The organism is Variovorax sp. OV084, assembly GCF_900111625.1.
In the GTDB taxonomy this organism is placed as follows: domain Bacteria; phylum Pseudomonadota; class Gammaproteobacteria; order Burkholderiales; family Burkholderiaceae_C; genus Variovorax.
The window spans coordinates 167,886-218,791 of the sequence record NZ_FOII01000009.1 but is presented as its reverse complement, the minus strand read 5'-3'; the positions used below and the strand labels follow the sequence as shown (position 1 = coordinate 218,791).

Sequence of the window (50,906 nt, the reverse complement as noted above, 5' to 3'; positions counted from 1 at the left end):
CGCCTGGCGTTCCATGAGGAAGACGACTTCGTGCTCCAGGTCTGGACACGCGATGGCCGCTCGGTGGCTGAGCGTGAGGGCATCCGGTAATCGGCATCGTCGTTCCCGCTCACAACGGGAGGCGCGCGTCGGCGCGACGCTCAAGGCCATCCTGCAGTTGACGACGAATCCGGCGCTGCGCGGTAACTCGCCTGCTGCATGAAGACTACGGGGTTGCCGCGAAAGCGGTCCGCCCTCATGTCTCCGATAGCGAGCGGAGAATTCTCAGGCGTTCCTGTGTGGCTCTCAGGACGGATTCAGAAGACCAGGGGGGCAGTGCAGTGGCATGGTCTTCCATCTCGGTGCATAGGGTCGCGTCCAGTACCGGCATCAACCCGTTCATCAGCCTTGTCTCGACTGCAAGCACGACAGCGCGGTGCAGCGTGCTTGGCAGGACGCGTCCGTTCAGATAGTCAAATACCAACGTTTCGGCAGCAAACAAGGAAAGTGACATGGCGAGGGCCTATCGACATGAAGCCACAGTAGCAGTGGCCGCGGTCGAAGTCTGTTCGATACCGCGCCTATGCGTCACCGTTCAGGGTCTGGTCCAAACACCGCCCGCGCTCACCGCCCTGCATTGCCTCGAGGCCGTCGCCGACGAAGACTGGGGCGTGCCATGCGTTCTATGCCGAAGCGCGCGTTGACCAAGGCGGAGGGCCAGGTCGCAGCGGGCGCGCATGTTTGGTATCGCACAGACTAGACGCACTCGACCATCTACAAATATGGAGCGCAAAAGGTCTTGCACACTTTGCCGGGCGCTTCAGCAAGCGCGCAGTGAATGCATTGCGACCTCTAATTTTGAGGGCAAAGAAAGGTTCATATGAACACGCTTTTCAATATCAAGACTTCGATTCTTGTTGTCGTCATGCTGGTACTGCCAATGGCACAGGCAGCGACGATGACCAAGGCCGAGTATCAGGCCGGCAAGACTCGCATCAGCGCGGACGTCAAGGCCGACAAGGCGGCGTGCGTCCTCTTGGCTGACAACGCCAAGGACATCTGCATCGAAGAAGCCAAGGCCAAAGAGAAAGCTGCGCGCGCCGAACTGAAGTACGGCCATACCGCCAAGTCCAGCGACCGGAACAAGGTGCTGGTTGCGAAGGCGGAGGCGGGCTATGCAGTCGCCAAGGAAAAGTGCGATGACCAGTCGGGCAATGCCAAGGACGTGTGCGTCCAGGAGGCCAAGGCTCTCAAGACCAAGGCGCTGGCCAACGCCAAGATGGGCAAGGAAATCGGTGAGGCCAAGGTCGACGCCAGCCAGGCAAAGCGCGATGCCGACTACAAGGTCGCTACCGAGAAGTGCGACAGTATGTCGGGTGATGCCAAGGCAAGTTGCGCGGCCGCCGCCAAGACAAAGTTTGGGAAGAGCTGAATCTGGGGAACGCTGAAGGATGCTTCACTGTGGAAGCCTGCAAGCCCAATCGTCTCTGGTCGACCACGAATGACTTGGTCGAGAACGACATCGCGAGCCTCGCCCAAAACATGAGGCAATGCGAGCGCGCACTCGGCCGTGTCCCGCGACTGCGATCGGCGGTGCAAACTGTGCGAATCGAGATCGGGGCGCACATCGTGACGTCGGCGTGCCTCGGGAGTGCCGTTGGGGCCTCCCTGGTGCTGGCGTTCGTTCACTTGGGATTCCTCTAGTTCCCTTTTTCTCGCCTTGGCTTGGTTGTCGATGTCTGTGCTCAAGTTCTCATCAAGCACGGGCCTCTCTTCGCGTTCCAGCCGCGCTGCAGCAACCTCGGCGACCGTGCCATGCTCACTCAGGCCTGACACGAGCGGGAGCGGCGAAGTCTGGCACATCGATGACCAAACCAGGATCGAACGCCTTGTTCTCAACCCTGCCACTCCAGTTCACGTAGCCGCGCGGGTTGCGCACGACGCGGCAAGACCGGACTCGATAGTCGCATTGCTGATGCGTGTGGCCGTGGACCCAGAGCACGGGCACATCAAAGAGAGCATCCGGAAGCTCGCTGACGCGCCAGCTCCGGCTTACAACGTGACATTTGGGAACGTTCTTCACCGTAGCGATGTGCGCGGCGTCGCACGACAGGGCGTTGGATACGCATCAGGGCGATTTCTCGCTCTCCAGGAGATGAAATGACGTTTTCGCGAACCGTTTTCAAGCTAGCTGCTGCGGGTTTCGTTGCCGCCGGTACCTTGTTTATCGCCGCATCGGCCAATGCGGGCACGAGTTGGTCCATTGGCGTCAGCGTACCCGGCGTGGTCGTGAGCGAGCCCGCACCGGTCTACTACGCGCCCGAGCCTGTTTATTCACGTCCAGCCCCGACCTACTATCAGCCTGCACAGCCGGTGTACTCCGTTCCGGCACCTGTCTACTACGAGCCTCGCTCTCATTGGGAGGAACGTCGTGCAGAGCGATGGGAAGAGCGTCGCGCGGAGCGTCGTGAATGGCGCCGCCGGCAATGGGAGCGCGAGCAGCACCGCCGCTACTACGAAGATCGTGACTGATCTTCGGGGTCATCGGTGTGCATAGTTTTTGAGCCGCCGTCGCTCAAGCAATACATGCCTGCAAGCTGACCAAGCATGAAGAGCGACAGCGGTCGGCATCGAGGCGGGTCCCTGAGCGGCTTTTTTCTCCCTGGCCTCTACCAGCGCCGAACCGCTGTCGAGAGGCAGTGTGCGCGCCCCCATCGAAGCCAACGTGGAGTCTGTGCGGAGGTTCTGTAAAACGATACCTGCCGTCTTGTGAGGCGCGACCTCGATACCTCCGATGAGATCTCAAGGAGGCCAAAGTAATCCTTTCGAGGAGCAATCACAGAAGCCAGAAATGGACATTTGATTGCTTCATTGAACATGTCGTTACGCTCGTTCCGATCATTGCCACACAGCGCAATGCATCCGAATTCAAAAGAATTAACGAGGGTCACGCATGCATTTCGACGCGACTGCCGCGCACGGCAGCTTCAACCATCGCCAGCTCAAGCGACTCGCCCTGCAAGGCGCTGCAGTACTCACCCTGCTGGGCGTTTCCGGATGGGCCCAGGCGGCCTGCTCACTGAACTTCACATCGCCCAGCAAGGGCGCGAAGGTCACCTCGCCCAACATCACGGTGTTTGGGACCGGCGGCGGCGATGCCACCACCGGTGACGCCGGCACCGTGACCGCCACGCTCAACGGTTCGCCGTTCTTCAGCTACTCCGGGTCCTTCACCGCCGTCGTGTCGTTCCTGGAAGGACGCGGCGTGCCCGTCACGCTGCGTTCCGGCCCGAACTACCTGGCAGTCTCCGGCAGCGTCGGCGGATGCAGCGCGTCGGACTACATGACGGTCTACTACGACACCTCCGACGTCATTCCGCGCAAGAACAAGGGCGACGGCACCGAGCGCAACGGACCGCAGTCGTGCACGGGCAACCCCATCAACTTCGCGATGGGCAACAAGGTGCAGGAGGAAGAAGACTTCCGCAGCGCGTCCACGCACTATCCTCTGCGGTTCGCACGCATCTTCAACAGCGCCGACGGCTACTGGCGCTACTCGTACGCCATGCGCCTGAGGATCAGTGCGACCGAGGCGGTGCTGCTCCATGCGAACGGACGGGAATCGCCGTTCGCACGCAGCGGCTCGACCATCACGCCCGATGCGGACGAGCTCGGCACGCTCACACAAACGAGCACGGGCTGGCTTTATGTCGACGTGGACAACACCCGGTACGAGTTCAACACCACCGGTCGCCTGACGAAGCAGACCCATCCCGATGGCTGGTATCACAGCCTGTCCTACGGCACCAACGGCGCCGTGACCGTGACGGACGGATTCGGCAACAGCATCGGCTACACGGAGGACGCCCACTTCCAGCCGCGTACGCTGACCACGCCCAACTTCAGCGTCGCCTACAACTACGACACTGCCAACCGGCTTACTTCCGTCACCAAGACGGCCGGCTCGAATGTGACGAGCCGCACGTACCACTACGAGAACGCCGCGAACCCACGTTTTCTCACGGGCGTGACCGATGAACTGGGTGTGCGCTTCGCCACCTACGCCTACGACTCGCTGGGTCGCGCAACGAGCACCACGCACGCAGGCAATGCCGGGCTCACGCAAGTGGCCTACAACGCCAACGGCACGACGACCGTGACCGATCCGGTGGGCCGGGCCACGACCTATCACTACGTCGTCGTCAATGGCGTCAAGCGCATCTCCCAGATCCAGGGCGAGCCGGCACCGGGCTGCCCGGCCAGCAACTCGTCGTTCACCTACGACGCCCGAGGCCTGCTGTCGAGTCAGACCAATGCGACCGGCAGCGTCACCAGCTTCACCTACAACACCCGCGGCCTGGAGGCTTCGCGCACGGAAGCGCTCGGCGCACCCGAGCAAAGAGCCATTGCCACGACCTGGGACGCCACGCTACCGGTGCCCACGCTCATCGCGCGGACCGGCCAGGAGGCGGCGTACACCTACGACACCAGCGGCAAGCTGCTCACCGAGACGATCACTGACACCGGCGGCACATCCGGCACCGCTCGCACGAGCCAGCGGACCTACACGACCGAAGGCCTGGTCCATACGCACACCGAAGCCAATGGTGCTGTCACCACCTACGCGTACGACACCCGCGGGAATGTGCAGAGCGCGACCAACGCGCTGGGCCACATCACCGCCTACACCTACGACACGGCCAATCGCCTCACGAGTCAGACGGACCCGAACGGCCTGGTCACCACTTTCATGTGGGATGCGTACGACCGGCTGCTCACGCGCACCGTGGGCACGGGACCTGGCCAGACCACGACCCTGACCTATCACCCCACCGGCACGATTGCGACCACCTCGCTGCCGACCGGGCTGGTCACCAGCTACACCTATGACGCTGCGCAACGCCTGACCGGCTGGAGCAACAACCGTGGCGAGAGCGGCACCTACACCCTCGATGCGGCCGGCAACCGCCTGACGGAGCAGACACTCAACAGTTCCGGCTCGATCGCGTGGACGACTGCGCGCACGATCAACAAGCTCAACCGCGTCGCCACCCAGACGCAAGGGACCAATCAGAACGAGAGCTTCAGCTACGACGCGAGTGGTGATCGCATCGCCCAGACCAATGGGCTGAACCAGACCATGAGCTGGAGCCTCGACGCGCTGGCCCGCGTCAAGACCATCACTGACGCGGCCAACGCCAGTGCCGGCCTCGGCTACAACGAGCTCGATGCCGTCACCCAGGCCAGCGACTTCAACGCCATCGCCACCAGCTACAGCCGCGACGCGCTGGGCAACGCCACCGCAGAAGCCAGCGCCGACAGTGGCCCTCGCAGCAGCCAGTACGACGCCCTCGGCCTGCCCAGCCAGATCATCGATGCGCTCGGCCAGGCCACGAGCATCACCCGCGATGAGCTGGGACGTCCGACCAGCCTCGTCTTCGCCGACGGCAAGACCACGACCTTGCGCTACGACCTGAGCACCAACAGCAAGGGCTACCTCAGCGAGATCATCGACCGCTCCGGCATCACGGAGTACACGCGAGACATCCACGGGCGCGTCACTCTCAAGAAGCAAACCCTGGCGACAGGCACAACTACGGGCAGCGTTCAGCAAGTTGCCTATACCTACAACACCGCCACCGGCCAACTCGCCAGCGTCACGTATCCGGGCGGTGGCGTGCTCAGCCACTTCTACGACACGACCGGCCGCCTCGTGCAACTCGGCTGGAACGGTGCCCCGCTGATCGACGCCGTCACCTGGAATGCCCTGGGCCAGCCCACGGGTTGGAACTGGGCCTTCACCAGCACCAGCCCGAAGCTCGCGGCCAACCGCAGCTACGACAGCGCCGCGCGTCTCACCCAAACCGAGTTCAGCAGCTACACCTACGACGCGGCCGGGCGCATCGGCAGCCTTACGCAGAACCTGTGGGGCCCTGCCGACAGCGATCCGGCTCACAGCACCATTGCAGTGGCCGACAACACCTGGATAGTCGGTTACAGCGCGACGGGCCGCATCGTCAGCTTCACTGGTCCTGGCGACAGCGCCAGCTTCAGTTATGACGCCAACGGCAACCGGATGGCGAGTACCCGGGTTCTGGCAGGCCAGACCACCAGCCGCGGCTACACCCTGGAGCCGGGCAGCAACCGCCTCGCCGGCTTCAGCCAGACCATCAACGGCACCAGCAGCACCAGCGTCGCCTATGGCTACAACGCCAACGGCGACCTGACGAGCGATGGCCTCAGAAGCTATGGCTACGACGCGGAAGGCCGCCTGGCCACGGCCACCACGGGCGCCAACGATGTCAGCCCGACCACGCGCTACGCGCACAACGCCTTGGGCCAGCGCGTGTTCAAGACCGAACCGCTGTATCCGCCCAGCCAGGGCGATGAGAACGACCCCGGCTTCTGGAACAGTCTCGTGGCGTTCTTCACCAAGCTGTGGAGCCCGACCACGACACAAGCCGAGCAACTCGGCTACGCCTATGTCTACGACGAACAGGGCAGCCTGATTGCGGAGGTGGGCAGCGGCGGCACGAACAGTTCGGGCGAGGCGCAGTACATCTACCTGCCGACAGCCAATGGGCCGATGCCGATCGTCGCCGTGGTCAATGGCACCACGTATGCGGTGCACAGCGATCACCTGAACACGCCGCGCAAGCTCACCGATGCGACCGGACAGGCAGTCTGGCAATGGGGCTACAGCGCGTTCGGAGAAGACAAGCCGACGCTGGCGAAGAACCGGTTCGCCAATCTGGAGGTGACACCGAATCCAGGCACCACGAACATCGCAGAAGTGAAGTTCAACCTGCGGTATCCGGGGCAGTACGCGGACGAGGAGTCGGGACTGTTCTACAACTACTTTCGCAGCTACGACGCGAGGTTGGGGCGCTACAGCCAGCCGGACCCGATCGGGCTGGATGGTGGGTGGAATCGGTTCGGCTATGTCGATGCGAATCCGCTGGGCTTCACGGATCCGGAAGGCCTGAGGAACCTGCGGCAGGCGACGCCGGGAGGCAACGCCTACAACCGACGCCAGTGGGAACGGCATGGCCCCGGGTCCATCCAGACACCGCAGAGCAATCTTCCACGCAGTGCTGCGTATGAGGCTGGGGCAAACATGACCCAGACCCCCAACCCTGCATACCCAGGGGCTCCCTTGGATTTGCCATGTGTCCAGTGGGATTGCTCGAGCGGATCGGTCTGCAGGCCCAATGACATCAAGAGTTCGACGGACTTTCTGCCTCCTGCACGCTCCACCGCCGATGCGCCTGCGGGGTGTCGCTGTATATCGGCGGGCAGAGATCCCGCGTTTCAGCTTCCGTACGATCCGAGCATCGATCCCTATAGCAACGCGAAGGACGTGAAAGACAACTGGCGCTCCGGTACCAGATTGCTCCGGCGATGAAAGGAATCTTGTTCTTCACTGGTTGCGCACTGATCGCCATCGCGATGGGCATGCCAGAAGGTTTGCCAACGCATAGCGGTGGGATGAAGTCACCGCTTCCTTATTTCTTCTACTGGCTGACACGTCTCATCGACCCTTGGGGAGGGAAGTACTTGGTCGTGCTTGTTGGCTTGGCCATGGTCGTTTCCTCCTTCTTCATCCCCAGGCGTTCGCGCGAATCGAAAGGCGACGGCGATCAGTAGCCGGAGGCGTCGATGCTGTTACGAGGCGAGTCGGTTGCCTTTCTTTGGCCGACGAAGTGCCGTGTTCGGTCTTGTTCTGGGATTTATCGGAATGGCTGTGGATTTCCGCCCTCGCTCGACCCACATTTCCATCGAGCGTTGACCCGTTGCAATGTCCTTCCTGAGCATTGTTCATCAGGCAGGCTGAATGCTGCATGCGGCTCAACGCCTCACGGAAAACTGGGGCGCTTCGAGATGGAAATCAACATGCGCCACAGTCCAAGATCCCAGTTGGTCGAACGGAGAGTCGGCGAAAGATTACAAGAGGAGGCGCACGTGTTCCTTGCCATTAATGTCCGAGACAGGCTCGCGCTCGCCCGTGCATTTGTCGGACTGAGGCAGCGCCTTGAAGTCTGGGACGCGGTCTAGAAAACAGTTCGCTTGCGCGATGCACCAGCATTAAAGTCCGGAACTGACCAGCCTTAGGAGAGAGCACGGTGAGGGGAAGTCGCCTGGAGGGTCCTACCCGTCAAGCGCGATCCTTTCCCTGTACAGGCTGCGGGCGCCCTCTATTTGGTGAGCGCGAGGAATTGCGGCCCGCCGCCCGTGGACGGGAGGCTGACCCCTGTACCGAGCGAGCCGGTCGTCCTGTCGATCGTGAAGAGGGTGATCGTGTTGCTGGCCTGGTTGGCCGTATAGGCGAAGCGGCCCGTGCGGTCCACGGTCACGGAGTTGGGTACGCTGCCCGCCGCGAAAGGCTGGCCCGGCACTGGCGTGAGCGCGCCGGTTCGTGGGTCGATGCTGTACGCCGAGACGTTGTTGGAGTTTCTGTTCGCCGCGTACAGGAAGCGGCCGCTCGGATCGACTGCCATGCCAAAGGGCGTGTCGCCAGCGGGGACCGAGCCGATCTGGGTCAGCGCGCCAGTGGTCGCGTCGATCGAGTAGGCGAGCAACGTGCCGGGGTTGTTGCCGACGTTGGCATAGGCGAAGCGGCCCGTGGGCTCGATGGCAATGTCGGTGAGTCCGCTGTTGGAGGGCAGCACGACCGACGCGGGCGGAGAGATCGGCTCGCCTGTGGCCGGGTCCAGGCGGAACGTAGCCAGGGAGGTGCTGTTGACCACCACGAACGCGAAGCGGCCTTGGGGGTCCAGGCCGATCTTGCGGCTGGTGCCACCGGCGACGGCCGTGCCGCCGGTGAGGTCGCCGGTGTTGGCATCGACGTCCAGCCGGTGCAGCATCCCGTCCCCGATCACGTAGGCGTGCTGGCCGTTGGGCGCGATACCGACGAAATACGGGGTCGTTCCGACACCGGCAGTGATGGCGCGCTGCTGTGTCAGCGTGCCCGTGGGAACGGTGGTGGTGTCGATGGTGTACTGGATGACGCCCCTGGTGGCGCCCGAGATGTTGCTGGCGTAGATGTACGGCTTCGAAGGGTGCGTGGTCACATGCTGCGGCGTCCCGCCCACGGGGAAGCGGCCGACACTCGAGAGGCTGCCATCGGAACCAACGGTGTACATCGACACACTGCTCGTCCCCTCGTCGGCGGTGAAGGCGAATCGATCGGCACCGGGCGTCGTGCAGGCGATCGTCACCGCGGCAACGGGCGCCGTGGTCACCGTGCCGAAGGCCTGCTTCGCGATGCACACCTGGAGCGCGGTGGGTTGTGTCTTTACCGTCACGCCGTAATCGGCGCCGACCGCCACCGGCGTCGTGAAGCTGAAGGTGCCGTCGGCGTTCACGGCGAGGTCGTCGCCCGCGTTGTTCTGCAGCACCAGCCCGCCGGCCGCGTCGAGGCCCGTGACGGCGACGCTCACTTTCTGGCTCGTGGTGGCGCAGACCACCGCCACGTTGCCCACGTCGGCATCGCCGATGGTGCCGGACGCGTTGTTCACGGTGCAGGTCTGCGACGGGTTCGAGGGCTGCTGCTTAACGCTCACCGCGTAGCTCGCGCCCTTGTCGAGTTTTTCGCTGAAGACGAAAGCGCCGTTGGCGGCCACGGCCACATCGGACGAGCCGGCCAGTTGCAGCACGAGCCCGCTGCCGAGCAGGCCGCTGACGCTGCCGCCCACCGTGTACTTCGCGTCGGCCGCGGGCGGCGGATTGTTGCCGCCGGGAGGCAAGGGAAAGAAGGAGAAGCCACCGCCACCCCCACCGCCGCCGCACGAAGCGAGCGCGAGCGGCACGAGGACGAACACGGCAAGGCGAAGACGGGTAACGAGCGGCATCGCGGGCATTTTTCTTACCTCCGGCAACAAACGGGCGGGGGCGATGTTAGCGGCACGCCGTTCCATTTGCACTCCCGCCGGTCGGCGGGCTTACCGCGTGTTGTTTAGATGTCGAGGCATGGCGACGCCTGGGAAGCACATCGAACTAGCCGAAACCGGCCAGCGACCGGTAGTTGTCTCGGACTTTAATGCGCTGTCTCCGGATCACTCCACAGTCACGCTCTTGGCCAGATTCCGCGGCTTGTCGACATCGGTCCCCCGCGCACACGCCGTGTGATACGCCAGCAACTGCAGCGGCACCACATGCAGGATCGGCGAGAGCGCGCCGTAGTGCTCGGGCATGCGGATCACGTGCAGCCCGTCGCTGCTCTTGATCTTCGTGTCGCCGTCGGCCAGCACGTAGAGCACGCCGCCGCGCGCGCGCACTTCCTGCAGGTTGCTCTTGAGCTTTTCGAGCAGTGCGTCGTTGGGTGCGACGGCCACCACGGGCATCTCGCTCGTCACCAGCGCGAGCGGGCCGTGCTTGAGTTCGCCGGCGGCATAGGCCTCGGCGTGGATGTAGGTCACTTCCTTGAGCTTGAGCGCGCCTTCGAGCGCGATCGGGTAGTGCAGCCCGCGGCCGAGGAACAACGCGTTGTCCTTGCGCGCGAAGTCTTCGGCCCAGCCGATGATCTGCGGCTCCAGCGCCAGCACCGACTGCAACGCAACCGGCAGGTGGCGCATTTCCTTCAGGTAGCGTGCCTCGTCGGCATCGCTCAGCCGGCCCTTGGCTTGCGCGATGGCGAGCGTGAGCAGGAAGAGGCCCGCGAGCTGCGTGGTGAAGGCCTTGGTCGACGCCACGCCGATTTCGACGCCTGCGCGCGTGATGTACGCCAGCTTGCACTCGCGCACCATCGCGCTGGTGGCGACGTTGCAGATGGTCAGCGTCTGCTCCATGCCGAGCGAGCGCGCATGCTTCAGCGCGGCCAGCGTGTCAGCCGTTTCGCCGGACTGGCTGATGGTGACGACCAGCGTCTTCGGGTCGGGCACGGAGTCGCGGTAGCGGTATTCGCTCGCGATCTCGACCTGCGTGGAGATCTTCGCGATGCCTTCGAGCCAGTACTTGGCGGTGCAGCCGCTGTAGTAGCTGGTGCCGCAGGCGAGGATGAGGATCTTGTCGATGTCCTGGAACACGCGATATGCGCTCGCGCCGGTCGCACCGTCCTGGCCGATGCCGTCGAACAGCTCGGGCACGATGCCTGCCACGCCTTCGAGCGTGTCGCCGATGGCGCGCGGCTGCTCGAAGATTTCCTTCTGCATGTAGTGGCGGTAGGGGCCGAGCTCGGCCGCGCCGCTGTGGGCGAGCACGGTGCGCACCTGGCGGGTAACCGGCTTGTGGTTCTTGTCGACGATCCAGTACTTGCCCGGCTGCACGTCGACCACGTCGCCTTCTTCCAGATAGACGATCTGGTCGGTCACGCCGGCCAGGGCCATCGCGTCGCTGGCGAGGAAGTTCTCTGCGCCGTCCTTGCCGGCGCCGAGGATCAGCGGCGAGCCCGCACGCGCACCGACCACGCGCTGCGGCTCGTCGCGGCAGATCACGGCAATGGCGTAGGCGCCGTGCAGTTGCAGCACGGCGGCCTTCACGGCTTCGAACAGGTCACCGTCGTAGAGGCTATCGACCAAGTGGGCGATGACCTCGGTGTCGGTCTGGCTCTCGAAGGCGTAGCCCTTGGCTTCGAGCGCGGCGCGCAGTGTTTCGTGGTTTTCGATGATGCCGTTGTGCACGAGCGCGATGCGGCCCGGCCGCGCGGTCTGCGCATCGGCGCCGGGGCCGTGGCTGAAATGCGGGTGCGCGTTGTGCACGGCCGGCGCGCCGTGCGTGGCCCAGCGCGTGTGGGCGATGCCGGTGAGGCCCTCGACCTTGTCGTCGCGCACCTGCGCCACGAGATCGGCCACGCGCGAAGTGGTGCGCGCCCGCGTCAGGCCACCGGCATGCACCGCCACGCCGCACGAGTCATAGCCGCGGTATTCGAGCCGCTGGAGGCCCTGGACCAGGACCGGAACGATGTTGCGATGGGACGCTGCCCCGACGATGCCGCACATGGTGAGCTGCCTTTGAAAGAAGAAGAGCCTCGATGGTAGGAAGGCATGGAAGAAATATGCATTCGAAATTTTGTTGATTTCGGACTTTTATTTCTCCATTTCTTTGATTTGGACTTTTATTCCATAATTTCTTCTAATATGGAAGCAATCTCCCTGGATTCAATCGACCTGCGCCTGCTTGACGCGCTCCAGCGCGACGCCTCGCAGACCAATCAGCGCCTGGCCGCGGACGTCGGCATCTCGCCGCCCACCTGCCTGCGCCGCGTGCAGAGGCTGCGCGAAGTCGGCCTGATCGAACGCCAGGTCGCGCTGCTGTCGCCCGACCGGCTCGCCACAGTACTGGGGCACGGCCTGCAGGCGGTGATCGAAATCTCGCTCGACCGGCAGGACGCCGCCTCGCTCGACGCCTTCGAGACGCGCGTGATTGCCGACGACGCAGTACAGCAGTGCTGGCGCGTGTCGCCGGGCCCGGACTTCGTGCTGGTCGTGGCCGCGCGCGACATGCCCGACTACGGCGCACTCACGCAGCGCCTGTTCACGGCCGACGCGAACGTGCGCAACGTCAAGGCCTTCTTCAGCCTCAAGCGCGCCAAATTCGAGCCCCGGTTGCCGCTGCGATAAAGCTCTCGTGCCTCTTCGCGGAACACCGCGGAACCGGCTTTGCCGGGCCGCTGGTGTTGCCCCCGGCAGGGGGTTGGCGAAGCGACACGAAGTGCGCGCAGCCTGGGGGCGAGCCTATTTCTTCTGAGGGCGCTTCCAGTTCGGAAAACTCACCTGCTTGCCCCGCGCCACGGTCAGCGCCCCCGGCTCGGTCGACTTGTTGATGGTCGAGCCGCCGCCGATGGTGCCGCCCGCACCGATGGTTATGGGCGCCACCAGCACGCAGTTGCTGCCCACGTGCACGTCGTCGCCGATCACGGTGCGGTGCTTGTTGGCGCCGTCGTAGTTGGCGGTGATGCTGCCCGCCCCGTAGTTCACTCGCTCGCCCACGGTGGCGTCGCCCAGGTAGGCCAGGTGGTTGGCCTTGGCGCCGGCAGCCAGCGTCGAGTTCTTGACCTCTACGAAATTGCCGATGTGTACCTCGGCACCCAGTTGTGCGCCGGGCCGCAGCCGTGCGAAGGGGCCGATGAGCGAGCCCGCGCCCACCGTCACGCCGGCCTTCTCGCCCTCGATATGCGTGAACGGATGAATCACCGCGCCCGCCTCGATGCGCGCATTGGCAATGACGCAGTTCGCGCCGATGCGCACGCCCTCGCCCAGCGACACCACGCCTTCGAACACGCAGTTGACGTCGATCTCCACGTCGGCCCCGCAATCCAGCGTGCCGCGCAGGTCGAAGCGTGACGGGTCGGCCAGGCGCACGCCCTGCTCCATCAGCGCATTCGCCTGGCGCAGTTGCCAGGCGCGCTCGAGCGCCGCGAGCTGGGCCGGGCTGTTGATGCCGGCCACCTGCAGTGCGTCGGTGGTGATGTGCGCGACCACGGGCACGCCGTCGGCGGCGGCGAACTTCACCACGTCGGTCAGGTAGTACTCGCCCTGGGCGTTCTTGTTGTCCAGCCGCGCGAGCCAGCCCTTGAGCAGGCGCGCGGGCACGGCCATCACGCCGCTGTAGATCTCGCGCACGGCGCGCTGCGCTTCGGTGGCGTCCTTGTGCTCGACGATGGCGGTGACCTCGCCTTGACCCGCCGCGCGGATGACGCGGCCGTAGCCGCTCGGGTCGTCGAATTCGATGGTCAACAGCGCCAGCTTGCTGCCCGCGCTGGCCGCGATGAGCGCGCGCAGTGTGTCTTCGCCGATCAGCGGCACGTCGCCCGACAGCACGACCACCGTGCCGTCGTCCGGCAGCAGCGGCGCGGCCTGCTGCACTGCGTGGCCGGTGCCGAGCTGCGGCTCCTGGCGCGCAAAGCGCAGCGTGGCGCCCTCGATGCCGCTGTTCAGCGAGGCCTCGACTTCGGCCGCGCCATGGCCGGTGATGACCACCACGTCGCGCGCGCCGATGCGTGCGGCGGTGCCCGTCACATGGGCCAGCAATGCGCGGCCGCCCAATCGATGCAACACTTTGGGCAGTCTGCTTTTCATGCGCGTGCCCTTGCCGGCCGCCATGATGACGACGTCGACCGGCCCCCGGCTGTCTTGTTGCGGAGTCTGATTCATGCGTTTTTCTTCCCGATTTCGTTGCGCTGCAGTGGCCCGAATTATCGGCGTGCTGCTCATCGCCGCCGCCCTGGGCGCCTGCAGCGCGATCAAGCTGGCTTACAACAACCTGCCCACGGTGAGCTACTGGTGGCTCGACGGCTACCTGGACTTCGACGGCGCGCAGACCCCCAAGGTGCGCGACGAGCTCGACCAGTTGCTGGCATGGCACCGCCAGAACGAGCTGCCGCGCATCGCCTCGCTGCTGCAGGAAGCGCAGGCGCTGGCGCCGGGCGAGGTGACGCCGGCGCAAGTCTGCGCGATGGCCGACCGCATCCGCGAGCGCCTGCTGGCCGTTACCGAACGCGCCGAGCCCGCCGGCACCGAGCTGGCACTGAGCCTGACCGACGTGCAGCTGCAGCAGCTGGAGCGCAAATACGCGAAGAACAACGCCGAGTACCGCAAGGACTGGCTCGACCGCACCCCGGCGCAGGTGCAGGAAAAGCGCTACGACCAGTTCCTCGACCGCACCGAGGACTTCTACGGCCGCCTCAGCACGGAGCAGCGCGAGCTGCTGAAGCAGCAGGTCGCGCAGTCGGTGTTCGATCCGCGGCTGGCGGACGCCGAGCGCCGCAAGCGCCAGCAGGAGGCGCTGGTGCTGCTGCGCGGCTTCGTGGCCAGCAAGCCGTCGCCGGCCGAGGCGCGCGCGGCGCTGCATGGCTACATCCAGCGCATCGCCGAACCACCGCCCGGACCCTGGCGCGACCAGCAGCAGGCCTTGCTGCAGGAGGGTTGCCGCAACACGGCGGCGCTGCACAACGGCACCACGGCCAGCCAGCGCGCGCAGGCGGTGCGCCGGCTGCAGGCCTACGAGAGCGACCTGCGCCAGCTGGTGGCCACGCGCTGAAGACCGTGTGGCGGATCAGATCAGCGGCGTAGGCCGCATCGGGCGCTCGAAGTAGTCGCCCAGCGTTTCCAGCGCGTGCGGCTCCATGATGCGCAGCCAGCCGGCGTCGATCTTGTAGAGCCCCAGCCGCTGCAGCCGCCGCAGCGTCTTGTTGGTGTGCACCAGCGACAGCCCCAGCGCATCGGCGATGTGCTGCTGGTTGAACGGAAACTCGACCCAGCCGTCGCGCACCATGCCCACGCGCTGCGCGCGGCGATACAGGTGCATCAGCAGCATGGCCACGCGCTCGCCGGCATTGCGCCGGCCGGTGGTGACGAGGTTGTCATCGACCATCTTTTCCTCGCGCGCTGCAAGCCAGGTGATGTCGTAGCCCAGCTTGGGCTGGGCATGGAACAGGTCCCACAGCCGGTCGCGCGAGAAGGCGCACAGCGTGACGTCGGTCACCGCCTCGACGCCGTGCGTCTGGCCCTCGGCGAACTCATCCTGCAGGCCGAGGAAATCGCCGGGCAGCAAAAAGCTCAGTATCTGCCGCCGTCCGTCGCTCAGCGTCTTGTAGCGGAAGGCCCAGCCTGAATAGAGGGTGAAGAGCTGCGGGCTCGGCCGGTGCTCGTCGATGATAGAACTGCCCGCCTCCACGCGCCGGGTGCCGACGCGGAAAGACTGGATGGCCTGCAACTCTTCGCCGGCAGGCGGCAGGAAGGCATCGAGCCGTCGCAATGCGCACTGGTCGCACGAATTCACGCCCTGGGGAGGCGCTGCAGCAGCGGGGTAGTCCTCGAATTTCACGCTTTACTATAGGCGCTTCGCCTGTGTCTTTTGACATTTCGCGGCGTCTCGGGGCTGCCTACACTCCGCACCGCTTTCCTCCCCAAGACGCATGACAGAAGACCCAAGGCTCCCGCTTTACGAAGTGCTTTACTGCAGCACGCTCGCCCAGGACCTGCCCCCGGGCACCGTGGGCTCGATCACCTCCCGGGCGCGCATGCGCAACGCGGAGCGCGACATCACCGGCCTGCTGGTGTTCGACGGGCAGCGTTTCTGCCAGCACCTGGAAGGCCCGCCCGAAGCCATCGACGCGCTGATGCGGCAGATCGAGGAAGACCCGCGCCATGTCGACGTCAGGGTGGTCTACGAAGCCCCGCTGGCGGCCCGGCGCTACAGCGGTTTCGGCATGGGGCTGGCCGAATGCGAGGGCCCCGACCTGATGGCCGGCGTGCATGTGCTGATTGGCGAGGCGGCGCTGCGGCACTTTCTGGCCCTGGTGCCCAGCTTCGACATCAACGGTTGAATTGGACTGAATAGGCGGCCGCCCGACGGCCTACCCCAAAAGACGCTTCAAAAAGAAAAAGGCGGCCGAGGCCGCCTTTTCAGCACTTGGAGGGAAAACAATCGCTCAGGCGTTGTCCCAGCTGTAGGTCGCGCCGTAGCCGTCCCACGCCTCCATGACGATGCGCTGGCCCGCGGCCACCGTCAGCGATTCGCCGGGTGCGAGCACCAGGTCTTCGCTGGGGTTCTTGAGCGTGGCATCGGGCGTGATCCACACCCGGCCCTGCTTGACCCGCAGAATGCTGGCCGCCCGCGCCTTCAGGCTCATCGCCTCGCCGGGCGCGATCTGCCAGGCACCACGACGCACGGCCGGCGGAACGGCGGCGGTGCGGGCGGGAACGGACAGGGACGAGAGCGATTCGGTGGTGCAGACGGCGGTGGACATGATGTAACTCCTTGGCTTTGCCGAAGCGCTTGTCAGAAAGTGGCAATAGCGCAGTTCGGGAATGAATGATCGTTTCTATGGCGTTGGCGGTCCAATGAAAACGAGGTAGCCTACTGATGCGCGTTTCGCATCAATCGATCCAAACGCCGATTCGCCCTCCAAAGTCATATCCATGCAACATTCGCAAACCCATCTGCGCTCCCGTCCGATCTCCGCCGGGCACCTGCGCGCCTTCGAGGCGGTGGCCCGGCACCTGAATTTCCGCGCCGCAGCTGAGGAAATGGCGCTGACCCAGTCGGCCGTGAGCCGCCAGATCCAGTCGCTGGAAGAAGAGGTGGGCGTGGCGCTGTTCCTGCGCCATACGCGCGCGGTGGAGCTCACGAGCGCGGGGGCACTGCTGCTGCTGGCGGTACAGCAGTCGCTGCCGCGCATCGACACGGCCGTACGCCAGATTCGCCAGAGCGCGGGGCGGCAGAGCGTGTCGCTGACCACTTTTGCCTCTTTCGCCTCGATGTGGCTGATCCCGCGGCTGGAGGCCTTCCAGCGCGACAACCCCGAGATCGACATCCGCATCGACGCCAGCGACGTGGCGGTGGACCTCGAAGTGGCCGACGTGGACATCGCCCTGCGCTACGGCCCGCGCGAGTCCATGACGGCCGGCGCGGTGCGCCTGTTCGGCGAAACGCTGACGCCGGTGGCCAGCCCCTGGCTGCTGAAGAGCAGCCCGCCCATCAAGACACCCGCCGACATCACCCAGTTCACGCTGATCGAGGCCGGCGACGCGCACCGCACGCACCTGGAATGGCTGACCTGGCGCCGCTGGTTCGAGGTGAACGGGCTGGAACGCGCGCAGCCCAAGCGCTGGCTCTATTTCAATTACGCCTACCAGATGGTGCAGGCGGCCCTTACCGGGCAGGGCGTGACGCTGGCGCGAAGCTCGCTCATTGCCGAGAGCCTGGCCAACGGCGACCTGGTCGAGGTGCTGCCGCAGCACCGCATGGATTCGCCGATGTCTTACTGGCTCATTGCCGGGCCGCGCAGCGCGCTGCGGCCGGAAATCAGGGCCTTCTGCGACTGGCTGCTGCTCCAGTCCGAGACCACGCGCGAGACCATCGGCGAGGTGCCCGACCCGGACACCGTCGACAACATCGACTGACGCTGGCAGCTCAGCTGGTCGGCCAGACGACTCCGTTGTCGTTGAGGATGGCGTCGAGCGGCAGGTCGTGCGCCTCGGGCTCGAAGTCTTCGAGAAAGCCGTGGGTGAAGCCCAGACCCACCGTGAACGGCCGCGGCTCCAGCGCCGCCAGCGTGCGGTCATAGAAACCGCCGCCGTAGCCCAGCCGGTAGCCGCCCGCGCTGTAGCCCACGCAGGGCACGAACAGCAGGGTCGGCACGATCAGCTCGGTGTCCTTGGGCTTGGGAATGCCGTAGGCGTCTTCTTCCATCTGGCAGCCCGGGTACCAGGCATGGAAGGTCAGGGTCTTGTGGACTTTGTCGATCACCGGCAGTCCGATGCGCCGGCGCTGCGTCTCTTCCATGAGTTCGCCGTCTTCCTTCCAGCGGTGCAGGGCGGGCAGCGGATCGAACTCGCCCTTGATGGGCCAGTAGGCGCCGATCACGGTGTCGGGCCGGCCGACCAGCCAGATCCGCATCACGCGCTGCAAAAGGTCTGCGCGTGTCAGCCGGTCGGGCATCGCAAGACGTTGCTCGATGAGTGCCTTCCTCAACTGTTCCTTAAGAAAACTCGCCGTTGCCGAAGTGTCGGCACCCTTTGACTTGTCCATAATCCCCCGATGCAGTTCCCAAGCATTTTGGCACCCAAGCGCCATCGCCCGCGCGTCAACCCGCGCAACGCGGCACCCGCACTCGTTTTTTCCACTGTTCTTGCCCTCGCCGCGTTGCTCTCGCAGCAACCCGCAGCAGCCCAGAGCAACACCAACGACGACGTGCTGATCCAGATGAAGCAGGCCTTCCAGCGCGGCGACAAGGCCCGCCTGACCGCCCTGCTGCCGCAGGCCCGAGGCCATGCACTGGAACCCTGGGCCGCCTACTGGGAACTCAAGGCGCGCCTGCAGGACGCCCCCGCCAACGAAGTGCAGGACTTCTTCGCGCGCTACCCCGGCACCTACCAGGAAGACCGCCTGCGCAACGACTGGCTGCTTCTGCTCGGCCAGCGCCGCGACTGGGACAACTTCACCGCCTCGGTAGACGGCTTCCGCATGGGCGACGACGCGCAGGTGCGCTGCTACGCGGTCCTGGTCGACTCGCTGCGCACCGGCACCGCCACGCAGGCACAGGCCGACGAAGTGCGCCGCAACTGGTTTGCCCAGAAAGACCTGGACGACGGCTGCCTCACCGCCGCCGACCGCATGGTCGCCGCCCGCCTGATGTCGACCAACGACGCCTGGAAGAAGGCGCGCCTGGCCATCGAGGCCAACCGCCCGCAGGCCGCTCGCGCCGCCGTCACCATCGCCGCGCCCGACGCGCTGCCGCTGTTCGAGGAGCTCAACGCCAGCTCGGCCAAGTTCCTGACCGGCCGCGCCTTCGTGGCCGCCAAGTCGCGCAAGGAACTGGTGGTGCTCGCGCTCATCAAGATCGCCATTGCCGACCCCGAACTCGCCGCCTCGCAGCTCGACAGCAAGTGGGGCCCGATGCTCTCCGCCGAGGAGCGCAACTGGCTCTGGGGCACCATCGGCCGCGCCGCCGCGCTGAAGCTCTGGCCGCAAGCCGGCACCTATTACGCCAACGTCACGAAGAACAGCGACCTGTCCGACGACATGCTCGGCTGGCGCGTGCGCGCCGCCCTGCGCGCCGGCCAGTGGAAAGAGGTGGCGCCCGCCATCAACGCCATGAGCGAAACCGCCCAGCTCGAGCCAACCTGGGTCTACTGGAAGGCCCGCGCCCTGGCCAGCGCCGGCGGCGACGAACGCCGCGCGCAGGCCCGCGACCTCTACCAGAGCATCGCCGGCTCGCGCGGCTTCTACGAGATGCTGGCGCTCGAGGAACTCGGCCAGCGCACCATGGTGCCCACCCGCCCCGACCCGCTCACGCCCGAAGAAAAGGCTGCCGCGCGCAACAACCCGGCGCTCGCCCGCGGCCTCTACGCCATCGCCATCGGCCTGCGCCCCGAAGGCACGCGCGAGTGGAACTACGCCACCAACCTGCACGACAAGGGCGGCATGGACGACCGCGCGCTGCTGGCCGCGGCCGACTTCGCCTGCCAGCGCGAGGTGTGGGACCGCTGCATCAACACCAGCGAGCGCACCAAGGGCGTGGTCGACGTCGAACAGCGCTTTCCCATGCCCTTCCACGACACGGTGCTGCGCAAGAGCCAGGACATCGGCCTCGACCCGGCCTACGTGTACGGCCTGATCCGCCAGGAAAGCCGCTTCATCATGGACGCGCGCTCGGGCGTCGGCGCCTCGGGCCTGATGCAGGTCATGCCCGCCACCGCGCGCTGGACGGCCCGCAAGATCGGCATGAACGACTTCTCGCCCGGCCAGATCAACGACCGCGAGACCAACATCACCATCGGCACCAACTACCTGAAGCTCGCACTCGACGACTTCGACGGGTCGATGGCGCTGGCGGCCGCCGCCTACAACGCCGGCCCGGGGCGCCCCCGCAGCTGGCGCAACGGCCCGGTGCTCGACGCCGCCATCTGGGCCGAGAACGTGCCGTTCAACGAGACACGCGACTACGTGAAGAAAGTGCTGGCCAACACCACCAACTACGCGGCCATCATCAGCGGCCGGCCGCAGTCGCTGAAGGAACGCCTGGGTCGCATTGGCCCGCGCGATGCGGCTGAGCCGGAGCCCAACAAGGACCTCCCCTGAGATGAGCTGGCGCGACGAGGTGCTCGACACCCTCGCATCCGAGTTCTCGGACGTGAGCGACGTCGCGCAGCTCACCCGCATCGTGCTGCGCCTCACGCTCGCTGGCGCCCTCGGTTTCGTGCTCGGCTTCGAGCGCGAGCAGCAGGGCAAGGCAGCCGGCGTGCGCACCCACATGCTGGTGGCCATCGGCTCGGCGATGTTCGTGCTGATCCCGCAGCAGACCGGCATCGTGCCGGCCGACATGAGCCGCGTGATCCAGGGGCTGGTTGCAGGCGTGGGTTTCCTGTGCGCCGGCACCATCCTCAAGCAGGGCAAGGACGAGAGCCATGTGCAGGGCCTGACCACCGCCGCGGGCCTTTGGATGACGGCCGCCATCGGCATGGCCTGCGGGCTCGGCCGCGAGGTGACCGCCGTGGTGAGCGCGCTGCTGGCGCTCGCCGTGCTGGCACTGGTGCCGCGCCTCGTGAGCGTGATCGAGCGCGTGGCCGGTCCGAAGAAGAACGACGACACCCGCGAGCGCTGAACGCGCTCCCGCATCAATTCGCGCTGCCTTCGGCATCAATCGCGGCACCGCGCCCGGCTAGCATCGAAGACCCCCTTTTTGAACCACCGCAACGGACCGGAGATCCCTCTCATGCGCAAGCTCTATGTCGGCAACAAGAACTACTCGTCATGGTCCATGCGGCCCTGGGTACTGATGAAGCAGGCCGGCATCGACTTCGAGGAAGTCGTGGTGCGCTTCGATTCGTTCGAGGCCGATTCGCAGTTCAAGCACACCATCGCCGCGCTGAACCCGGTGGCCAAGGTGCCGGTGCTGGTGGACGACGGCCTCGTCGTCTGGGACACGCTGGCCATCGCCGAATACCTCGCCGAGACCTTCCCCGAAAAGCAGCTCTGGCCCCGGTCCGCGGCTGACCGTGCACGCGCCCGCAGCGTCTGCGCCGAGATGCACTCGGGCTTCGGCGGCCTGCGCAACCATTGCGGCATGAACATCGAAGCCTCGCTGCCCGAGGTGGGCGTCCGGCTGCTGAAGGAAGTGCCCGAAGTCGCCAGCGACCTCGCACGCATCGTGCAGATGTGGAGCGGCCTGCTCGACACGCATGGCGGCCCGATGCTGTTCGGTGCCGGATTCGGCATCGCCGATGCCTACTTCGCGCCCATCGGCACACGCATCAAGACCTATGGCCTGCCGGTGCCGGCACATATCACGGCCTACATCGAGCGCGTGCAGGCGCTGCCGGGCGTCAAGGCCTGGATCGACGATGCACTGGCGGAGAAAGATTTCCTGCAGTTCGAAGAGCCCTATCGCACGGGGCGCTAGGGTCTTCGAAGCAGGTGGGGCGGATCAGAACCGGTAGGTTGCCGCCACGTAGGTGACGATCGGGTTCAGCTTCAGGCTGGCTTCGCTATTGGCCACCGGCAGGCCGTAGATCGAGGTCGTCGTCAGCTTGGCCTTGGTCTTCAGCGGGATGTACGACACCGAGAACGAGATGCCCCAGTGCTTGTCGAACTGGTAGGCCGCGCCCACGTTGATCACCGGCGCGAACTTGCTGTCGAGCTTGGCCGTGGTGTTCACAGCGAACGGCGACTGGTGGAACTGGCCGGCCAGTGCGCTCTGCAGGTTCGAGGTCAGCTTGACGTCGCTGTACCAGACGTAGGTGGCGCCCAGGCCCACGAACGGACGGAAGGCGTCGGTGCCCTCGTTGAAGAAGTACTTGCCCAGGATCGTCGGGCTCCACTGGCGCGCCTCGCCGAGTTGTCCGACGCGGCCGAGGGTGCCGGTGCCGTTGAGCTTGAACTTCGGCGGCACGCCGAACACGCCTTCCACCGCCCAGTGGCTGTCGAGGAAATAGGTGGCGTTGAGACCCAGGGTGTCGGAATCGCTCACGCTGGCACCCGAGCCGGCCAGCACGCTCGGAATGGGCGAGGTCACGGTCAGCGGCTTGCTGGAATCCTGTGGTGACAGATGGAACCAGCCCGCGCCGACGACCCAGTCGCCCGCCTGCTGCGCCATCGCGCTTCCGGATGCCAAGGCACCCAGAGCCGCCAGCGCAAACATTGTTTTCTTCATGATGTGAATTGCTCCTTTGGTTGACATATCCCTCTGCGGATGCGGGCGTCGACTTGTGATTGCCGCTGAATTTCGTCCGATGAACGAACGATTTCCCGGTCCGCTCCGGGGATTATCGAACGACCGTTCTATTTTTTGGTACCGGGAGTATCCCTACACTGCACTTATGAAAATTTTTCTCGTTGGAGGTGCACTTCGCGACCGGCTGCTGCAGCGGCCGGTGTCCGACCATGACTGGCTGGTGGTCGGGGCCACGCCCGAAGAAATGGTGGCCCGCGGCTACTTGCCCGTGGGACGCGACTTTCCGGTGTTCCTGCACCCCGAGACGCGCGAGGAATATGCATTGGCCCGCACCGAGCGCAAGAGCGCGCCTGGCTACCGCGGCTTCACGGTGCATTCCGCGCCCGACGTCACGCTGGAGCAAGACCTCGCGCGCCGCGACCTGACCGTCAACGCCATTGCGCTGCCGGCCGAGCTGGTGAGCGCCGACGGCCACTTCGACCCCACGCCCGCCACGCTGGCCGACCCCTTCCACGGCCAGCGCGACCTGCGTGACAAGGTGCTGCGCCACGTGACCGACGCCTTTCGCGAAGACCCGGTGCGCATCCTGCGCGTGGCGCGCTTCGCGGCACGCTTCGACGACTTCAGCGTCGCCCCAGAAACCATGGCGCTGATGCACGAGATGGTCGCCGCCGGCGAGGTCGATGCGCTGGTGGCCGAGCGCGTGTGGCAGGAACTGTCGCGCGGCCTGATGGAAACGCGCCCCTCGCGCATGTTCGAGGTGCTGCGCGAATGCGGAGCGCTGGCCGTGCTGCTGCCCGAGCTCGACGGCGGCACGCAAACAACGATGGCAGTCATCGATGCCAGCGCCCGCCTGCAGGCCTCGCTGGCGGTGCGCTTCGCCTGCCTCATGCGCAACGAGAGCGTCAAGCAGCTGCAGCAGGTGTGCGACCGCTGGCGCGTGCCTGTGGACATCCGCGAGCTGGCCGAGGTAGTGGCGCGCGAGCACGGCCACATCGACGGCAGCGACGCGCTGGACGCCATGGGCTTGGTGCGCCTGCTGGAGCGCTGCGACGCCTTCCGCAAGCCCGCGCGCTTCGCCGAGGCGCTGCTGGCCTGCGAATGTGACTCGCGCGGCCGGCCCGGCTCCGGCGATGCGCCCTACCCGCAGCGCGAGCGCCTGCTCGCCGTGCTGGCGACGGCAGCGGCCGTGGCCACCGATGTGGTGGCTAAAGCCGCCCAGCAGTCCGGCGCCACCGGCCCGAAGATCGGCGAGGCGATCCACCAGGCCCGGGTCGAAGCCGTCGCGGCATCGCTGTCCGCCAGGGCATGACTTCTGGCACTTCCCGGAGCAGACCCGGCCGATAGCATCGACCGGGTGAATGCCACCGCGCCGAAGCCCGCACTCGAATCCGACGCTTCCCAGCATCCGACCGATCCATCCGCCGGGCCGGACGACCTGAGCCTGCGCGTGCTGCGCGAGCACGTGGCCTCGGTGTACGCGGCCTACAACGCATCGGTGTTCGTGCACTTCGGCCTGGGCGCGGCGCTCGGCGCCGCCATGTACGTGCACCAGCCCCGCCTGTGGATCCTGGCCTGGATGGCGGCCCACCTGTCGTTCGGCCTCGTACTCTTCTTCATGCCGCGCTGGCACGAGGGCGTGCCGCTCGCGGACACGACGCGCTGGGCGCGCCGGCATTCGCGCACCGTCACTGCCGTGAGCATGGCCATGGCCACCGCGCCGCCGCTGTTCATCTCGGCCGGCGACCTGCCCGTGACCTCGGTGGTAACGGTGGTCATCATCGGCAGCTGCGCCCGGGCCATGCAGCTGCTGTGGCCGCTCAAGCCCGCGCTGTACGGCTACACCCTGCCGATGATGCTGAGCCTGATCGCCGCACTGGCCTGGCAGGGCGACGCCCTGCACTTCTTCCTCGCGGTGTTCAGCCTGGGCTACCTGCTGTTCACGCTGCGCGTGGGCGACCAGCAGCACAAGCTGCTGACCGACTCGCTGGTGCTGCGCTTCGAGAACGAGGCGCTGGCCGCGCAGCTCGGCAAGCAGATTGCCGTCGCCGAACGCGCCAGCGCCGAGAAGACGCGCTTCCTCGCCACCGCCAGCCACGACCTGCGCCAGCCGCTGCATGCCATCGCCCTGTTCGGCGCCGCGCTGGAGAACGAGCTGCGCGAGCACCATGGCGGGCGCAACGCGCAGCGGCTGATGCGCGCGGTGAATGCACTGGGCAATTCGCTGGACACCATGCTCGACGTGTCGCGCCTCGACGCTGGCGTGGTCATGCCGGCCGTCCGGCCCGTGTCGCTGGATGCGCTGTTCCGCTCGCTCAACCACATGTTCGCGGCGCAGGCCGAGCAACGGCAATTGCAATTGCGGGTGCGCGCCAGCGGCCTGTGGGTGCGCAGCGATCCGCAGCTGCTGTACCGCATGCTCTCGAACCTCGTCGACAACGCGCTGAAGTACACGGCACGCGGCGGCGTCGCGGTGCGGGCCCGTTCGCGCGGCGACATGGTGTGGATCGAAGTGCTCGACACCGGCATCGGCATCGCGCCCGAGCAGCACGAGCGCGTGTTCGAGGAGTACTACCAGGTGCAGAACCCGGGCCGCGACCGCGCGCAGGGCCTGGGCATCGGCCTGTCGATCGTGCAGCGGCTCTCGCGCCTGCTGCAGCATCCGGTGCAGGTGAAGTCGCGCCTGGGCGGTGGCTCGCGCTTCCGCATCCAGCTGCCGGCCGCGGCGCCCCTGGTGGCCGACGTCGAGCCGGCCGCAGCTTTCCGCAGCACCGCTGCTTCGCCCGAGGCGGTGATCCATGCGACACGCGCACGCATCCTGCTGATAGACGACGAAGCGGAGATCCGCGAGGCCATGACCGGCCTCTTCCACGCCCACGACCTGGCCGTGGACGCCGTGGCCGACGAAACCGAAGCCGTCGAGGTGCTGGGCCGGCCCGATGTGCAGGAGCGGCCCTTCGCACTGCTGATGTGCGACTACCGCCTTTCCAACGGCGACAACGGCCTCGATGTCGGCCTGAGGCTGCAGCGCCGCTTCGGGCTGCAGGCGCCGCTGATGCTGGTAACCGGCGAGACCTCGCCCGAGCGGCTGCAGCACGTGCGCGCCTCCGGGGTGCCGGTGCTGTTCAAGCCGGTGAACGCCGCGGCGCTGCTGCGTGCGCTTGCCGATGTGGTGCCCAAGGCCGCCTGATTCACGGCCCTGACCCCGACGCACGTCCGGTTTTGGCCGACACGCGCATGCTTCGACGCGTGTTAAGGTTTTTCCCGATGCCAAAGTCCTCCAGCAACTTGCAGTTGCCTCCTCCGTTGGGCCGGGATGCAGCCCTCTTCCTCGACTTCGACGGTACGCTGGTCGGGCTTGCGCCCACGCCTGAAGCCATCGAGATTCCGCCTGCCCTCGTGCCTCTGCTGAGCGACCTGCGCGACCAGCTCGGCGGCGCGCTTGCCGTGGTGTCGGGCCGCCAGATCGACTCCATCGACCGCTTTCTCGCACCGCTGCGGCTGCCCGCGGCCGGCGAGCACGGCGTGCAGCGCCGCAACGCCAGCGGCCACACGCAGGAGCAGCGCCCGCCCGATCTCATTCCCATCCTCGAAATTGCCAACGAACTCGCGCGCGTGCACGAAGGCCTGCTGGTGGAGCGCAAGCACGCCGCCATCGCCCTGCATTACCGGCTCGCGCCGCAGCTCGAAGCCGTATGCCGCGACGCGATGTCGCGCGCCATCGAAAACCATCCGCAGCTCGAACTCATGCACGGCAAGTTCGTGTTCGAGGTAAAGCCCACGGGCGTCAACAAGGGCATCGCCATCGACGCCTTCATGACCGAGGCGCCGTTCGCGGGCCGCACGCCGGTCTTTCTGGGCGACGACACCACCGACGAGAGCGGCTTTGCGGTAGTGCAGCCGCGCGGCGGCATCGCCATCAAGGTCGGCTCGGGGCCGAGCCTGGCGCTGCACCGGCTCGAATCGCCGCGCGCCGTCTACGAATGGCTGGTGCAGGCACGCGACATGCTGGCGACACAAAAACCCGCAAAAACCAACGAAGAATCCCCGAGGAGCCCCCGATGAGCGAACAACAACTGCCGGTGGCGCCCGAGGATCGCGCCGGCCAGGCACTGGCAGGCGCGGCCGGCCCGGACGACCGCGCGCCGGCCGACATGCAGGCGGCCGCAGCACCCGGCCCGCGCGGCTTTGCCCCGCCGGCCGAGCCTTCGCTCAACGTCGGCGTGATCGGCAACTGCGCCTACAGCGCTCTCATCGACGCGCGCGGCCGTGCCGTGTGGTGCTGCCTGCCGCGCTTCGACGGCGACCCGGTGTTCAACGCCTTGCTGCACCCCGGCGAAGATGCGGGTGCGTGGAGCATCGACATCGAAGACTTCGCCGAGGCCAAGCAGTGGTACGAGCCGAACACGGCCGTGCTGCGCACGCAGCTGTTCGACAGCGCGGGCCAGGGCGTGGAGATCACCGACTTCGCGCCGCGCTTCTACAGCCGCTCGCGCTACTTCCGCCCGCTGATGATGGTGCGCCGCGTGCGGCCGATTGCCGGCGCGCCGCGCATCCGCGTGTCGCTCGACCCGCGCTTCCAGTGGGGCGCCTCGGCGCCGGTGGAGGTCACGCGCGGCAGCAACCACATCCGCTACGTCGGGCCCGACGTGACGCTGCGGCTGAACACCGACGCATCGATCTCGCACATCCTCTCGCGCCAGCCCTTCGTGCTCTCGCGCGAATACAACTTCATGTTCGGCGTGGACGAGACGCTGCTCGACGGCATTGCCGACACCGCGCGCAAGTTCGAGCAGGAAACCATCTCCTACTGGCGCACCTGGAGCAAGCGCCTGGCCATTCCCTTCGAGTACCAGGAGGCGGTGATCCGCGCGGCCATCACGCTGAAGCTCTCGCTGTACGAGGACACCGGCGCCATCGTCGCCGCCATGACCACCAGCATTCCCGAGGCGCCGGGCAGCCAGCGCAACTGGGACTACCGCTACTGCTGGCTGCGCGACGCATTCTTCGTGGTGCGCGCGCTCAATTCGCTGAGCGAAGTGGGCACCATGGAAGACTACCTGCGCTGGCTGGGCAACGTGGTGATCGGCTCGCACGGCGAGCACATCCAGCCGCTGTACGGCATCGGGCTGGAGCGCGAGCTGCCCGAGTCCTTTGTCGAGAACCTGGCGGGCTATCGCGGCATGGGCCCGGTGCGCGTGGGTAACCAGGCGCAGGAGCATTTCCAGCACGACGTGTACGGCAACATCGTGCTCGGCGCGGCGCAGGCCTTTCACGATCACCGGCTGCTCAGCCGCGCGGGGCTGGCGGAGTTTCCGCACCTCGAGGCGGTGGGCGAACAGGCGGTGCGCGTCTACGGCACGCCCGACGCGGGCATGTGGGAGCTGCGCACGCGCGCACGCGTGCACACCAGCTCGGCGCTGATGAGCTGGGCGGCCTGCGACCGGCTCAGCAAGATCGCCCGCGCGCTGCACCTGCCCGAGCGCGCCGCCTACTGGCACGGCCATGCCGCGCGCATGAAGGAAGAGATCCTCGCCAAGTCGTGGTGCGAAGAGCGCCAGGCCTTTGCGGAGAGCTTCGGCGGGCACGAGCTCGACGCGAGCATCCTGCTGATGGTGGAGGTGGGCCTGATCGACGCGCGCGACCCCCGCTTCATCTCGACGGTCGACGCAATGGAAAAGTCGCTGTGCGACGGCCCCTACATGCGCCGCTACGAGGCCGCCGACGACTTCGGCAAGCCCGAGACCGCCTTCAACATCTGCACCTTCTGGCGCATCGACGCACTTGCCAAGATCGGCCGCAAGGCCGAGGCGCGCCAGATCTTCGAGACCATGCTCGCGGCGCGCAACCCGCTGGGCCTGCTGTCGGAAGACACGCACCCGGTCACGGGCGAGATGTGGGGCAACTTTCCGCAGACCTATTCGATGGTCGGCATCATCAACGCGGCCGTGCGCCTGTCCGCTCCCTGGGATTCGTGCATATGAGCCGTCTAGTCGTCGTTTCCAACCGCGTGGCGGACCCACGCAAGCCGGCAGCCGGCGGCCTGGCCGTGGCGCTCGGCGAAAGCCTGCAGCAAAGCGGCGGCATGTGGTTCGGCTGGAGCGGACAGGTCGTCGAAGGCGGCCCCACGGGCGAAGGCGAACTGCACCGGCAGCAGGCCGGCAAGGTAACGCTGGCCACCATCGATCTGAGCCGCGAAGACCACGACAGCTACTACCTCGGCTACAGCAACGACGTGCTCTGGCCGGTGTTCCACAACCGGCTCGACCTGGCGCACTTCGACGCCGGCTTCATCGGCGGCTACCGGCGCGTGAACCAGCTGTTCGCGCGCAAGCTGCTGCCGCTGCTGAAGGAAGACGACATCATCTGGGTGCACGACTACCACCTGATCCCGCTGGCAGCCGAGCTGCGGGCCATGGGCTGCAGGCAGCGCATCGGCTTCTTCCTGCACATTCCGCTGCCGCCGCAGATCATCACCGCGGCCATCCCGCAGCACGAGTGGCTGATGCGCTCGCTGTTCTCGTACGACCTGATCGGCTTCCAGGCGCAGCAGGACGTGCAGCACTTCGAGCACTACGTGCGCAACGAGGCCCACGGCGAGTACCTGGGCAACGACATGTACCGAGCCTACGGTCAGACGGTGCGAAGCAGCGCCTTTCCCATCGGCATCGACGTCGACGAATTCGCGGCGCTCACGCATGCGAAGGAATCGCGCGACATGTACGAGACCATGAAGCGCGAGTATTCGAGCCGCCGGCTGCTGCTGGGCATCGACCGGCTCGACTACTCCAAGGGCATTCCGCAGCGGGTGCGTTCGTTCCGCGAGCTGCTGGCCAACTACCCCGAAAACCGGCGCAGCGCCACGCTGATCCAGATCGCCTCGCCCACGCGCGAGACAGTCGATGCGTATGGCGACATCCGGCGCGAGCTCGAATCGCTGTGCGGTGCCATCAACGGCGACTACGGCGAACTCGACTGGATGCCGGTGCGCTACATCCACCGCATGGTGGCGCGCAAGCGTGTGCCGGGGCTGTGCCGCGCGGCGGCCGTGGGGCTTGTAACGCCACTGCGCGACGGCATGAACCTCGTCGCGAAGGAATACATCGCGGCGCAGGACCCGGCCGACCCGGGCGTGCTGGTGCTGTCACGCTTTGCGGGAGCGGCCGAGCAGCTGAAGGAAGCGCTGCTGGTGAATCCGTACGACACGCACGGCACGGCGGAAACTGTTCAGCAGGCGCTGCAGATGCCGCTGGAGGAGCGGCGGGAGCGGCACCAGAAGTTGTTGTCGCGTATTCGTGAGCAGGATATTCACTGGTGGCGAAATAGCTTTCTCGAGGCGCTGCGGGAAGCGGCCAGCGAACGTTGATTGTTCGGGGTGCGATCACGCCGACGGGGGACATTCGCGGAGGGGGAGTACCCGGTGTTATTCGCACGCACCCCGAACAAGTCCCCTACCAGCCAGTAAGCAGACGCACAAAGCGCATCACCGGCCGCGCCTCCACAGGCGAAACCTGCGCAACCCGCGGCACGTGCACCCGCAAATGCACCGCCGTCAGCGCAGACACTTCGATCCAGCCGCCGTGCGGCAGCCGATGCACCTCGCCTTCCTCGAGCAGCGTCTCGGCCATGAACACGGTCTCGCCGAACCATCCGGGCGGCGACACGACCCGGGCGCGGCCCTCGGCCAACTGGAGCCAGGCCCCGGCATCGACCGAGGTGCGCAAAGACTGGCCGGGTTCGAGAACGATGGAATCGGGCGCTTGGGAGAGGGTGGTGATCATGGCGAACCTCGGGTGAATGAGGGTTCATCGTAGAAATTCCGTCGCCTAAAAAACAGGCACACGCCATGGCTATTGCGACCGTAACAGCGGTGCCGCCGACGCATCTGTTATGGTCGTTTTCCCTAGCAACTGCATCTGTTTTCGGATGCCCGATACGGGGAACATCGACCCCATGGACTCGCTACCGCTCTACCGCCAGCTCTCCGCGCACTACGTGGACGCGATCCACACCGGCTCGCTCAAGCAGGGCGACAAGCTGCCCTCGCTGCGCAGCCTGATGCGGCTGCACGACATCAGCCTGTCGACCGCGCTGCAGGTCTGCCGCGCGATGGAAAGCGACGGCTGGGTCGAGGCCCGCGACCGTTCGGGCTACTTCGTGCGGCGGCCACAGCGGCTGGCCATCGCGCCGATGGAAGAGCCGATTGCCGACGTGCCGCCCGACCCCGCGCAGTTCGTCAGCATGCGCACACGCATGGCCAACTTCATGGCGCGTGGCCGGCACACGGGCGTGAAGCTCAACTTCGCCATCGCCCGCGCGGCTCCCGAGCTGTATCCCGCCGAGGCCCTGCGCAACTCGATGACGCGCGCACTGCGCCAGCGACCCGAGCTGCTGACCACCGCCTCGTCGCAAAAAGGCCACGAGCAGTTCCGTGAAGCGCTGGCACAGCGCAGCCTGCGCGTGGGCATGACGGTGCCGCCCGACGAAGTGCTCGTCACCAACGGCTGCATCGAGGCGCTGAACCTCGCGCTGCGCGCCATCGCCAAGCCCGGCGACACGGTAGCCGTGGAGTCGCCCACCTTCTACGGCCTGCTGCAGGTGCTCGAAAGCCTGGGGCTGCGCGCGCTGGAGATTCCGACCAGCCCGCAGACCGGCATCTCCCTGGAAGCGCTCGACCTCGCCATCCACACCTACGACGACATCAAGGCCGTGGTGGTGGTGCCGCACCTGCAGAACCCCATCGGCAGCGTGATGCCCGACGCCCACAAGCAGCGGCTGGTGCACCTGTGCGAGAGCCACGGCATCGCGCTCGTCGAAGACGACACCTACAGCGACCTCGTGGAAAGCGACGCGCCGCTGCGCGCGGTGAAGTCGTGGGACCGCACGGGCAACGTGATCTATTGCGCCTCGCTGCACAAGGTGCTGGCGCCGGGGCTGCGGCTGGGCTGGATCACCGCCGGGCGCTGGCACGCGCAGGTGGAAATGCTCAAGTACGCGCAGACCCGCAACAACGAGGCGCTGGCGCAGATTGCCGCGGGCGAGTTCGTCGCGAGCGGCGGCTACGACCGCCACCTGCGCCGGCTGCGCGAGCGGCTGCACGTGCAGCGCGACCAGACGGCGGATGCCATCGCCAAATACTTTCCGGCGGGCACGCGGCTGAACCTGCCGCGCGGCGGGCTGCAGCTGTGGGTCGAGCTGCCCGGGCAACGCTCGTCGGTGGACGTGTTCGACGCGGCGCTGCGCGAACACATGCTGGTGGCGCCGGGCGCACAGTTTTCGAACTCGGGGCGCTTCGACAACTACCTGCGCATCAACTGCGGCTGGCCGTATTCGAAGGCGGTGGATGCGGGGCTGCAGCGGCTGGGCGAGATCGTGTCGGCCGTGCGGCCGCCGCACTAGCAACCAGCCGGCGATTCAGACGATGTAGAACACGACGGCGTCGCGCCTTGCGGCCGCGCCGGCGAAGAAGCGCTTCACACCTTCCATGAAGCCCTCGAGGTCCCGGGCGCCGTCCTGCCAGACCTTGGCCCAGTAGAGTTCGCTGAACTTCGCCGGCTCGCCGGTGAAGCGGCCCATCAGTTCCGCCACGTCGCGCTGCGCGAGCCGGGCCGCGGTGCGCTCGACGTGGGCGGCCGTGAGATAGATGCAGCCCATCCCGTCGGTGCCGTCGAGCTCTTCGCCGTCCACCGCCTCGGGCAGCAGCGTGCGCACCACGTCCCAGGCCTGCTCCACCGTCTGGCTGTCGTGCGGGCCGCCCTGCGCCGCCGGCGAATGCAGGAAGCCCGACACGGTGGACGGATCGATCACCAGCGCGCGCAGCCGATAGCGGTCCAGGGCGTAGAAGGCGCCGCCGATGCTCATGTGCTGGGTTCCATGCGTGCGGCGCGGGCCACCGTGGCGAGCACCATGCTCACGCTGTCGATGTTGCGCTGCGCGTTGTCGATGTTCCTGAAGTGGTCGGGCGCGCAGATCTGGTTGAGCAGCAGCGTGCGCTTGAAGTGCATCAGCGCCTGGCGCAAGTCGCCCTCTTCCTGCGCGATCAGGCCCAGGTCGTTGTGGGCGGTTGCGGCCGCCTGGGAAATGCCCCGGCAGCTGCCCTGCTGGATGTCGAGCGAGCGCTCGAACAGCGGCCTGGCCTTGTCGAATTCGCGGCGCGCCATGAACAGGCTGGCGAAGTTGTTGAGCATGTCGGAATGCAGTTCGGCGTCGCCCTCGCCCGGCGGGAGCTTGTCCAGATGCACGAGGGCGCGCGCGTAGCAAAGCTCGGCTTTGGCGTCCTGGCCGGACTCGGCATAGAGAAACGCCAGGTTGTTGAATGCGCGCACCACGCCATCGCTGGAGCCGCCCCGGGCTTCGGCCACCGCCATGGCGATGGTCTTCTTGTAGAGCGCTTCGGCCTCTTCGGCCCGCCCGGCCGCGGCATGCAGCAGCGCCAGGGTGTTGGTCGGCCCGCGCCGCCAGCTGTCGTCGAGGCCGAGCAGCCCGATCATGGCCAGGGCTTCGTCCGCCGAGGCCTGTGCCTTGTCGTACCACTGCAGCCGGCGGCACAGTTCCGCATAGCTGGCCAGCTGGAGCACCACGGCCCTGTCCGCGCCGCCGTACAGCCGGCGACTGGCGGCGACGGCTTCGGCGCAGAACTTCTCGGCCCGGGGCAGGTCGCCCTGGGCCAGTGCGTCGCGGTAGCGCGCGTCGCGGTCTTCGAGCAGGTTCAGCAGCGCGCCTTCTTCGTCGGATGCAGCGCCGTGGGCCTTGCGTTCGGCGATGCCGGTCAGGGTCAGGTCCAGTGCCTTGCGGGCGATATCCATGTCTTCCGCCGGCATGCCGATCTTGCGGCCGATGGAGAGGCTTTCCTCCAGGCTGGCCCGGGCCCTGTCGAAGGCCTTGAACTGGTAGCAGGCCTGGCCGAGCATGCACAGCGTCATCGCGAGGTTCTGGTGCGGGCCCTTGAACACGCGGCGCGCGGTGGCGACGATCTGCTCGGCGATGGCAACGGCGCCGGCCCAGTCTTCGGCCTCGGCGGCGGCCACGAAGCGCTCCTGCAGCTTGTTGGCTTCGGCGAGGGCGGCGAGGTCGTATTCCTTGGCCTCTCGTGTCCCGGCGCGACGGGCGCGCTGGCGGGCCGGAGCTTCTTCACCATCTTCGACAGCGGCCCCGTCCTGCTGCTTCATCCGCCGGTAGATCCAGTAGACGTCGAACAGCATCCATGGCAGCACAAGCGCCAGGCCGAAGCGCGATCCCGGCAGGCCGGCGACGCCATACAGCAGTAGCGCCAGTTGCGCCGCGCCGCCCAGGTAGCTCCCGAGATAGAAGCGATGCGCCCCGATGAAACCGCCCACCAGCCACAACAAGTAGGCATAGGAGCGACGGCGAGGCAGCAGGGTCATGGTGTTCGCCGGATCGTACGGTGGCCGTTCAGTCGAGCAGCGCCAGTGCAGCGTAGTCGCCAACCTTGTCGCCCAGGCCGGCGGGCACGAGGCGCACGCCCTGCGTGAGCGGCGGCAGCTTGCCGTCTACATGCGCCTGCAGCCTCGGCAGCAGAAAGTCGCGGTGGTGCCAGAACACGCTGCCGCCCAGGCTGATGCGCTGCAGGTCGAGCGTGGCGATCAGGTTGTAGAGCATGCGGCCCATCACCCGGCACAGCGCGTCGACGATTTCCAGCGAATGCGGCTCGCCGGCCGCGGCCGAGCTGAACAGATCGGCCGCGGGCTGGCCGAAGCGCCGGGCGATCGAGTTGCCGGCAATCAGCCCTTCGACGTCGCCGACGTTGCCGCAGCCGCACAGCGCACCGCTGGCGTCGTCCACCACGAAGCTGTGGCCCGCATGGCCGGCGTTGCCGTTCTTGCCGCGCAGCGCGCGACCGTCCACGCACAGGCCGACGCCGACGCCGGTGCTCCACGTAACGTAGGCGCAATCGTCCAGCCCCTTGAGCGCGCCCCAGTGGCGCTCGGCCTCCAGCGCGGCGACCGCATCGTTCTCGACCCGCACGCGGGCGAAGCGCTTTGCCAGCGGCGCCTCGACCAGCGCGGTCATCCATGTGTTGGGCAGGCCGCGCGCCGGGCCGGCGATGCCGCCGCAGATGTTGGGCGTGGCCAGTTCGACCTTGCCCTCGCGCAGCTCGAAGGGCCCGGCCGACGACACGCCCACGCGGTCGATGGTTGCGGCATCGATGCCTTGCTCCGCGCAGACCTCGTCGATCATCCGCATGATCTGCACCGCCACCGCGTCGTTGTCGCCGGTCTTGGCCGTGGGCTCGCTGCGGCGGCCGATCAGCGGCGCGTCGCTCGAAGCGGAAAGGCTTACGGCCACCTTGGTGCCGCCGATGTCTACGCAGGCTCTCATTGCTGTTTGTCTTTTCTCTACAGAAGACGCGCGACCAGCGCCGCGATCATGCTGAGCACCACGGTGCTGGCAATCGGCAGTTGCCACTCGCGGCCGAAGGCGCGGAACTCGAAATCGCCGGGCAGTCGTCCGAAGCCGAAGCGGCGCAGCCAGGCGGTCAGGCCGCTCATGAGCACCAGTGCGAGGACGACGACGATCAGCCAGCGGAACATGTTCGACAGTCTAGGCCGAGAGGATGGCCATGGCTTGCCGGTGGAGTTCGGGCGTTGCCGCCGCGATCACCCGCCCGTCGGACTTCAGCCCCAGCGGCTGGCCCTGCCAGTCGGTGATGACGCCGCCCGCGGCCTCGATCAGACCGGCGGGGCCGAGGTAGTCATAAGGCTGCAGGCCGGTCTCGACCACGAGGTCGATGGTGCCGCCCGCCAGCTGGGCGTAGCCGTAGCAGTCGCCGCCGAAGCGGCGCATCGCGCACTGGCGGCTGAGCCGGTCGAAGGCAGTCCAGTCGGCCGGCGCGAAGATGTCGGGCGAGGTGGTGACGATGCGGGCCTTGGCCACCTCGGTGCAGCTGCTGGCGCGCACGGGCTGGCCGTCGCGCGTGGCGCCCTTGCCGGCCTCGCCGATCCAGCGCTCCTTGAGCACCGGCATGTCGACCACGCCCAGCGCGATGCGGCCGCCCTGCAGCACACCGATCAGCGTGCCCCACAGCGGTGAGCCGGTGATGAAGCTGCGCGTGCCGTCGATGGGGTCGAGCACCCAGACGCGCTCTGCGTCGAGCCGCTCGGGGCCGTGCTCCTCGCCGTAGATGCCGTCGGCCGGCACCCGCGCGCCAAGGATTTCGCGCATGGCCGTCTCGGCGGCGCGGTCGGCCAGCGTGACCGGGCTTTCGTCGGCCTTGGTGATGATGTCCAGCGGCGTACGGAAGTAGTGCATCGACTGCGCTGCGGCGGCATCGGCCAGCGCCTGGGCAATCGACGAAAGATCGGGGGTCGAGGAGCTCATGGGAGAGTGGTTAACACATGCCAAAACCTGCGATTAGACCCGAGCCGGGCCGGGTTTGACACGGCGGGGGCGCCAGTCCTAGCATGGCCCGAAAATTGCCAGGAGACAAAACAAATGGCCTCGCTCAAATTCCTGCGCACCACGCTGCTCGCCCTCCTGCTCGGCGCCTCGGCCTTGCTGGCGCACGCCACCCCTTCCGACGCCGAGGACAAGCTGATCGACACGCTGATACAGCGCGTCTCGAAGATGTCGGCCATGGTCTTCCTGCGCAACGGCAACGAATACACCGCCGCCGACGCCGCCAAGCACATGCAGGCGAAGTACGACTACTTCAAAAAGGAGCTGGTGACGGCCGAAGACTTCATCGAGCGCTGCGCCTCGCGCTCGGAGATGACGGGGCAGGCCTACAAGGTGAAGCTCAACAACGGCACGGTGCGCGACGCCAACGAGTTCCTCAACGGCGAGCTGCGCACGATGCGGCAAGCCGCGAAGAAGACCAGCGGCTAGCTAGCGCTGCTGCCCCCAGCGGCGCACCGTGAGCCGCTCCAGCGTCTTGAAGCCCAGGCTCTCGACCAGCAGGCCGATCAGCACCACCATCGCAAGGCCCGCGAATACGCGGTCGGTGTACAGCTCGTTGCGGTTCTGGAAGATGTACCAGCCCAGCCCGCCCTTGCCCGACGAGGCGCCGAACACCAGCTCGGCCGCGATCAGCGTACGCCAGGCAAAGGCCCAGCCGATCTTCAGGCCCGACAGGATCGACGGCAGCGCAGCCGGCACCAGGATCTGCAACACGTAGCGCAGGCCCTTCAGCCCGTAGTTGCGCCCCGCCATGCGCAGCGTTTCGGGCACGCCCTGGAAGCCCGCATAGGTGTTGAGCGCCAGCGGCCACAGCACCGAATGGATCAGCACGAACACGAGGCTGCCGCGCCCCAGCCCGAACCACAGCAGCGCCAGCGGCAGCAGCGCGATGGCGGGCAGCGGGTTGAACATCGAAGTTAGCGTGTCCAGCAGGTCGCGGCCGATCTGCGTCGACACCGCGAGCGTGGTGAGCGCGAATGCCAGCAGCACGCCGGCGAGGTAGCCCTGCAGCAGCACGGCCAGCGAGATACGCACCTTCTCGATCAGCTCGCCGCTGGCAAGCCCTTCGAACAGCGCGCTCGCCGTGGCGGTGAAGGTGGGCAGCAGCAGGTCGTTGTTCTGCCAGCGGGCCGCAAGCTCCCACAGCACGGCGATGACGGCGAGGATCAGCCCCTTGCGCAGCCAGGCCTGCGACCAGATCCGCGCGCCCAGGGGCAGCGTGCGTTCGACCGGCAGCTCGGTGAAGGGCTCGAGCGTGCGCTCGTATTCGGGGCGGATGGGAGGAACGATCGCGCTCATGCCGCGGCCTCCTCATGTTCTTCTTCGAACAGCATGTCGTGGATGCGCTGCGCCGTGCTTTGGAACTCGGCACCGCCCAGGCTCGCAAGCGAAAAGCCGTGGCTGTTGATCTCGGCGCGCATGCGCCCCGGGTGCGGCGAAAGCAGCGCGATGCGGTTGCCCACTACCAGCGCTTCTTCGATCGAGTGCGTGACGAACAGCAGCGTGAAGCGCACCTCGTCCCAGAGCTCGAGCAGTTCCTGCTGCATCTTGCGGCGCGTGAGCGCGTCGAGTGCGGCAAAGGGTTCGTCCATCAGCAGCACGCGCGGCTGCATCGCAAGCGCGCGTGCAATCGCCACGCGCTGCTTCATGCCACCCGAAAGCTGGTGCGGATGCACATCGGCAAACTTTGCAAGGCCGACCTTGTCGAGGTAGTGCAGCGCGCGTTCGGCAGCTTCCTTCTTGCCGAGCGTGCGCGAAGCCAGCAGCGGGAACATCACGTTCTGCTTCACGGTCTTCCACGGCGGCAGCTGGTCGAACTCCTGGAACACGACGATGCGGTCGGGGCCGGGCTGCGTCACGCGCTGGCCTTCGAGGCGGATCTCGCCTTCGACCGGCGGGATGAAGCCCGCCACGGCCTTCAGCAGCGTGGACTTGCCGCAGCCCGAGGGACCGAGCAGCACGAAACGGTCGGCGGCGTGGACGTCGAAACTCACGCGGTGCGTGGCGCGGACGACTCGCTCGGGGGTGCGGTATTCGAGGCTGACCTTGTCCACCTGTAGCAGCGGTGCGCTTTCTTGCCCCCTCTCCCTCTCTCGCTCGCGGGAGAGGGTTGGGGTGAGGGCTGCTGGCGATGCCGAAGGCTCCCCCCTCACCCCTGCCCTCTCCCGATGTGAGAGGGAGTCACCCCGGGAAGGCAAAGCCGCTGCCGTGCTCATCGATCAATTCCCCGACGAATTCTGCGCATCGTCGAAGAAGTAATCCTTCACCGAAGCCGGCTTGTTCTTGATCGCGCCCACGCGGTGCATGAACTCCGCCAGCGGATACGTGTTCTGCGGCGTGGTCTTGAACTGCACCTCGGGGTTCTTGATGATCTTCAGCAGCAGATCGCGGTCGAGCTTCGCGTTGCTCACCTTCAGGTAGATATCGGCCGCCTTCTCAGGGTTGGCCGTGACGAACTTCGCCGCCTCGTCGAGCGCATCGACAAAGGCCTTGTACGTCTTCGGGTTCTCGCTGCGGAATTTTTCCGTCGCGTAGAGCACCGTCGCCGATGACGGACCGCCCAGCACCTGGTACGAGTTGAGCACGATGTGTGCATTCGGATTGCCCGCGAGCTCCTGCTCCTGGAACGGCGGATTGCCGAAGTGCCCCGTGATCTCCGTGCCGCCCTTGATGATGGCCGCAGCCGCATCGGGGTGCGGCAGCGCCACGCTGATCTTGTCGAGCCGGTTGAACTCCTTGTCGCCCCACAGCTTGGCCGAGGCGAACTGCAGCACGCGCGACTGCACCGACACGCCCACGGCGGGCAGCGCGATGCGGTCCTTGTCGGTGAAGTCGGCGATCGTCTTCACGTTCGGGTTGTTGCTCACCAGGTAGTACGGGAAGTTGCCCAGCGAGGCCACGCCCTTCACGTTCTGCTTGCCCTTGGTGCGATCCCACAGCGTGAGCAGCGGGCCCACGCCGGCGCCCGCGATCTCGATGTTGCCTGACAGCAGTGCGTCGTTGACGGCCGAGCCGCCCGAGAGCTTGACCCATTCGACCTTGGCGTCGACGCCCACGGCCTTCGCGTGCTTCTCGATGAGCTTCTGCTCCTGCGCGACGTTGAGCAGCAGGTAGACGATGCCGAATTGCTCGGCGATGCGGATCTGGCCTTCGGCATGCGCAGCGAGGCTGCCAGCGAGAAGGCCGAGGCCGGTGACGAGCGCGGCGGCTTTGCGGGTGAAGCGGTTCATTGACGGGGGTCCGGAAGAAAGATCAGAAAGGCGTGTCGCCGACGATGGTGGTGCGGTTGAGGCGGCGGCGCAGGTGGTCTGGCGTACCCGCTGCGAGGTGCATCAGCGAGCGGTTGTCCCAGAACACCAGGTCGTGCGGCGCCCACTGGTGGCGATAGACGAACTCGGGCTTCACGCTGTGCGCGAACAGCTCGGCGAGCAAGGCGTCGCTTTCGGCCTGCGGCAAACCGACGATGCGCGTGGTGAAGTGCTCGCTGACGAACAGCGCCTTGCGGCCTGTCTCGGGGTGCGTGCGCACCACGGGCTGGACGGCTGGGGCGACCTGATCGATCTGCGCTTGCGAGAGCTTGGGGCGCCACGGATTCTTGGCGCGCAGCTCTTCGTACTTGGCGAGGTAGCTGTGCTCAGCCTTCAGCGGCAGGACGCGCTGCTGCAGCTCGGGGCTCAGCGACTCCCATGCGAGATGCTGGTCGGCGAACAGCGTGTCGCCGCCTTCGCTCGGCAGCTCCTGCGCGTGCAGCAGGGAGCCCAGGCTGGGGTTGGGTTTGTACGAAATGTCGGAATGCCAGTAGACGCCCGCATCGCCGAGGCCGATGGGCTCGCCGTTCTCCTTGATGTTGGAGACGATGAGGATCTCGGGGTGGTTCTTCAGCTGGAACTGGTGCAGGACGTGGATTTCGAGCGGGCCGAAGCGGCGGCTGAAGTCGATGTGCTCCTGCGGGGTGATCTGCTGGTCGCGGAATACCAGGACGTGGTGGTCGAGGTGGGCTTTGTGGATTCGAGCGAAGTCTTCGGTGCTGATTGGCTTCGAGATGTCGAGGCCGATGATTTCGGCGCCTACGGGGGCATCGAAGGGGCGCACTTCGAAGTGCTGTGCGGCGGGCTCGGGCCTGCTGCTGGAAAGAACGGCTGTCATGCCGGGAATGTAGGGGCCGGTTTGTTGTTTCCCAACGAACTCTTCGTTGATAGCTTATGACTTTGGATGTTTGGGTTCCGGGGCCGGGTCTCGCCCCGGCCTCGGAAAAACAAACAACCACAGTCACTCAAAGCGTATGACTGCGATCCCCATCAACAAACCCCATCGCATCCCAAGCCCCCCCAACAGCAAACCCGACAACCTTGAAGAGTTCCCCCATCTCATGCTCATGAATCAACCGCGCAGCCATCGCCCGCTCGGCAACAGACCCGGCTTCCATCCGAGCCAGCAATCCACAGTTCAGCAGAAACCGCGCCTGACTCGTATAGCCCAGCACCTCAAGCCCCGCGTCCTGCCCAGCCAGCGCAATACCCGTGAAGTCGACATGCGCAGTGATGTCCTTGTAGCCCACATCAGACAGCGGATCGCCATCAGCCTGGTGCGCCCGGTGGCACATCACCGTGCCCATGTGCCGCTGCGGGTGGTAGTACTCGGCCTCGGGAAAACCGTAGTCGATAAGAAAAGCCGCGCCCTTCCCGAGCCGATCCGCCAGCGTGGCAATGAACGCCCGAGCCTGCGGATGAATCTCGGTGAGGTAGTCGTGTTCGCCGGGCACTTCGATCGGCGGGCGAAGTTCGGTGGAACGGTCCGCCCATGCCCAACCGTCGTCGCTCGCATTGCGCACCACGCCGCGTTCGAACCACTGCCCGCCCACACGCGCCAGCAATTGCACAGGCATCGCATCGAGCACTTCGTTTCCGACCACCACGCCTTCCATCGACTCAGGCAGCTCGTTCAGCCACTCGACACGATCCGCATACCGCACCAGCGCCTGTTGCTGCCGCTCCCTCAACGTGCCGGACAGATCGACGATGCGATAGCGCACATCGCTGCGCCCCATCTCGTCGAGCGCATGCAGCAGCTGAACCGCCAATGCACCAGAGCCTGCACCGAATTCCCACACCGTGTCGGTTCCCGTCTTCTCCAGCGCCTCGGCCACCTGAGCTGCCAGTGTCTGCCCGAACATCGGCGTGAGTTCCGGCGCCGTCACGAAGTCGCTGCCCGAAGAAGGCATGTGCCCGAACTTGGCGGAAGTGTTGGCGTAGTAGCCCAGGCCGGGCGCATACAACGCGAGTGCCATGAAGCGGTCGAACCCGATCCATCCACCCGCGCGCTCGACGGAACGCGCGATGAGGTGGTCGAGGGCGGTAGGTAAACTGCTGGGGGTCGTCTTTGTCGTCACAGCGCCATTCTCCCTCTCCCCGCATGAGCCCCGTTTCCCAAGCCCCTGCCTCCCGCCGCACCGTTCTCGTCACGGGCGCAGGCCGCAGGCTGGGCCGCGAGATCGCGCTGGGGCTTGCCGCAGGCGGCTGGCAAGTGGCGGTGCACTACCGGAGTTCGCTGGCCGAGGCCGAGCAGACGGTGGCCGACTGCGCCGCGCTCTCGGGCGACTCGGCCCTGTTCGCCGCCGACCTCGAAGACGAACAGGCCACGCGCGCCCTGCTGCCCCGCGTGGTCGCGCGCTTTCGCAGCGTCGACGCCGTGGTGCACAGCGCAGCGCTGTTCGAGCACGACGAAGCCGCCACCTTCGGCTATGCGCTCATGGAACGCCATGCGCGCAGCAACACCGGCGCGGCCATCCTGCTGGCGCAGGCGCTGCATGAACACGTGACGGCGCGCGACGCGCAAGGCGCGGTTGTCCATCTGCTCGACCAGAAGTTGTGGAACCCGAACCCCGACTTCCTGAGCTACACGCTGTCGAAGGCCGCGCTCGAAGCCGCTACGCCGATGCTGGCACTGGCCCTCGCGCCTCGCGTGCGCGTGGTGGGCGTGGCGCCCGGCCTCACGCTGGCGAGCCACATGCTGGACGACGACAAGTTCGCGCAATTGCACAAACTGTCGCCGCTGGGCCGCTCTTCCACGCCGGATGACGTGGTCGCCACGGTGAAGTTCGCGCTGGAGAACCGCTCGATCACCGGCACCACGCTGCTGGTGGACGGCGGCCAGCACCTGATGAAATTCGAGCGCGATTTCTCGCTCATGTGAGCACCACCACCATGTCCACTCCCTCGCAAGGCCACCAGACACTCACCCTCCAGGGCCTGCGCTTCGACGCCAACCTGGGCATCCTCGAACAGGAGAAGACGGCGCCGCAACCGATCCTGGTCGATGCCGAACTCAACCTCGGCCCGCAGCCGCTGCTGCCGCAGGACGACGACATCTTCCACGTGCTCGACTACCGCAAGGTGCGCCGCATCATCATCGAAGAGTGCACCGCCGAGCACGTCAACCTGCTCGAAAGCCTGATCGGCAAGCTGGTGCAGCGCCTGCTGCAGCTGCCCGGCGTGGTGGGCGTGCGCGTGAAGATCGCCAAGCTCGAAATCTTCGACGACTGCGAAGTGGCGATCCGCATGGAAGCCGGCGAGTGGTGAGCAACAGTCCCTCAGGCAGCTGAACCACAAGCCACGGCGGGCTTGACGGCCAAGGGCCACATCCGCACGGCAAGCGCACCCAGCCCCGACACCGCCCCCAGCAAGGCCACGGCCGACCAGCCCCACTGCGCCAGCACCAGGGCGCCGAGCGCGGAACCCGTGGCCATGCCGATGAACACGCCGGTGAAGAACACCGCATTGAGCCGGCTGCGCGCACCGGGGTCGATGCCGTAGACCACGGTCTGGTGCGCGATCAACGCGGCCTGCAGCCCGAAGTCGAAGCCGATGGCGCTGGCCACGATCAACCCCAGCCGCGCGGCAGGCGCCATCAGCGGTGCAAACAGCATGGCCGCGAACGACACCACGACCAGCACGGCGCCCATGCGGATCACCAGTTCGGGGCCGCGGCGGTCCGCCAGGCGCCCGGCCAGCGGCGCGGCCAGCGCACCCGCCGCACCGGCCAGGCCGAAGGCGCCGGCAGCCGCGCTGCCCAGATGGAAGGGCGCGCCGTGCAGCATCACGGCCAGCGTCGACCAGAAGGCGCTGAAACCCACCGACAGCAGGGCCTGCGCAAAGGCGGCGCGGCGCAGCGCGCTGTGGCGCTTCCACAGATCCGCCAGCGAGCCCAGCAGCGCGCCGTAGCCCAGCTGCGTGGTCGGGCGCAGGTGCGGCAGGCCGCGCGCCGCGGCAACGCCAATGAACGCGATGCTGGCCGCCGCGACCATGAACATCGTGCGCCAGCCGAAGTGCTCGGCCACGAAGCCGCTGAGCACGCGCGACAGCAGGATGCCCAGCAGCAGCCCCGTCATCACCGTGCCGACAATCTTGCCGCGGTGCGCTTCGGGCGCCAGCGTGGCGGCGGCCGGCACCACGTCCTGCGCCATGGTGGCGGCAAGGCCGATGACGAGGCTGGCCGCCAGCAGCGGGCCGACCGAGGGCGAAAAAGCTGCACCGAGCAACGCCAGCACCAGCACCGTTGCCTTGACGAGGATGATGCGGCGGCGGTCGAAGCGGTCGCCCAGCGGGGCGAGCAGCAGGATGCCGAGCGCATAGCCCAGCTGCGTGAGCGTGGGGACGAAACCCACGGAACGGGCCGAGGCGCCGATGTCGGGCCCGAGCACGCCCAGCATGGGCTGGCTGTAGTAGAGCGCCGCGACACCGAAGCCGGCGCTGGCGGCCAGCAGCAGGATCAGCGAGCCGGGCAGTCGCTCATGCGTCGATTGAATGGAAGACATGGTGTTAACCCTTAGAACCAGAAGCAAGGGCCGGAGTTTGCAGGGCGGTGGCGGTCAAAGGTAGCCTCCCGGGTCGAACAATTGATATACGCTTGGCGTATGGAAAAGCCCGCTCCCGCCGACCGCATCGAGCTGATGCAGACCTTCGTGCGCATCGTCGAGGCCGGCAGCCTGTCGGCCGCAGCCACGCAGATGGGCACCACCCAGCCCACCGTGAGCCGCCGCCTGCAGGCGCTCGAGCGCTCGCTGGGCGTGCGGCTGCTGCAGCGCTCCACGCACGCGATGAAGCTCACGGAGGACGGCGAGCGCTGCTTCGACCGCGCCAAGGAGCTGATCCAGAGCTGGGGCGCCTTCGAGGCCGAGCTGCGCGGCGTCGGCGACCAGCCCGAGGGCCGGCTGCGCGTGGTGGCGCCGCATGCCTTCGGGCAGCAGTTGCTGGTCGGCCCGCTGGCCGGGTACCTGCAGCGCCATCCGCAGGTGACGGTCGAATGGCTGCTGCACGACAGCCCGCACGACCAGACGCCCGACTTCATCGCCGAAGGCGTCGACTGTGCGATTCGCGTCGGCGAAGTGACTGACCCGGCCGTGGTGGCGATCCGCCTGTCCGAGGTGCCGCGCATCGCGATTGCCGCGCCTTCTCTTTTCGAGGGTGCGGCCGCAGTGCCCACCCACCCCCGCGAGCTGGAAGCCCTGCCCTGGCTGGCCGCGCGCAACTTCTACCGCACCGAGGTCGTGCTCACGCACGAGACCACCGGCGAGGTGTGCCGCGTGCCGATCCGCCCGCGCCTGATCACCGACAGCCTCTACGCCCTGCGCAGCGCCGTCGTGCTGGGCCTGGGCGCAGGCGTGTCGTCGACATGGATGCTGACCGAGGAGATCGCCGCGGGCCGGCTGCTGCACCTGGTGCCGCAGTGGCGCGGGACGCCCGCGCCGGTGTACCTGGCGTACCCGTATGCGCGCTTCTACCCGGCGAAGCTGCGGCTCTTCGTCGAGGCGATGCGCACCGCCTTTCCCGCCGCGTAGCGTGCGGAATGGGGATCGGGGACAATCACCCCCTTCCCCCGACTCCCCGAAGTAGCCTGCCCATGAACGCCGTCTGGATCGACGAGGCGCCCGCCGCCGCCGACGCCACTGCCAATTCCCTGAAGATCGAGCGCGAAACGCACAAGCTCGAAAAGCGCCTGTGCCGCCAGGTCGGGCAGGCCATCGTCGACTACAACATGATCGAAGAGGGCGACAAGGTCATGGTGTGCGTATCGGGTGGCAAAGACAGCTACGCGCTGCTCGACATCCTGCTCAAGCTGAAGGCGCGCGCGCCGATTCACTTCGACATCGTCGCAGTCAACCTCGACCAGAAGCAGCCCGGCTTTCCCGAAGAGGTGTTGCCCAAGTACCTGAGCGACCTGGGCGTGGACTTCCACATCGAGAACCAGGACACCTACAGCATCGTCAAGCGCGTGATCCCGGAGGGCAAGACCACCTGCGGCCTGTGCAGCCGGCTGCGCCGCGGCATCCTGTACCGCGTGGCCGACGAGCTGGGCGCCACCAAGGTCGCGCTGGGCCACCACCGCGACGACATGCTGCAGACCTTCTTCCTCAACATGTTCTTCGCCGGCAAGCTCAAGAGCATGCCGCCCAAGCTGGTGAGCGACGACGGCAAGCACATCGTGATCCGCCCGCTGGCCTACGTGGCCGAAAAAGACACGGTGCGCTGGGCCCAGCACCGCGAGTTCCCGATCATTCCGTGCACGCTGTGCGGCAGCCAGGAAAACCTGCAGCGCAAGCAGGTCGGCGAAATGCTGCGCGAGTGGGACAAGAAGTACCCCGGCCGCGTGGAGAACATGTTCACCGCGCTGCAGAACGTGGTGCCGTCGCACCTGCTCGACGGAACGCGGCACGACTTCAAGGGTCTGAAGGCGACGGGCGTGGCGGATGACGACGGCGACAAGGCCTTCGACACCCCCTCCTTCGATCTGCTCTCCCAGGCACCTGCCGCCCTGCGCATCGTCCAGGGCTGACCGGGCACCCCAGGGGAATTTTGGGCTTTGCGCCCGGAGACCCTCATGAAACTTGCGTTCTCTGCTCTTCTTCTTGCAGCAAGCCTGACGGGTTGCGCCACCTCCTGGGTGGTCGACAGCGACGTCAAGAGCTTTGCCTCTCCCGGCACCGTGGCGCCCGGCGCCACCTACCGCTTCGACCGCCTGCCCTCGCAGCAGGCCGACGGCGCGCGGCAGGAATCGCTCGAAGCCATGGCCGCCGCGGCGCTCGACAAAGTCGGCCTGCGCCGCGACGACGCCAAGCCCCAGTACACCGCGCAGATCGGCGCGCGCGTGACGGCCGGCCTCTCGCCCTGGGCCGATCCGTGGCTCTACAACGGCCCCTGGGGTTATGGCTACGGCGGCTATGGCTACTACGGCCGGCGCTGGTACGGCGGCGGCTGGTATGGCGGCCCGGCGTTCGCGCCGCCAGCCAACCCCTGGTATGAGCGCGAAGTGAGCGTGGTGCTGCGCGAGGTGGGCTCCAACCGCGTGGTCTACGAGACCCGCGCCCGCAACGATGGCCCCTACACCTCGAGTGCGGCGATCCTGCCGGTGATGTTCCAGGCCGCGCTGCAGGGCTTCCCGAACCCGCCGCAGGGTGAGCGCCGGGTCAACATCGAGCTGTCAACGGCCAAAAAGTAGCGCTTCTAGAATCCCGCGAATGGAAGAAGCCACCCGCCTGATCGCCGTTCGCCACGGCGAAACCGCCTGGAACGTCGACACCCGCATCCAGGGCCAGCTCGACATCGGGCTCAACGAGACCGGACTCTGGCAGGCGCGGCGCGCCGGTGGTGCGCTGGCCGACGAGCCGATTGGTGTCGTCTACGCCAGCGACCTCTCGCGCGCCTGGCAGACCGCAGAAGAAATCGCCAAGCCCCATGGCCTGGCCGTGCAACCCGAGCCGCGCCTGCGCGAGCGTGCCTTCGGGCATTTCGAGGGCCTGAGCTTCGCCGAGATCGAAGCCACGCTGCCGGTGCAGGCCAAGCTCTGGCGCGAGCGCGACCCCGAGTTCGAACCCGACGGCGGCGAGAGCCTGCTGGTGTTCCGCGACCGCGTGACAGGCGTGGCCTCCGAGCTGGCGGCACGACATCCGGGCGAGCTGGTCGTGCTGGTTGCACACGGCGGCGTGATGGACGTGCTGTACCGCGCAGCCACCCGCCAGGAGCTGCAGGCGCCACGCACCTGGCAGCTGGGCAATGCAGCCATCAACCGCATGCTGTGGACGCCGGAAGGTTTCAGCCTTGTGGGCTGGAGCGACACCGCCCACCTGGCGGCGGACACGCCGCTCGATGAGCCCACGACCTAGCGCGACGGCACGATGGGCCGCTTGCCTTTCTCCGACCCGGGCAAGACGCTCCCATGAAAAGAACAAATTCGCCCCCCTCGGCGTACGCCAGTTGGGACGCATCCCAGACGCTGTCTGCTCCGTGGACCGACGCCACGCATCTGGGAAGCTTCGTCACCCTGGAGGCCGGCGACACCATTGCGCGCGAAGGCGAACGGCACGACTACTTCTATCTTTTGCGATCGGGGTTCGTTCACTCCACGATCCAGCGAAGCAACGGCTCGGAGTTCCTGCTCGAGATCTTCGGACCGGGTGCGATTTTTGGCGAAGGCCCGGCGTTTGCCGACAGTCCTCGGCCCACGACGACCCGGGCGGTCGCGCCGGCCATTCTCAGCCGCTATCGCCCGGCGGATGTCGCGCAGCAATTTTCGGAGCTTCCCGAACTCGCGACCTCATTGATCCAGCTGCTCGGCTTCAAGAATCACATGATCGTCGCCAAGCTTGCCGGGGTGGCCTCGGCGGCGCCCAAGGAGCGGGTCATCGATTTGCTGCTGCGTGTGGCACGCCTGCCATCGGCGCAGGCATCGAAACAACTCACCGTAGATCTGACGCATGAGCAGATCGGCGCCATGACGGCATTGAGCCGCGTCACCGTCACCCGCACGTTGAATGCGCTGGCGGGACACGGGCTCATTGAAACGCGGGCCCGGCAGGTCAGCATCCCGAATGCGCCGGCCTTGCGGCGTTTCCGCGATGCGTCACCATAAGAAAAAAGCCCACTTCCTGTATCGCTGGATACCGTCGAGCCCTTCCCCCATCGCCATCATTCACCCCGTCACACACATGGATGGGAAGAGCGGAGGAGGGAACGGGAGGAGCCGTTGAAGAAGAGGCCCGCCTTCAATTGGCGATGGCCCGGGTGTGACGTTTCGCAGGACTGCCAAAGTCCTTTCTGGCCGGGTGGCTCACGCTCATGACCATCCGGCATCTTTTGGATCGCCGTCAGGCGTGCGAGGCGGCGTGACCGCCCGCTGCAGCTTCGGCCTTGGCCTCTCCCGGCAGATCGACCATCGGTCCCGTGCCGCTGTAGCGGTCCAGCGCCAGGTAGATGGCAGGCGTGATGTACAGCGTGATCACCTGCGAGAAGATCAGCCCACCCACCACGGCCACGCCCAGCGGCTGGCGCAGCTCGGCGCCGGCGCCCAGGCCCAGCGCCAGCGGCAGTGCACCCATCAGCGCGGCCAGCGTGGTCATCAGGATCGGGCGGAAACGCAGGCGGCAGGCCTCGCGGATCGCGTCCACCGGCTGCATGCCCTCGGTGCGCTGCGCGTCGAGCGCGAAGTCGATCATCATGATCGCGTTCTTCTTCACGATGCCGATCAGCAGCAGGATGCCGATGGTCGCGATCAGCGTCAGGTCGAAGCCGAAGAGCTTCAGCGAGATCAGCGCGCCCACCGCCGCCGAAGGCAGCCCCGCCAGAATCGTCAGCGGGTGGATGTAGCTCTCATACAGCACGCCCAGCAGCACGTAAATGACCAGCACCGCCAGCACCAGCAGCACGGCCTGACTCGACTGCGAACTCTGGAACACCGCCGCATCGCCGCCGTAGGTGGTGATGATCGACTGCGGCATCTTCAGCTCGTCCTTGAACTGGTCGATCTTCGCGGTCGCGTTGCCCAGCGGCACGTCGGGCGCGAGGTTGAACGACACCGTCACCGCCTGCAGCTGGCCCTGGTGGTTGACCGAAGTCGGCCCCACCGTGCGCTTGACAGTCGAGAAGGCCGACAGCGGCACCAGCCTGCCCGTGGTGCTGCGCACCGACAGGCGCGAGACGTCTTCCTCGAACTGGCGGTCGTTGTCGGCGGCCGAGAGGATCACCTGGTAGGTGTTGCTCGAACCGTAGATGCTGCCGATCTGGCGGTCGCCATACGCGTTGTACAGCGCGGTGCGCAGGTCGCCAACAGCCACGCCGAGCACGCCGGCCTTGTCGCGATCGATGTCGAGCGTGGCCTGCAGGCCGCGGTTCTGCGAATCGCTGGTCACGTCGCGGAAAGCCGGGTCGGCGCGCATGCGCTCCATGAGCTTGGTAGACCAGGGCACCATCTCGCCCGCGTTCACGCTCTGCAGCGTGTACTGGAAGCGCGCCTTGCTCTGGCGGCCGCCCAGGCGCAGGTTCTGCACCGGCTGCATGTAGACGGCGATGCCCGGAATCTCGCGGAAGCGCTGGCGCAGCGACTCGAGCACCTTCGCCATCTGCGGGCGCTCGCTGCGCGGCTTGAGCACCGCGAACAGCCGGCCGGAGTTCTGCGTGGCCGTGGGCCCGCCGACGCCGACGAAGGAGCTCACGTAGTCGACGCTCGGGTCGTCCTTGAGCGTGGCGGCCACACGGTCTTGCAGCGCCTTCATGGCGGTGAATGAAATGTCTTCGGCGGCCTCGGTCGTGATCTGGATCTGGCCGATGTCTTCCTCGGGGAAGAAGCCCTTCGGGATGGTCGCGAACAGCCAGCCCGTGATGACGAAGGTCAGCGCCGCCATCATCAGCATCACCTTGCGATGCCCCAGCGTCCAGTCGAGCGTACGCATGTAGCCGCCATGTACCGCGCGGTAGCCGCGCTCGAATGCGCGGCCGATGGCGGTGCCCGGCTCGGGGTGTTCTTCTTCGTGGTCGAGCGCGCCTTCCTTGCGCGGCACCTGCTTGAGCAGGCGGCTCGCGAGCATCGGCACCAGCGTGAGCGACACCACGGCCGACACCAGCACCGCCAGCGCCACCACCACCGCGAACTCGTGGAACAGCAGGCCGATCACGCCCGGCATGAAGAAGATCGGGATGAACACGGCCACCAGCGAGATGGAGATCGACACGATGGTGAAGCCCACCTCGCGCGCGCCGCGCAGCGCCGCCGCGAACGGGTCCATGCCCTTCTCGACATAGCGCATGATGTTTTCGAGCACCACGATGGCGTCGTCCACCACCAGGCCCACCGCCAGCGTGATGCCGAGCAGCGAGATGTTGTCGAGGCTGTAGCCGAAGGCGTAGAGCAGCGCCACCGCGCCGATCAGCGAAATGGGAATGGTCGCGGCCGGAATCAGCGTGGCCACCAACCGGTGCAAAAACAGGAAGATCACCAGCACCACCAGCGCGATGGTGCCCAGCAACGTGAGCTGCACGTCGTGCACGGCCTCGCGAATCGACAGCGAGCGGTCGTTCACCATCTGGATTTCCACCGACTGCGGCAGCTCGGCCTTGAAGCGCGGAATGAGCGCGCGCACCGCGTCCACCACCTGCACGGTGTTGGCGTTGGGCTGGCGCTGCACGGCGAGCGAAATCGAGTCCTGCCCGTTGAAGCTGCTGGCGGTCTTGACCGACTCGAAGCTGTCCTCGATGGTCGCCACCTCGTCGAGCCGCACCGGTGCGCCGTTGCGCTGGCCGACGATCAGCTTGGCGAAGTCGGCCGCCTTCATGAGCTGGCGGTTGGCCTGGATGGTGAGCGTCTGGCGCGGGCCGTCGAGCACGCCGACCGGCGTGTTGGCATTCGCCGAGTTCACCGCCTTGGCGAGTTCGTCGAGCGTGATGTTGCGCGCGTTGAGCAGGTCGGCGTTGGCCTTGATGCGCACCGCAAAAGCCTTGCGGCCATACACGCCCACCTGCGCCACGCCGTCGATGGTCGAGAGCGTGGGCGAGATCAGGTTCTCGGCGTAGTCGTTGAGCTCCGACGGGTTCATCGACGGCGAGATCAGCGCGATGAACAGCACCGGCGC

46 protein-coding genes (1 of these 46 only partly in view) are annotated in these 50,906 nt (G+C 66.7%); 25 read left to right on the top strand and 21 right to left on the bottom strand.

Annotation, left to right across the window (positions count from 1 at the left end):
* Positions 1–235: 235 nt before the first annotated feature.
* On the bottom strand, positions 236–493 hold the full coding sequence (locus BMW87_RS35360) for a hypothetical protein (protein WP_218149764.1): 258 nt from the start codon (positions 491–493) through the stop codon (positions 236–238).
* Positions 494–859: 366 nt separating this feature from the next.
* Here BMW87_RS35360 and BMW87_RS22355 point away from each other — a divergent pair, with 366 nt between their 5' ends.
* The 4 genes from BMW87_RS22355 to BMW87_RS22330 all read left to right on the top strand — a co-directional run bounded on the left by BMW87_RS22355 (position 860) and on the right by BMW87_RS22330 (position 7,626).
* Positions 860–1,411 (top strand): hypothetical protein, encoded by a 552-nt coding sequence (locus tag BMW87_RS22355; RefSeq protein WP_093078688.1) that lies wholly within the window; start codon positions 860–862, stop codon positions 1,409–1,411.
* 728 nt (positions 1,412–2,139) lie between these two features.
* Positions 2,140–2,511 carry a hypothetical protein gene (locus BMW87_RS22340; protein ID WP_093078685.1) on the top strand — a complete coding sequence of 124 codons (372 nt, stop codon included), beginning with the start codon at positions 2,140–2,142 and terminating at the stop codon, positions 2,509–2,511.
* 421 nt (positions 2,512–2,932) lie between these two features.
* A complete protein-coding gene (locus BMW87_RS22335) occupies positions 2,933–7,384 on the top strand; it encodes an RHS repeat-associated core domain-containing protein (RefSeq protein WP_093078683.1) in 4,452 nt (1,483 codons plus the stop codon).
* Positions 7,381–7,626, top strand: a complete 246-nt coding sequence (locus BMW87_RS22330) for a hypothetical protein (protein WP_093078682.1) — start codon at positions 7,381–7,383, stop codon at positions 7,624–7,626. Before BMW87_RS22335 ends, BMW87_RS22330 begins: the two co-directional genes overlap by 4 nt.
* A gap of 548 nt (positions 7,627–8,174) precedes the next feature.
* Here BMW87_RS22330 and BMW87_RS22325 read toward each other — a convergent pair.
* Both BMW87_RS22325 and glmS read right to left on the bottom strand, forming a co-directional pair.
* On the bottom strand, positions 8,175–9,830 hold the full coding sequence (locus tag BMW87_RS22325; RefSeq protein WP_177192825.1) for a lactonase family protein: 1,656 nt from the start codon (positions 9,828–9,830) through the stop codon (positions 8,175–8,177).
* Positions 9,831–10,034: 204 nt separating this feature from the next.
* On the bottom strand, positions 10,035–11,915 hold the full coding sequence (glmS, locus tag BMW87_RS22320; protein ID WP_093056097.1) for a glutamine--fructose-6-phosphate transaminase (isomerizing): 1,881 nt from the start codon (positions 11,913–11,915) through the stop codon (positions 10,035–10,037).
* A 138-nt stretch (positions 11,916–12,053) separates the two neighbouring features.
* Between glmS and BMW87_RS22315 the strand changes: the two genes are divergently transcribed.
* The gene (locus BMW87_RS22315) at positions 12,054–12,536 is read left to right on the top strand and encodes an Lrp/AsnC family transcriptional regulator (protein ID WP_093078679.1); all 483 of its coding nucleotides are present in this window, start codon (positions 12,054–12,056) and stop codon (positions 12,534–12,536) included.
* A 114-nt stretch (positions 12,537–12,650) separates the two neighbouring features.
* Here BMW87_RS22315 and glmU read toward each other — a convergent pair whose 3' ends face one another.
* Positions 12,651–14,069: a bifunctional UDP-N-acetylglucosamine diphosphorylase/glucosamine-1-phosphate N-acetyltransferase GlmU gene (glmU, locus tag BMW87_RS22310; protein WP_093078677.1), complete on the bottom strand. Its 1,419-nt coding sequence runs from the start codon at positions 14,067–14,069 to the stop codon at positions 12,651–12,653.
* A 31-nt stretch (positions 14,070–14,100) separates the two neighbouring features.
* On the opposite strand from glmU, the gene BMW87_RS22305 reads away from it, so the two are divergent.
* Entirely contained in the window at positions 14,101–14,955 is an 855-nt protein-coding gene (locus tag BMW87_RS22305; protein WP_256216865.1) for a DUF6279 family lipoprotein, read from the top strand.
* A gap of 15 nt (positions 14,956–14,970) precedes the next feature.
* Here BMW87_RS22305 and BMW87_RS22300 read toward each other — a convergent pair whose 3' ends face one another.
* Positions 14,971–15,741, bottom strand: coding sequence for a Crp/Fnr family transcriptional regulator (locus tag BMW87_RS22300; protein WP_256216864.1), 771 nt, complete (start codon positions 15,739–15,741; stop codon positions 14,971–14,973).
* 91 nt (positions 15,742–15,832) lie between these two features.
* Between BMW87_RS22300 and BMW87_RS22295 the strand changes: the two genes are divergently transcribed.
* On the top strand, positions 15,833–16,243 hold the full coding sequence (locus tag BMW87_RS22295) for a BLUF domain-containing protein (protein WP_093078674.1): 411 nt from the start codon (positions 15,833–15,835) through the stop codon (positions 16,241–16,243).
* A gap of 105 nt (positions 16,244–16,348) precedes the next feature.
* On the opposite strand, the gene BMW87_RS22290 is transcribed toward BMW87_RS22295, so the two are convergent.
* Positions 16,349–16,666 carry a DUF2917 domain-containing protein gene (locus tag BMW87_RS22290; protein WP_093056107.1) on the bottom strand — a complete coding sequence of 106 codons (318 nt, stop codon included), beginning with the start codon at positions 16,664–16,666 and terminating at the stop codon, positions 16,349–16,351.
* Positions 16,667–16,838: 172 nt separating this feature from the next.
* Between BMW87_RS22290 and BMW87_RS22285 the strand changes: the two genes are divergently transcribed.
* Entirely contained in the window at positions 16,839–17,822 is a 984-nt protein-coding gene (locus BMW87_RS22285) for a LysR substrate-binding domain-containing protein (RefSeq protein WP_093078672.1), read from the top strand.
* 10 nt (positions 17,823–17,832) lie between these two features.
* Here BMW87_RS22285 and BMW87_RS22280 read toward each other — a convergent pair whose 3' ends face one another.
* Complete coding sequence (locus BMW87_RS22280; RefSeq protein WP_093056112.1) at positions 17,833–18,450, bottom strand: 5-formyltetrahydrofolate cyclo-ligase; 618 nt, start codon at positions 18,448–18,450, stop codon at positions 17,833–17,835.
* A 9-nt stretch (positions 18,451–18,459) separates the two neighbouring features.
* Between BMW87_RS22280 and BMW87_RS22275 the strand changes: the two genes are divergently transcribed.
* From BMW87_RS22275 to BMW87_RS22265, 3 genes are all read left to right on the top strand, one after another.
* Entirely contained in the window at positions 18,460–20,502 is a 2,043-nt protein-coding gene (locus BMW87_RS22275) for a lytic transglycosylase domain-containing protein (RefSeq protein ID WP_093056114.1), read from the top strand.
* Position 20,503: 1 nt separating this feature from the next.
* The gene (locus tag BMW87_RS22270; RefSeq protein ID WP_093056116.1) at positions 20,504–21,025 is read left to right on the top strand and encodes an MgtC/SapB family protein; all 522 of its coding nucleotides are present in this window, start codon (positions 20,504–20,506) and stop codon (positions 21,023–21,025) included.
* Positions 21,026–21,136: 111 nt separating this feature from the next.
* Positions 21,137–21,823 carry a glutathione S-transferase family protein gene (locus BMW87_RS22265; RefSeq protein WP_093078671.1) on the top strand — a complete coding sequence of 229 codons (687 nt, stop codon included), beginning with the start codon at positions 21,137–21,139 and terminating at the stop codon, positions 21,821–21,823.
* Between the two features lie 24 nt (positions 21,824–21,847).
* Here the strand turns inward: BMW87_RS22265 and BMW87_RS22260 are convergent, their stop codons facing one another.
* Positions 21,848–22,573, bottom strand: a complete 726-nt coding sequence (locus BMW87_RS22260) for an OmpW/AlkL family protein (protein WP_093078669.1) — start codon at positions 22,571–22,573, stop codon at positions 21,848–21,850.
* Between the two features lie 166 nt (positions 22,574–22,739).
* On the opposite strand from BMW87_RS22260, the gene BMW87_RS22255 reads away from it, so the two are divergent.
* The 5 genes from BMW87_RS22255 (at position 22,740) to otsA (ending at position 29,960) form a co-directional block, all read left to right on the top strand.
* Positions 22,740–23,906, top strand: a complete 1,167-nt coding sequence (locus BMW87_RS22255) for a multifunctional CCA addition/repair protein (protein WP_093078668.1) — start codon at positions 22,740–22,742, stop codon at positions 23,904–23,906.
* 45 nt (positions 23,907–23,951) lie between these two features.
* Entirely contained in the window at positions 23,952–25,784 is a 1,833-nt protein-coding gene (locus BMW87_RS22250; protein ID WP_093078666.1) for an ATP-binding response regulator, read from the top strand.
* 77 nt (positions 25,785–25,861) lie between these two features.
* Positions 25,862–26,659 carry a trehalose-phosphatase gene (otsB, locus tag BMW87_RS22245; RefSeq protein ID WP_093056127.1) on the top strand — a complete coding sequence of 266 codons (798 nt, stop codon included), beginning with the start codon at positions 25,862–25,864 and terminating at the stop codon, positions 26,657–26,659.
* Positions 26,656–28,578 carry a glycoside hydrolase family 15 protein gene (locus BMW87_RS22240; protein WP_093056129.1) on the top strand — a complete coding sequence of 641 codons (1,923 nt, stop codon included), beginning with the start codon at positions 26,656–26,658 and terminating at the stop codon, positions 28,576–28,578. The genes otsB and BMW87_RS22240 overlap by 4 nt, the downstream gene beginning before the upstream one ends.
* Positions 28,575–29,960 (top strand): alpha,alpha-trehalose-phosphate synthase (UDP-forming), encoded by a 1,386-nt coding sequence (otsA, locus tag BMW87_RS22235; RefSeq protein ID WP_093078665.1) that lies wholly within the window; start codon positions 28,575–28,577, stop codon positions 29,958–29,960. Before BMW87_RS22240 ends, otsA begins: the two co-directional genes overlap by 4 nt.
* Before the next feature lie 85 nt (positions 29,961–30,045).
* Here otsA and BMW87_RS22230 read toward each other — a convergent pair whose 3' ends face one another.
* Positions 30,046–30,375 (bottom strand): hypothetical protein, encoded by a 330-nt coding sequence (locus BMW87_RS22230; RefSeq protein ID WP_093078664.1) that lies wholly within the window; start codon positions 30,373–30,375, stop codon positions 30,046–30,048.
* A 172-nt stretch (positions 30,376–30,547) separates the two neighbouring features.
* On the opposite strand from BMW87_RS22230, the gene BMW87_RS22225 reads away from it, so the two are divergent.
* Complete coding sequence (locus BMW87_RS22225) at positions 30,548–31,993, top strand: aminotransferase-like domain-containing protein (protein WP_093078703.1); 1,446 nt, start codon at positions 30,548–30,550, stop codon at positions 31,991–31,993.
* Between the two features lie 15 nt (positions 31,994–32,008).
* Here the strand turns inward: BMW87_RS22225 and BMW87_RS22220 are convergent, their stop codons facing one another.
* From BMW87_RS22220 to hisN, 5 genes are read right to left on the bottom strand one after another with little or no spacing between them, the layout of a single operon-like run.
* Positions 32,009–32,455 carry a DUF1877 family protein gene (locus tag BMW87_RS22220; protein ID WP_093078662.1) on the bottom strand — a complete coding sequence of 149 codons (447 nt, stop codon included), beginning with the start codon at positions 32,453–32,455 and terminating at the stop codon, positions 32,009–32,011.
* Entirely contained in the window at positions 32,452–33,978 is a 1,527-nt protein-coding gene (locus BMW87_RS22215) for a tetratricopeptide repeat protein (RefSeq protein ID WP_093078661.1), read from the bottom strand. Before BMW87_RS22215 ends, BMW87_RS22220 begins: the two co-directional genes overlap by 4 nt.
* Before the next feature lie 28 nt (positions 33,979–34,006).
* Positions 34,007–34,933, bottom strand: a complete 927-nt coding sequence (locus BMW87_RS22210; protein WP_093078659.1) for an ROK family protein — start codon at positions 34,931–34,933, stop codon at positions 34,007–34,009.
* Between the two features lie 17 nt (positions 34,934–34,950).
* Entirely contained in the window at positions 34,951–35,145 is a 195-nt protein-coding gene (locus BMW87_RS22205) for a DUF2905 domain-containing protein (protein WP_056509065.1), read from the bottom strand.
* A gap of 10 nt (positions 35,146–35,155) precedes the next feature.
* On the bottom strand, positions 35,156–35,932 hold the full coding sequence (gene hisN / locus BMW87_RS22200; RefSeq protein WP_093078658.1) for a histidinol-phosphatase: 777 nt from the start codon (positions 35,930–35,932) through the stop codon (positions 35,156–35,158).
* Between the two features lie 114 nt (positions 35,933–36,046).
* Between hisN and BMW87_RS22195 the strand changes: the two genes are divergently transcribed.
* Positions 36,047–36,439 (top strand): DUF5329 family protein, encoded by a 393-nt coding sequence (locus BMW87_RS22195; RefSeq protein ID WP_093078656.1) that lies wholly within the window; start codon positions 36,047–36,049, stop codon positions 36,437–36,439.
* On the opposite strand, the gene BMW87_RS22190 is transcribed toward BMW87_RS22195, so the two are convergent.
* From BMW87_RS22190 to BMW87_RS22170, 5 genes are all read right to left on the bottom strand, one after another.
* On the bottom strand, positions 36,440–37,309 hold the full coding sequence (locus BMW87_RS22190) for an ABC transporter permease (RefSeq protein WP_093078655.1): 870 nt from the start codon (positions 37,307–37,309) through the stop codon (positions 36,440–36,442).
* On the bottom strand, positions 37,306–38,226 hold the full coding sequence (locus BMW87_RS22185) for an ABC transporter ATP-binding protein (RefSeq protein ID WP_371258841.1): 921 nt from the start codon (positions 38,224–38,226) through the stop codon (positions 37,306–37,308). The genes BMW87_RS22190 and BMW87_RS22185 overlap by 4 nt, the downstream gene beginning before the upstream one ends.
* A 3-nt stretch (positions 38,227–38,229) precedes the next feature.
* A complete protein-coding gene (locus tag BMW87_RS22180) occupies positions 38,230–39,240 on the bottom strand; it encodes an ABC transporter substrate-binding protein (RefSeq protein WP_093078654.1) in 1,011 nt (336 codons plus the stop codon).
* Between the two features lie 22 nt (positions 39,241–39,262).
* A complete protein-coding gene (locus BMW87_RS22175; protein ID WP_093078652.1) occupies positions 39,263–40,156 on the bottom strand; it encodes a TauD/TfdA dioxygenase family protein in 894 nt (297 codons plus the stop codon).
* A gap of 127 nt (positions 40,157–40,283) precedes the next feature.
* On the bottom strand, positions 40,284–41,399 hold the full coding sequence (locus BMW87_RS22170) for a class I SAM-dependent methyltransferase (RefSeq protein ID WP_093056151.1): 1,116 nt from the start codon (positions 41,397–41,399) through the stop codon (positions 40,284–40,286).
* Positions 41,400–41,422: 23 nt separating this feature from the next.
* Here BMW87_RS22170 and BMW87_RS22165 point away from each other — a divergent pair, with 23 nt between their 5' ends.
* Both BMW87_RS22165 and BMW87_RS22160 read left to right on the top strand, forming a co-directional pair.
* Positions 41,423–42,202, top strand: a complete 780-nt coding sequence (locus BMW87_RS22165; protein WP_093078651.1) for an SDR family oxidoreductase — start codon at positions 41,423–41,425, stop codon at positions 42,200–42,202.
* Between the two features lie 11 nt (positions 42,203–42,213).
* Positions 42,214–42,588, top strand: coding sequence for a dihydroneopterin aldolase (locus tag BMW87_RS22160; protein WP_093056387.1), 375 nt, complete (start codon positions 42,214–42,216; stop codon positions 42,586–42,588).
* Between the two features lie 11 nt (positions 42,589–42,599).
* Here the strand turns inward: BMW87_RS22160 and BMW87_RS22155 are convergent, their stop codons facing one another.
* On the bottom strand, positions 42,600–43,823 hold the full coding sequence (locus BMW87_RS22155) for an MFS transporter (RefSeq protein ID WP_093078649.1): 1,224 nt from the start codon (positions 43,821–43,823) through the stop codon (positions 42,600–42,602).
* Positions 43,824–43,922: 99 nt separating this feature from the next.
* On the opposite strand from BMW87_RS22155, the gene BMW87_RS22150 reads away from it, so the two are divergent.
* The 5 genes from BMW87_RS22150 (at position 43,923) to BMW87_RS22130 (ending at position 47,914) form a co-directional block, all read left to right on the top strand.
* Entirely contained in the window at positions 43,923–44,846 is a 924-nt protein-coding gene (locus tag BMW87_RS22150; RefSeq protein ID WP_093056157.1) for a LysR family transcriptional regulator, read from the top strand.
* A 62-nt stretch (positions 44,847–44,908) separates the two neighbouring features.
* Complete coding sequence (ttcA, locus tag BMW87_RS22145) at positions 44,909–45,841, top strand: tRNA 2-thiocytidine(32) synthetase TtcA (protein ID WP_093056159.1); 933 nt, start codon at positions 44,909–44,911, stop codon at positions 45,839–45,841.
* Positions 45,842–45,886: 45 nt separating this feature from the next.
* On the top strand, positions 45,887–46,504 hold the full coding sequence (locus BMW87_RS22140) for a DUF4136 domain-containing protein (protein WP_093056161.1): 618 nt from the start codon (positions 45,887–45,889) through the stop codon (positions 46,502–46,504).
* A 19-nt stretch (positions 46,505–46,523) separates the two neighbouring features.
* The gene (locus tag BMW87_RS22135; RefSeq protein WP_093056163.1) at positions 46,524–47,168 is read left to right on the top strand and encodes a histidine phosphatase family protein; all 645 of its coding nucleotides are present in this window, start codon (positions 46,524–46,526) and stop codon (positions 47,166–47,168) included.
* A 53-nt stretch (positions 47,169–47,221) separates the two neighbouring features.
* Positions 47,222–47,914: a Crp/Fnr family transcriptional regulator gene (locus BMW87_RS22130; RefSeq protein WP_093056165.1), complete on the top strand. Its 693-nt coding sequence runs from the start codon at positions 47,222–47,224 to the stop codon at positions 47,912–47,914.
* A 235-nt stretch (positions 47,915–48,149) separates the two neighbouring features.
* Here the strand turns inward: BMW87_RS22130 and BMW87_RS22125 are convergent, their stop codons facing one another.
* Positions 48,150–50,906: the 3' portion of an efflux RND transporter permease subunit gene (locus tag BMW87_RS22125; RefSeq protein ID WP_093056167.1), read on the bottom strand. The gene runs 408 nt beyond the window's last position; the window shows 2,757 of its 3,165 coding nt (coding positions 409–3,165); the start codon falls outside the window, past its right edge — the gene reads right to left on this strand; it ends in the stop codon at positions 48,150–48,152.

What these genes read in the sequence shown, in the direction of transcription:
- BMW87_RS35360 (WP_218149764.1), bottom strand. Translation starts at nt 493, where the DNA reads ATGTCACTTTCCTTGTTTGCTGCCGAAACGTTGGTATTTGACTATCTG.
- BMW87_RS22355 (WP_093078688.1), top strand. Translation starts at nt 860, where the DNA reads ATGAACACGCTTTTCAATATCAAGACTTCGATTCTTGTTGTCGTCATG.
- BMW87_RS22340 (WP_093078685.1), top strand. Translation starts at nt 2,140, where the DNA reads ATGACGTTTTCGCGAACCGTTTTCAAGCTAGCTGCTGCGGGTTTCGTT.
- BMW87_RS22335 (WP_093078683.1), top strand. Translation starts at nt 2,933, where the DNA reads ATGCATTTCGACGCGACTGCCGCGCACGGCAGCTTCAACCATCGCCAG.
- BMW87_RS22330 (WP_093078682.1), top strand. Translation starts at nt 7,381, where the DNA reads ATGAAAGGAATCTTGTTCTTCACTGGTTGCGCACTGATCGCCATCGCG.
- BMW87_RS22325 (WP_177192825.1), bottom strand. Translation starts at nt 9,830, where the DNA reads ATGCCGCTCGTTACCCGTCTTCGCCTTGCCGTGTTCGTCCTCGTGCCG.
- glmS (WP_093056097.1), bottom strand. Translation starts at nt 11,915, where the DNA reads ATGTGCGGCATCGTCGGGGCAGCGTCCCATCGCAACATCGTTCCGGTC.
- BMW87_RS22315 (WP_093078679.1), top strand. Translation starts at nt 12,054, where the DNA reads ATGGAAGCAATCTCCCTGGATTCAATCGACCTGCGCCTGCTTGACGCG.
- glmU (WP_093078677.1), bottom strand. Translation starts at nt 14,069, where the DNA reads ATGAATCAGACTCCGCAACAAGACAGCCGGGGGCCGGTCGACGTCGTC.
- BMW87_RS22295 (WP_093078674.1), top strand. Translation starts at nt 15,833, where the DNA reads ATGACAGAAGACCCAAGGCTCCCGCTTTACGAAGTGCTTTACTGCAGC.
- BMW87_RS22290 (WP_093056107.1), bottom strand. Translation starts at nt 16,666, where the DNA reads ATGTCCACCGCCGTCTGCACCACCGAATCGCTCTCGTCCCTGTCCGTT.
- BMW87_RS22285 (WP_093078672.1), top strand. Translation starts at nt 16,839, where the DNA reads ATGCAACATTCGCAAACCCATCTGCGCTCCCGTCCGATCTCCGCCGGG.
- BMW87_RS22280 (WP_093056112.1), bottom strand. Translation starts at nt 18,450, where the DNA reads ATGGACAAGTCAAAGGGTGCCGACACTTCGGCAACGGCGAGTTTTCTT.
- BMW87_RS22275 (WP_093056114.1), top strand. Translation starts at nt 18,460, where the DNA reads ATGCAGTTCCCAAGCATTTTGGCACCCAAGCGCCATCGCCCGCGCGTC.
- BMW87_RS22270 (WP_093056116.1), top strand. Translation starts at nt 20,504, where the DNA reads ATGAGCTGGCGCGACGAGGTGCTCGACACCCTCGCATCCGAGTTCTCG.
- BMW87_RS22265 (WP_093078671.1), top strand. Translation starts at nt 21,137, where the DNA reads ATGCGCAAGCTCTATGTCGGCAACAAGAACTACTCGTCATGGTCCATG.
- BMW87_RS22260 (WP_093078669.1), bottom strand. Translation starts at nt 22,573, where the DNA reads ATGAAGAAAACAATGTTTGCGCTGGCGGCTCTGGGTGCCTTGGCATCC.
- BMW87_RS22255 (WP_093078668.1), top strand. Translation starts at nt 22,740, where the DNA reads ATGAAAATTTTTCTCGTTGGAGGTGCACTTCGCGACCGGCTGCTGCAG.
- otsB (WP_093056127.1), top strand. Translation starts at nt 25,862, where the DNA reads ATGCCAAAGTCCTCCAGCAACTTGCAGTTGCCTCCTCCGTTGGGCCGG.
- BMW87_RS22240 (WP_093056129.1), top strand. Translation starts at nt 26,656, where the DNA reads ATGAGCGAACAACAACTGCCGGTGGCGCCCGAGGATCGCGCCGGCCAG.
- otsA (WP_093078665.1), top strand. Translation starts at nt 28,575, where the DNA reads ATGAGCCGTCTAGTCGTCGTTTCCAACCGCGTGGCGGACCCACGCAAG.
- BMW87_RS22230 (WP_093078664.1), bottom strand. Translation starts at nt 30,375, where the DNA reads ATGATCACCACCCTCTCCCAAGCGCCCGATTCCATCGTTCTCGAACCC.
- BMW87_RS22225 (WP_093078703.1), top strand. Translation starts at nt 30,548, where the DNA reads ATGGACTCGCTACCGCTCTACCGCCAGCTCTCCGCGCACTACGTGGAC.
- BMW87_RS22220 (WP_093078662.1), bottom strand. Translation starts at nt 32,455, where the DNA reads ATGAGCATCGGCGGCGCCTTCTACGCCCTGGACCGCTATCGGCTGCGC.
- BMW87_RS22215 (WP_093078661.1), bottom strand. Translation starts at nt 33,978, where the DNA reads ATGACCCTGCTGCCTCGCCGTCGCTCCTATGCCTACTTGTTGTGGCTG.
- BMW87_RS22210 (WP_093078659.1), bottom strand. Translation starts at nt 34,933, where the DNA reads ATGAGAGCCTGCGTAGACATCGGCGGCACCAAGGTGGCCGTAAGCCTT.
- BMW87_RS22205 (WP_056509065.1), bottom strand. Translation starts at nt 35,145, where the DNA reads ATGTTCCGCTGGCTGATCGTCGTCGTCCTCGCACTGGTGCTCATGAGC.
- hisN (WP_093078658.1), bottom strand. Translation starts at nt 35,932, where the DNA reads ATGAGCTCCTCGACCCCCGATCTTTCGTCGATTGCCCAGGCGCTGGCC.
- BMW87_RS22195 (WP_093078656.1), top strand. Translation starts at nt 36,047, where the DNA reads ATGGCCTCGCTCAAATTCCTGCGCACCACGCTGCTCGCCCTCCTGCTC.
- BMW87_RS22190 (WP_093078655.1), bottom strand. Translation starts at nt 37,309, where the DNA reads ATGAGCGCGATCGTTCCTCCCATCCGCCCCGAATACGAGCGCACGCTC.
- BMW87_RS22185 (WP_371258841.1), bottom strand. Translation starts at nt 38,226, where the DNA reads ATGAGCACGGCAGCGGCTTTGCCTTCCCGGGGTGACTCCCTCTCACAT.
- BMW87_RS22180 (WP_093078654.1), bottom strand. Translation starts at nt 39,240, where the DNA reads ATGAACCGCTTCACCCGCAAAGCCGCCGCGCTCGTCACCGGCCTCGGC.
- BMW87_RS22175 (WP_093078652.1), bottom strand. Translation starts at nt 40,156, where the DNA reads ATGACAGCCGTTCTTTCCAGCAGCAGGCCCGAGCCCGCCGCACAGCAC.
- BMW87_RS22165 (WP_093078651.1), top strand. Translation starts at nt 41,423, where the DNA reads ATGAGCCCCGTTTCCCAAGCCCCTGCCTCCCGCCGCACCGTTCTCGTC.
- BMW87_RS22160 (WP_093056387.1), top strand. Translation starts at nt 42,214, where the DNA reads ATGTCCACTCCCTCGCAAGGCCACCAGACACTCACCCTCCAGGGCCTG.
- BMW87_RS22155 (WP_093078649.1), bottom strand. Translation starts at nt 43,823, where the DNA reads ATGTCTTCCATTCAATCGACGCATGAGCGACTGCCCGGCTCGCTGATC.
- BMW87_RS22150 (WP_093056157.1), top strand. Translation starts at nt 43,923, where the DNA reads ATGGAAAAGCCCGCTCCCGCCGACCGCATCGAGCTGATGCAGACCTTC.
- ttcA (WP_093056159.1), top strand. Translation starts at nt 44,909, where the DNA reads ATGAACGCCGTCTGGATCGACGAGGCGCCCGCCGCCGCCGACGCCACT.
- BMW87_RS22140 (WP_093056161.1), top strand. Translation starts at nt 45,887, where the DNA reads ATGAAACTTGCGTTCTCTGCTCTTCTTCTTGCAGCAAGCCTGACGGGT.
- BMW87_RS22135 (WP_093056163.1), top strand. Translation starts at nt 46,524, where the DNA reads ATGGAAGAAGCCACCCGCCTGATCGCCGTTCGCCACGGCGAAACCGCC.
- BMW87_RS22130 (WP_093056165.1), top strand. Translation starts at nt 47,222, where the DNA reads ATGAAAAGAACAAATTCGCCCCCCTCGGCGTACGCCAGTTGGGACGCA.